At 59.2% G+C, this 57671-nt stretch carries 54 protein-coding genes and 1 riboswitch (2 of these 55 only partly in view); of the genes, 33 read left to right on the forward strand and 21 right to left on the reverse strand.

The features are described from left to right. The 4 genes from ACW5W4_RS04975 to galE all read right to left on the reverse strand — a co-directional run. Positions 1-136 carry the 5' portion of a Bax inhibitor-1/YccA family protein gene (locus tag ACW5W4_RS04975; protein ID WP_427263191.1) on the reverse strand. 521 nt of this gene lie to the left of the window's left edge, so only the first 136 of its 657 coding nucleotides appear in the window; it begins with the start codon at positions 134-136; its stop codon lies beyond the left edge, outside the window. A gap of 404 nt (positions 137-540) precedes the next feature. Beyond that, positions 541-1698, reverse strand: a complete 1158-nt coding sequence (galK, locus tag ACW5W4_RS04980; protein WP_456688615.1) for a galactokinase — start codon at positions 1696-1698, stop codon at positions 541-543. 9 nt (positions 1699-1707) lie between these two features. Beyond that, positions 1708-2748, reverse strand: coding sequence for a galactose-1-phosphate uridylyltransferase (gene galT / locus ACW5W4_RS04985; RefSeq protein WP_456688616.1), 1041 nt, complete (start codon positions 2746-2748; stop codon positions 1708-1710). Positions 2749-2774: 26 nt separating this feature from the next. Continuing rightward, entirely contained in the window at positions 2775-3797 is a 1023-nt protein-coding gene (galE, locus tag ACW5W4_RS04990; RefSeq protein WP_456688617.1) for a UDP-glucose 4-epimerase GalE, read from the reverse strand. A 309-nt stretch (positions 3798-4106) separates the two neighbouring features. On the opposite strand from galE, the gene galR reads away from it, so the two are divergent. Together galR and ACW5W4_RS05000 are read left to right on the forward strand one after the other, a co-directional pair. After that, entirely contained in the window at positions 4107-5108 is a 1002-nt protein-coding gene (galR, locus tag ACW5W4_RS04995) for an HTH-type transcriptional regulator GalR (protein ID WP_427263172.1), read from the forward strand. Between the two features lie 538 nt (positions 5109-5646). Further along, on the forward strand, positions 5647-6933 hold the full coding sequence (locus ACW5W4_RS05000) for a maltoporin (protein WP_427263171.1): 1287 nt from the start codon (positions 5647-5649) through the stop codon (positions 6931-6933). A gap of 233 nt (positions 6934-7166) precedes the next feature. Here the strand turns inward: ACW5W4_RS05000 and ACW5W4_RS05005 are convergent, their stop codons facing one another. The 4 genes from ACW5W4_RS05005 to ACW5W4_RS05020 all read right to left on the reverse strand — a co-directional run bounded on the left by ACW5W4_RS05005 (position 7167) and on the right by ACW5W4_RS05020 (position 12368). Then, complete coding sequence (locus ACW5W4_RS05005) at positions 7167-8171, reverse strand: glycoside hydrolase family 53 protein (RefSeq protein ID WP_427263170.1); 1005 nt, start codon at positions 8169-8171, stop codon at positions 7167-7169. Between the two features lie 163 nt (positions 8172-8334). Next, positions 8335-8757: a hypothetical protein gene (locus tag ACW5W4_RS05010; protein ID WP_427263169.1), complete on the reverse strand. Its 423-nt coding sequence runs from the start codon at positions 8755-8757 to the stop codon at positions 8335-8337. A gap of 52 nt (positions 8758-8809) precedes the next feature. Then, on the reverse strand, positions 8810-10843 hold the full coding sequence (locus ACW5W4_RS05015; protein WP_456688618.1) for a methyl-accepting chemotaxis protein: 2034 nt from the start codon (positions 10841-10843) through the stop codon (positions 8810-8812). Positions 10844-11285: 442 nt separating this feature from the next. Next, a complete protein-coding gene (locus ACW5W4_RS05020) occupies positions 11286-12368 on the reverse strand; it encodes an ABC transporter ATP-binding protein (protein WP_456688619.1) in 1083 nt (360 codons plus the stop codon). Between the two features lie 570 nt (positions 12369-12938). On the opposite strand from ACW5W4_RS05020, the gene ACW5W4_RS05025 reads away from it, so the two are divergent. From ACW5W4_RS05025 to ACW5W4_RS05050, 6 genes are all read left to right on the forward strand, one after another. Next, entirely contained in the window at positions 12939-14174 is a 1236-nt protein-coding gene (locus tag ACW5W4_RS05025; protein ID WP_427263165.1) for an extracellular solute-binding protein, read from the forward strand. 87 nt (positions 14175-14261) lie between these two features. Further along, positions 14262-15566 (forward strand): carbohydrate ABC transporter permease, encoded by a 1305-nt coding sequence (locus ACW5W4_RS05030; RefSeq protein ID WP_427263164.1) that lies wholly within the window; start codon positions 14262-14264, stop codon positions 15564-15566. Between the two features lie 13 nt (positions 15567-15579). Further along, entirely contained in the window at positions 15580-16431 is an 852-nt protein-coding gene (locus tag ACW5W4_RS05035) for a sugar ABC transporter permease (RefSeq protein WP_427263163.1), read from the forward strand. 18 nt (positions 16432-16449) lie between these two features. Beyond that, positions 16450-17649, forward strand: a complete 1200-nt coding sequence (locus ACW5W4_RS05040; RefSeq protein WP_456688620.1) for a glycoside hydrolase family 53 protein — start codon at positions 16450-16452, stop codon at positions 17647-17649. A gap of 63 nt (positions 17650-17712) precedes the next feature. Beyond that, the gene (locus ACW5W4_RS05045; protein WP_456688621.1) at positions 17713-19770 is read left to right on the forward strand and encodes a beta-galactosidase; all 2058 of its coding nucleotides are present in this window, start codon (positions 17713-17715) and stop codon (positions 19768-19770) included. Positions 19771-19847: 77 nt separating this feature from the next. After that, positions 19848-20177 carry a glucose PTS transporter subunit EIIB gene (locus ACW5W4_RS05050; protein ID WP_427263160.1) on the forward strand — a complete coding sequence of 110 codons (330 nt, stop codon included), beginning with the start codon at positions 19848-19850 and terminating at the stop codon, positions 20175-20177. Positions 20178-20463: 286 nt separating this feature from the next. Here the strand turns inward: ACW5W4_RS05050 and ACW5W4_RS05055 are convergent, their stop codons facing one another. The 4 genes from ACW5W4_RS05055 to ACW5W4_RS05070 all read right to left on the reverse strand — a co-directional run bounded on the left by ACW5W4_RS05055 (position 20464) and on the right by ACW5W4_RS05070 (position 25356). Further along, a complete protein-coding gene (locus ACW5W4_RS05055) occupies positions 20464-21498 on the reverse strand; it encodes a fimbrial protein (RefSeq protein WP_456688622.1) in 1035 nt (344 codons plus the stop codon). 10 nt (positions 21499-21508) lie between these two features. Next, positions 21509-23998, reverse strand: a complete 2490-nt coding sequence (locus ACW5W4_RS05060; RefSeq protein ID WP_456688649.1) for a fimbria/pilus outer membrane usher protein — start codon at positions 23996-23998, stop codon at positions 21509-21511. Positions 23999-24046: 48 nt separating this feature from the next. Further along, on the reverse strand, positions 24047-24748 hold the full coding sequence (locus ACW5W4_RS05065; protein WP_456688623.1) for a fimbrial biogenesis chaperone: 702 nt from the start codon (positions 24746-24748) through the stop codon (positions 24047-24049). 62 nt (positions 24749-24810) lie between these two features. Continuing rightward, positions 24811-25356 carry a fimbrial protein gene (locus ACW5W4_RS05070; RefSeq protein WP_427262414.1) on the reverse strand — a complete coding sequence of 182 codons (546 nt, stop codon included), beginning with the start codon at positions 25354-25356 and terminating at the stop codon, positions 24811-24813. 358 nt (positions 25357-25714) lie between these two features. On the opposite strand from ACW5W4_RS05070, the gene ACW5W4_RS05075 reads away from it, so the two are divergent. Next, the gene (locus ACW5W4_RS05075) at positions 25715-26545 is read left to right on the forward strand and encodes a winged helix-turn-helix domain-containing protein (RefSeq protein WP_456688624.1); all 831 of its coding nucleotides are present in this window, start codon (positions 25715-25717) and stop codon (positions 26543-26545) included. Continuing rightward, positions 26532-27029, forward strand: a complete 498-nt coding sequence (locus ACW5W4_RS05080; protein ID WP_456688625.1) for a hypothetical protein — start codon at positions 26532-26534, stop codon at positions 27027-27029. The genes ACW5W4_RS05075 and ACW5W4_RS05080 overlap by 14 nt, the downstream gene beginning before the upstream one ends. 486 nt (positions 27030-27515) lie before the next feature. Here the strand turns inward: ACW5W4_RS05080 and ACW5W4_RS05085 are convergent, their stop codons facing one another. Further along, entirely contained in the window at positions 27516-29114 is a 1599-nt protein-coding gene (locus ACW5W4_RS05085; RefSeq protein WP_427262411.1) for an ABC transporter substrate-binding protein, read from the reverse strand. 82 nt (positions 29115-29196) lie between these two features. Between ACW5W4_RS05085 and ACW5W4_RS05090 the strand changes: the two genes are divergently transcribed. The 5 genes from ACW5W4_RS05090 to maiA all read left to right on the forward strand — a co-directional run bounded on the left by ACW5W4_RS05090 (position 29197) and on the right by maiA (position 34509). Then, positions 29197-29850, forward strand: a complete 654-nt coding sequence (locus ACW5W4_RS05090) for a TIGR01621 family pseudouridine synthase (protein WP_456688626.1) — start codon at positions 29197-29199, stop codon at positions 29848-29850. Positions 29851-30459: 609 nt separating this feature from the next. Continuing rightward, positions 30460-31578 carry a 4-hydroxyphenylpyruvate dioxygenase gene (gene hppD / locus ACW5W4_RS05095; protein ID WP_456688627.1) on the forward strand — a complete coding sequence of 373 codons (1119 nt, stop codon included), beginning with the start codon at positions 30460-30462 and terminating at the stop codon, positions 31576-31578. Between the two features lie 107 nt (positions 31579-31685). Next, a complete protein-coding gene (locus tag ACW5W4_RS05100; protein WP_456688628.1) occupies positions 31686-32837 on the forward strand; it encodes a homogentisate 1,2-dioxygenase in 1152 nt (383 codons plus the stop codon). Positions 32838-32847: 10 nt separating this feature from the next. Beyond that, complete coding sequence (locus ACW5W4_RS05105; protein WP_456688629.1) at positions 32848-33831, forward strand: fumarylacetoacetate hydrolase family protein; 984 nt, start codon at positions 32848-32850, stop codon at positions 33829-33831. A 42-nt stretch (positions 33832-33873) separates the two neighbouring features. Then, positions 33874-34509: a maleylacetoacetate isomerase gene (maiA, locus tag ACW5W4_RS05110; RefSeq protein ID WP_456688630.1), complete on the forward strand. Its 636-nt coding sequence runs from the start codon at positions 33874-33876 to the stop codon at positions 34507-34509. A gap of 119 nt (positions 34510-34628) precedes the next feature. Here the strand turns inward: maiA and ACW5W4_RS05115 are convergent, their stop codons facing one another. From ACW5W4_RS05115 to ACW5W4_RS05130, 4 genes are all read right to left on the reverse strand, one after another. Further along, on the reverse strand, positions 34629-35087 hold the full coding sequence (locus ACW5W4_RS05115) for a PAS domain-containing protein (protein ID WP_427262405.1): 459 nt from the start codon (positions 35085-35087) through the stop codon (positions 34629-34631). Between the two features lie 8 nt (positions 35088-35095). Continuing rightward, complete coding sequence (locus ACW5W4_RS05120) at positions 35096-36133, reverse strand: response regulator (protein WP_456688631.1); 1038 nt, start codon at positions 36131-36133, stop codon at positions 35096-35098. Positions 36134-36209: 76 nt separating this feature from the next. Beyond that, positions 36210-37112 carry a LysR family transcriptional regulator gene (locus tag ACW5W4_RS05125; protein WP_456688632.1) on the reverse strand — a complete coding sequence of 301 codons (903 nt, stop codon included), beginning with the start codon at positions 37110-37112 and terminating at the stop codon, positions 36210-36212. Positions 37113-37184: 72 nt separating this feature from the next. After that, the gene (locus tag ACW5W4_RS05130; RefSeq protein ID WP_456688650.1) at positions 37185-37928 is read right to left on the reverse strand and encodes a DUF2982 domain-containing protein; all 744 of its coding nucleotides are present in this window, start codon (positions 37926-37928) and stop codon (positions 37185-37187) included. Between the two features lie 88 nt (positions 37929-38016). On the opposite strand from ACW5W4_RS05130, the gene ACW5W4_RS05135 reads away from it, so the two are divergent. From ACW5W4_RS05135 to ACW5W4_RS05150, 4 genes are all read left to right on the forward strand, one after another. Beyond that, positions 38017-39990, forward strand: a complete 1974-nt coding sequence (locus tag ACW5W4_RS05135) for a putative bifunctional diguanylate cyclase/phosphodiesterase (protein WP_456688633.1) — start codon at positions 38017-38019, stop codon at positions 39988-39990. A 68-nt stretch (positions 39991-40058) separates the two neighbouring features. Next, positions 40059-40784 carry an oxygen-insensitive NADPH nitroreductase gene (nfsA, locus tag ACW5W4_RS05140; RefSeq protein WP_456688634.1) on the forward strand — a complete coding sequence of 242 codons (726 nt, stop codon included), beginning with the start codon at positions 40059-40061 and terminating at the stop codon, positions 40782-40784. Positions 40785-40958: 174 nt separating this feature from the next. After that, complete coding sequence (locus tag ACW5W4_RS05145; protein WP_456688635.1) at positions 40959-41726, forward strand: DNA repair protein; 768 nt, start codon at positions 40959-40961, stop codon at positions 41724-41726. A 1-nt stretch (position 41727) separates the two neighbouring features. Then, entirely contained in the window at positions 41728-42288 is a 561-nt protein-coding gene (locus ACW5W4_RS05150) for a VOC family protein (RefSeq protein WP_456688636.1), read from the forward strand. Positions 42289-42313: 25 nt separating this feature from the next. Here the strand turns inward: ACW5W4_RS05150 and ACW5W4_RS05155 are convergent, their stop codons facing one another. After that, on the reverse strand, positions 42314-43516 hold the full coding sequence (locus ACW5W4_RS05155; RefSeq protein WP_456688637.1) for an MFS transporter: 1203 nt from the start codon (positions 43514-43516) through the stop codon (positions 42314-42316). 88 nt (positions 43517-43604) lie between these two features. Between ACW5W4_RS05155 and ACW5W4_RS05160 the strand changes: the two genes are divergently transcribed. Continuing rightward, positions 43605-44501, forward strand: a complete 897-nt coding sequence (locus ACW5W4_RS05160) for a LysR family transcriptional regulator (RefSeq protein WP_456688638.1) — start codon at positions 43605-43607, stop codon at positions 44499-44501. A gap of 51 nt (positions 44502-44552) precedes the next feature. Continuing rightward, on the forward strand, positions 44553-45527 hold the full coding sequence (gene cysB / locus ACW5W4_RS05165; RefSeq protein ID WP_041994286.1) for an HTH-type transcriptional regulator CysB: 975 nt from the start codon (positions 44553-44555) through the stop codon (positions 45525-45527). A gap of 99 nt (positions 45528-45626) precedes the next feature. Here cysB and ribA read toward each other — a convergent pair whose 3' ends face one another. Then, entirely contained in the window at positions 45627-46220 is a 594-nt protein-coding gene (gene ribA / locus ACW5W4_RS05170) for a GTP cyclohydrolase II (protein WP_427262396.1), read from the reverse strand. 253 nt (positions 46221-46473) lie between these two features. Between ribA and cmk the strand changes: the two genes are divergently transcribed. The 6 genes from cmk to pyrF all read left to right on the forward strand — a co-directional run bounded on the left by cmk (position 46474) and on the right by pyrF (position 51654). Continuing rightward, complete coding sequence (gene cmk, locus ACW5W4_RS05175) at positions 46474-47166, forward strand: (d)CMP kinase (protein WP_456688639.1); 693 nt, start codon at positions 46474-46476, stop codon at positions 47164-47166. Between the two features lie 93 nt (positions 47167-47259). Next, a complete protein-coding gene (gene rpsA / locus ACW5W4_RS05180) occupies positions 47260-48930 on the forward strand; it encodes a 30S ribosomal protein S1 (RefSeq protein WP_041994277.1) in 1671 nt (556 codons plus the stop codon). Between the two features lie 92 nt (positions 48931-49022). Continuing rightward, the gene (gene ihfB, locus ACW5W4_RS05185) at positions 49023-49307 is read left to right on the forward strand and encodes an integration host factor subunit beta (protein WP_041994274.1); all 285 of its coding nucleotides are present in this window, start codon (positions 49023-49025) and stop codon (positions 49305-49307) included. A gap of 157 nt (positions 49308-49464) precedes the next feature. Further along, positions 49465-49761 (forward strand): LapA family protein, encoded by a 297-nt coding sequence (locus tag ACW5W4_RS05190; protein WP_041994271.1) that lies wholly within the window; start codon positions 49465-49467, stop codon positions 49759-49761. A gap of 9 nt (positions 49762-49770) precedes the next feature. Next, positions 49771-50937 (forward strand): lipopolysaccharide assembly protein LapB, encoded by a 1167-nt coding sequence (gene lapB / locus ACW5W4_RS05195; protein ID WP_456688640.1) that lies wholly within the window; start codon positions 49771-49773, stop codon positions 50935-50937. 15 nt (positions 50938-50952) lie between these two features. Then, positions 50953-51654, forward strand: a complete 702-nt coding sequence (gene pyrF, locus ACW5W4_RS05200) for an orotidine-5'-phosphate decarboxylase (protein WP_456688641.1) — start codon at positions 50953-50955, stop codon at positions 51652-51654. Here the strand turns inward: pyrF and rrtA are convergent. After that, positions 51629-52207, reverse strand: a complete 579-nt coding sequence (rrtA, locus tag ACW5W4_RS05205; protein ID WP_456688642.1) for a rhombosortase — start codon at positions 52205-52207, stop codon at positions 51629-51631. The two genes, pyrF and rrtA, sit on opposite strands and share 26 nt — an antisense overlap. On the opposite strand from rrtA, the gene ACW5W4_RS05210 reads away from it, so the two are divergent. From ACW5W4_RS05210 to ACW5W4_RS05230, 5 genes are read left to right on the forward strand one after another with little or no spacing between them, the layout of a single operon-like run. Next, positions 52206-52829, forward strand: coding sequence for a tRNA-uridine aminocarboxypropyltransferase (locus tag ACW5W4_RS05210; RefSeq protein ID WP_456688643.1), 624 nt, complete (start codon positions 52206-52208; stop codon positions 52827-52829). The genes rrtA and ACW5W4_RS05210 overlap by 2 nt on opposite strands. A gap of 13 nt (positions 52830-52842) precedes the next feature. Beyond that, entirely contained in the window at positions 52843-53532 is a 690-nt protein-coding gene (gene queC, locus ACW5W4_RS05215; protein ID WP_408796491.1) for a 7-cyano-7-deazaguanine synthase QueC, read from the forward strand. Positions 53533-53583: 51 nt separating this feature from the next. Continuing rightward, the gene (gene queE / locus ACW5W4_RS05220; protein ID WP_427262389.1) at positions 53584-54255 is read left to right on the forward strand and encodes a 7-carboxy-7-deazaguanine synthase QueE; all 672 of its coding nucleotides are present in this window, start codon (positions 53584-53586) and stop codon (positions 54253-54255) included. Further along, positions 54256-54486 (forward strand): DUF3820 family protein, encoded by a 231-nt coding sequence (locus ACW5W4_RS05225; RefSeq protein WP_408796489.1) that lies wholly within the window; start codon positions 54256-54258, stop codon positions 54484-54486. After that, entirely contained in the window at positions 54483-55043 is a 561-nt protein-coding gene (locus ACW5W4_RS05230; protein ID WP_456688644.1) for a cob(I)yrinic acid a,c-diamide adenosyltransferase, read from the forward strand. Before ACW5W4_RS05225 ends, ACW5W4_RS05230 begins: the two co-directional genes overlap by 4 nt. Before the next feature lie 82 nt (positions 55044-55125). On the opposite strand, the gene ACW5W4_RS05235 is transcribed toward ACW5W4_RS05230, so the two are convergent. Then, positions 55126-55527 carry an H-NS family histone-like protein gene (locus ACW5W4_RS05235; protein ID WP_041994249.1) on the reverse strand — a complete coding sequence of 134 codons (402 nt, stop codon included), beginning with the start codon at positions 55525-55527 and terminating at the stop codon, positions 55126-55128. 316 nt (positions 55528-55843) lie between these two features. Next, positions 55844-56015, forward strand: a riboswitch (Lysine riboswitch). Between the two features lie 86 nt (positions 56016-56101). Between ACW5W4_RS05235 and ACW5W4_RS05240 the strand changes: the two genes are divergently transcribed. After that, positions 56102-57671 carry the 5' portion of a Na+/H+ antiporter NhaC family protein gene (locus tag ACW5W4_RS05240; protein ID WP_456688645.1) on the forward strand. It continues 5 nt past the right edge of the window, so only the first 1570 of its 1575 coding nucleotides appear in the window; its start codon is at positions 56102-56104; its stop codon lies off the right edge, out of view.

Below are 57671 nucleotides of genomic sequence, written 5' to 3' on the forward strand. Positions count from 1 at the left end.
TCATGACGGTGGCAACCCCGGCAACGATGGCGGAGAAGCCGAGCGTCAGGGAGAGCAGCATATAGGTGTTGCGCAGCACCTTGTTGGTATCGCGCACGGCACCCCGGGTGCCGGTGTAGACAGAACGGGTATCCATCATGTTTTCCTCGTTGGTACAGGGGGAGACGAACCCAGCCGTCTCTTCAACCTATTGTATGGAGAACAAATGGGGATGACGAGCAGCAATTTCAAGTCAGCACCCAGTTGCCTGGGGCTCACTATTCCAGACTCATTATGTATCTCGTCTGAACGGGTCAGCGGGGCGGGGGTATGCAGGGGGAAGCGCTCGTGGCGCCGCCTTGAGGACAGGTTCCTGGCGGCGTCGACTCGCGGTGAAGAGCGTGGGCGGGTGAAAGAGGGGAGCGCGAGAGGGCAGAGGCGTTGCGGCTCACCTCAGGCGCGCCGTCGAGGGGAGCATGATGCCTGGTCCATGGGCCATCCCGGTGATGCCAGGGCCGGTGGCGTCCATCGTGCGCCCGGCCCCTGGCATCGCCGTGGGGATCAGAGGATGCCGGCTCCTGCCGAGGGCTTGCTGACATAGATGCTGGGTTGCAAGCCGCTGATCTGGGGATAGCGGGCATTGACCTGTTCGCAGACCGCCGCGGTCAGGGCCTGGGGCACTAGCGCCACCACACAGCCACCGAAGCCGCCCCCCGTCATCCTGACGCCGCCGCGGCTGCCGATGATCCCCTTGATGAGGTCGACCAGGGCATCGATGGCGGGCACGGTAATGGCAAAATCATCCCGCATCGAGGCGTGGGAGAGCGCCATCAGCTCCGCCATCATGACCATGTCTTCATTGGCCAGGGCATCGGCCGCGGCCAGGGTCCGTTCATTCTCGGAGATGACATGGCGCGCGCGGCGTGCCACGACCGGATCCAGCTCACCGGCCCGGGAGAGGAACTGCGTCATGGTCAGATCGCGCAGCGCCTTGACGCCAAAATGACGGGCCGCCGTCTCACACTGGGCGCGGCGGGCGTTGTATTCACTGTCGACCAGACCGCGGCGCACGTTCGAGTTGATGATGACGACATCGATGCCGGCCGGCATGCTGACGGGGCGCGTCTCCAGGCTGCGGCAGTCGATCAGCAGGGCATGATCCTGCTGACCCAGGGCCGAGATGAACTGATCCATGATGCCGCAGTTGCAGCCGACGAACCGGTTCTCCGCCAGCTGGCCGTTCAGGGCGATGTCAGTCTGACTGATATCGAGCCGATTCATCTCCTTGAAGACTTGTCCCACCGCCACCTCGAGGGAGGCGGAGGAACTCAGACCGGCACCCTGGGGGACGTTGCCGCTGAGTACCAGATCCGCCCCGGTCAGCGCGCAGCCCCGCAGCAGCAGATACTTGACGACCCCTCGCACATAGTTGGCCCACAGGTATTCGGGGCGCGCCTCTATGGGCTGGCTCAGATCGAACTCATCCTGCTGATTGTGGTAGTCGGCGGCGATGACCCGCACCAGGCTGTCCTGGCGGGGCGCCGCGCTGATCACCGTCTGATAGTCAATGGCACAGGGGAGCACGAAGCCGTCGTTGTAATCCGTGTGTTCACCGATCAGATTGACGCGTCCCGGCGCCTGGATGGCGAGGGTCGGGTGGTAGCCGTATTGGGCGTAGAAGGTGGTATCCGTCACGCTGCGGGGGGATTCAATGTTCATCACTCGACCTCAAACCTGTTCACGAAAATGGACATCACTGACGGAGCGCAGCCGTTCGGCCGCCTGCTCTGCCGTCAGATCGCGCTGTATCTCAGCCAGCATTTCATAACCGACCATGAACTTGCGCACGCTCGCAGAGCGCAGCAGGGGCGGGTAGAAGTGGGCGTGCAACTGCCAGTGGCCGTTCTCCTCGCCATTGAAGGGGGCGCCATGCCAGCCCATGGAATAGGGGAAAGAGCACTGGAACAGATTGTCGTAGCGGCTGGTCAGTTGCTTGAGCGCGAGGGCCAGATCCTCACGCTGTCGCGGCGTCAATGCCGGCAGGCGCGTCACCGCAAACTTGGGCAGCAGCAAGGTCTCGAATGGCCAGGCGGCCCAATAGGGCACCACCGCCAGCCAGTGCTCCGTTTCTACCACGGTGCGACGACCATCGGCCCGCTCGCGCTCGGCATAATCGAGCAACATGGCACGGCCCTGTCTGGCAAAGTATTCCCGCTGGGCGTCATCTTCTCTCCTGGCCTCGTTGGGCAGGAAGTCGTTGGCCCAGACTTGTCCATGGGGATGGGGATTGGAGCACCCCATCATGGTGCCCTTGTTCTCGAACACCTGGACCCAGGGGTAGTCACGACCCAACGCTTCGGTCTGCTCGCACCAGGTGTCGACCACGGCGGTGAGGGCAGGGAGCGGCAGCTCGGGCAGTGTCTTGCTGTGATCCGGTGAGAAGCAGATCACCCGGCTGGTGCCACGGGCACTCTCCAGCCGGAACAGGGGATCGTCACCGACCGGCGCCGCCGGGGTATCCGTCATCAGGGCCGCGAAGTCGTTGGTAAAGACGAAGGTCGCCCGATAATCCGGATTCTGGTCCCCCGTGACCCGGGTATTGCCCGCGCAGAGGAAGCAGTCGGGATCATGGGGGGGGCGCTGGGTGCGATCCGGCTCATCCTGTTGACCCTGCCAGGGGCGCTTCGCCCTGTGGGGAGAGACGAGCACCCACTGCTGCGTCAGCGGGTTGTAACGACGATGGGGGTGTTCGGTTGGTTCAAATTGCATGGGTAAACGCTCCTCGCGCGGGCCGCTCATGGGGTCGGATAGCCGGTTGGATTCTGTGATTGCCAGCGCCAGGTATCGGCGGTCATCTCATCGAGGGTGCGACTGGCCTGCCAGCCCAGCTCGGTGCGGGCCCGGGTGGGGTCCGCCCAGCATTGGGCGATATCCCCGGCGCGGCGCGGCACGATCTCATAAGGCAGGTCACGGCCACAGGCCCGGGAGAAGGCGGCATGCATGTCGAGCACGCTGTAGCCGACCCCTGTGCCCAGGTTGTACACATGGACCCCGGCCTGCCCGAGCTTGGCCTGCAAGGCGGCCACGTGGCCATCGGCCAGATCCATCACATGAATGTAATCTCGCACGCCGGTGCCATCTGGGGTGGGGTAGTCGTTCCCGAAGATGGCGAGTTTGTCACGGCGCCCGACGGCCACCTGGGCGATATAGGGCATCAGGTTGTTGGGGATACCCTGGGGATCCTCGCCCATCAAGCCACTGGGGTGTGCCCCCACCGGGTTGAAGTAACGCAGCAGGGTCAATGACCAATCGGGCGCCGCCTTGGCAAAATCCTGGATGAGGCGCTCCACCATCAGCTTGCTCTGACCATAGGGGTTGGTGGCTTGCAGGGTGGGGCTTTCTTCACGGATGGGCATGGTCTCTGGCTCGCCGTAGACGGTGGCCGAGGAGCTGAACAGCAGCGTCTTGACCCCGGCACGGCGCATCGCCTGTAGCAGGACCAGGGTGCCACTGACGTTGTTGTCATAGTACTCAAGGGGTTTTTGCACCGATTCCCCCACGGCCTTGAGCCCGGCGAAGTGGATCACGGCATCTATCTGCTGCTCGGCAAATACCCGATCCAGCAAGTCGGCATCTCGCACGTCCCCACGATAGAGCAGGGGGCGCTGGCCGCTGAGGGTGTCGATGCGTGCGAGGACGCTCTCTTTGCTGTTGGCGAGGTTATCCAGCAAGATGGGGGTCATACCGGCTGCGGCAAGCTGCAGACAGGTATGGCTCCCTATGTAACCTGTTCCACCCGTAACAAGGATTTTTAACATTCTCTGCTCCTTGGTGCCTATGAATACTGAGGATTTGGTTGTGTAATCGCTTTCACTTAGTTTGCGCTTGCCAGGGGCTCTGTGGAAGATATCTGTGCATTTAATGTGATGCTGGTCACGTTTGACGTCTTGGGGTGAGGGGATTCAGGCTTTCTCGCGTGTAACAGAGTTACACTGCCCCAGGCCGGTGTCGATGGCATGTGGGGGCTTTTTATATGAAAGCCGTGTCAGACATTGGAAATGTCGGTAGTATCTGACACTCATGAAATAATGGTTTTTATCTGCACCGTTCACCGGAAACGCTAATCCATGGCAACAATCAAAGATGTAGCACTCCTGTCTGGCGTCTCCGTCGCCACAGTCTCACGTGTCATCAATAATTCTCCCAAGGCGAGTCAGGCATCGCGCGATGCCGTCTTCAAGGCGATGAATGAACTCAACTATCACCCCAACGCCAATGCCAGGGCCCTGGCCCATCAGAGCAATGAGACGCTGGGGTTGGTTGTTGCCGATGTGTCCGATCCCTTCTTCGGCACCATGGTGAAAGCCGTGGAGCAGGTGGCGCAATCGACGGGCAATTTCCTGCTTATCGGCAATGGCTACCACGATGCGGTGAAAGAGAAGCGGGTGATCGAGCAGTTGATTGGTCACCGCTGCTCAGGGCTGGTGGTACACGCAAAGATGCTGGCAGATGAAGAGCTGATCCAGATGATGAGCTATGTCCCTGGCATGGTGCTGATCAACCGCATCGTCCCGGGGTTCGAGTCCCGTTGTGTGGCGCTGGACGATCGTTATGGCTCCTGGTTGGCCACCCGCCACCTGATCCAGGAAGGGCACAAGAAGATAGGGTTTCTCTGCTCCAATCATCAGATCTCAGACTCGCAAGATCGCTTGCAGGGGTATCTGGATGCCCTGCAAGAGCACGGGATTGCCGTCGATGAGCGGCTGATCTCCCGTGGCAGCCCGGATGAGCTGGGGGGCGAGGCGGCGATGACCGAACTGCTGAGTCGAGGCCAGCATATGACGGCCGTGGTCTGCTATAACGACTCCATGGCGGCAGGGGCCCTGTCTGTGCTGAGCGACAACGGTATCGAGGTGCCCCAGGAGCTCTCCCTGGTTGGCTTCGACGATGTCCTGATCTCTCGCTACTTGCGTCCTCGCTTGACCACGGTGCGCTATCCCATCATCGCCATGGCCACCCAGGCCGCCGAGCTGGCGATCGCCCTGGCCAAGGGGGGACCCCTGCCGCAGACGACCCACATGTTCAGCCCGACCCTGGTACGCCGTCATTCGGTCCGCAGTCTCGGCTGAACCTCTTCCCCCGGACACCTCCTTCCATCAGGCAAGCCCGTCAGGGGTTGCCTTTTTTGTCCCTGTCGTGGCCAGTCTGCGCTTTTACCCATCGCCCCCATAGAGCCCCCATCACCCTATTGAGCGCTTGCACCGCCCGTTGTCTTTCCTGCTCTTGTGCCCTCAGGCGCCGGGATGAGACATGCCGACGCGGATGGTGTTGCCCCTTGCATCAGGTGATCTGGCTCACGGTTTGGCCGTCTTCCCCGTCGTATCGGCTTGCCGACGGGTCTTTGATCTCGACAAGCGGTTAATTGATGTAATCGATAACACTCCTGTTGTCAGGATAAATACACCGTTAAAACAATAAGTTATATTGCATGTGAAATTGCGCGATAATATTCAACTCTCTTTTGTATGTAATAATTACAGTTTTGTGAGTTGTATCATGTCAGTGCAGGCATGAATCTTCCTATAATCCACTTCGACCTGTGAAAGCGCTTTCCCTATGGATTGGCAAGCGTCCATCAAGATAACAATGCAACAGTGGAATAAAGGAATGACTATGAAAGTGAAGCTACTGACTACAGCCGTTGCCCTCGCCCTGTCTATGACGGCGTTCAACTCAAATGCCGTTGATTTTTCAGGCTATTTTCGCTCTGGCATCGGAGTGTCCCAAGATGGGAACCTGCAGACCGGCAATCAGAATGTTGTCGGACGCCTGGGTAACGAGAGCGATACCTACACCGAAGTCGGTATCGGTCAGGAGGTTTACAACAAGGATGGCAAGACCTTCTACGTCGACAGCATGTTCAGCATGCAGAGTGATGGCTCCAACGACTATGAAAGCACGACCACTGTGTGTGACTTTGATGGCAAGCAGTGCAAGGACGATGCGACATTCGCCCTGCGCCAATTCAACGTGAAGGCCAAGGGGCTGATCCCCGCTGCCCCCGATGCCGTGGTCTGGGCCGGCAAGCGCTTCTATCAGCGCCATGATCTCCACATCATCGACACCAAGTATTGGAACATCTCCGGGGCCGGTGCCGGGATTGAGAACGTCAAGGTCGGTCCGGGGGCCTTCTCCCTGGCGTGGATCCGCGCCGATGGCAACGATATCGACAGCGCCATCATCGACAATGATCTGAATATCAACTTCCTGGATCTGCGTTACGCCGGCTGGGCACCCTGGGAAGGGGCCTGGACGGAGGCGGGGGTCAGCTATGCCATGCCCAATCCGACCGATGAGCAGAAAGACACAGGCGATCAGTATGACCCCGAGAACGGCGTCATGCTGACGGCGGTCATGAGCCAGTATTTTGCCGGCAGCGGCATCAACGAGAAGCTGGTGCTGCAGTATGCGAACAAGGGGTTGGCCCAGAACATGATCTCTCAGGGGGGCGGCTGGTACGATGTCTGGCATTTCACCGATGACGCCAAGGGTTACCGGGCGATCCTGACCGGAGACATTCCCGTCGGCGACAAGTTCTCCGTGAACCATGTTTTCACCTACGGAAAGGGCGAGAAGCTGGAGGCATGGCATGACAACACTGAGCTGTTCAGTGCCGTGGCGCGAGGCGGTTATGCCTGGACCGAGATCATGAAGACACTGGTCGAAGTGGGGACCTATGAGAGCACCAAAACCTGGAGCAGCGGGTTCGAAGAGAAGTCGAGTGGCCAGAAATACACCCTGGCCCAGGCCTGGTCTGCCGGCCCCAGCATGTTCGCCCGTCCCGAGATCCGCGTGTTTGCCAGCTACCTGAAAGATGGTGAAGGCGAGTCATTCAACGGCGGCAAGGATGACAACACCTGGAACGTCGGGGTTCAGGCCGAAGCCTGGTGGTAAGCCCCCCCACAGGGTGAGCAATCGAGGGAGCCATTGGCTCCCTTTTTTCATTTTGTACTGGTGGCCTGTCTGGTGGCGGGGCGCGACCGTGCTCGCGCTGCCCGATTGCCCGATTGCGGGGATGCGGGGATGCGGGGTCGACGGACCCTCCTATGGTCCTTGGTGGTGAGGGCTGGCCTGCGCTGCGGGGGGCCGGCAAGACAGCCCCCCGGTCAGCTGGAGTGAGGCCGCGCTCAGTGTTGCAAGAAGGCATCCATGGCATAGGTGGGTTTGCCACCCTGATCCATCAGGCCGAGGGAGTAGTTCTGCCAGCCGTTATGGCTCTGGGGTTCCCAGTAGAAGACACCGAGCCCCTTGTTGTCCGGGATCCAGGTCATCTTGTTGAGCAGATCGACCAGGGTGTCGTAGCTGTTTTTCGGATCATCCCAGGGCATGCCCACCTCCACTATCATCACCTCCTTGCCATGGCGACTGACCATGTCGGCAAGGTTGTCATAACAGAGGTTGTTCATGGTAAACCAGTCGCCATTGCCTGTCTGGGTGGGGTAGATGGAGGCGCCGATCACGTCCCACTTGGCTCCATTGGCCTTGAGGCCGTCGAACATCCAGCGGTAAAGGGCATTGTTCTCGCAGTTGGCGAGGTGGACTATCACCTTGGTTGCCGCGTTCACGGCCTTGACGGCGTCATGACCGCTGTTGATCAGCCAGGCAAAGTTGCGCATGTTGACCGATGCCTTGCCCTCGTCCCACAGCATGCCATTGTTGGTCTCGTTGCCCACTTGTACCCACTTGGGCGTGATGCCGGCCTGCTTCAGGGCGGTGAGGCTGTTGTAGGTGTGCCAGTAGACGTTGGACATCAGCTGCTCGAAGGTGTAGCCCTGCCAGGCTGCCGGTTTGGTCTGCTTGCCAGGATCGGCCCAGCTGTCGCTGTAGTGGAAGTCGATCATGATGTCGAGGCCCGCGGCCTTGGCCCGCTTGGCTTTGGCGATGACATCGTTGAGGCCGTTCCAGCCTCCGGCCGGATTGACCCAGACCCGCAGCCGGATGGCGTTGATGCCGTGCTGTTTCAGGGTGAGCAACAGGTCCTGCTGCTTGCCGCTGTCGTTGTAGAAGGTGTAACCGGACTGCTCCATCTGGGTGAGCCAGCTGACGTCGGCGCCCTTGACCATGGCGGTGCCGACTGACGGGCAGAGCATGCTGGCGCCGAGCACCAGGCTGCTGATCAGGTTGAGTTTCATCCTTGTTTCTCCGTGATTGGATCCGTGATTGAAAGGGGTCTGGCTCATGGCTGAGCCCGGGGCAGGGGAGGGAGTAGGGCAATCCCCTGCCTGGATGCGTCCTGGTCGTGACACATTCAATCAGGGGCTGACCCCATGGGCCGAGAGGCGGCCCATGGGGGCGTTACTGCGCCTTGCTCACCGTCAGCTGGATCCTGGCGGGATCGCGGCGATCCAGGGTGAAGAGGTAGGTCCCATCCTCGGCGGGGGCGAACGTCATGTCGCTCCACTGGTAACCGGCCTTGACGATGACTGGCTTGCCGGCTTCCACCTTGCTGACGGGGTCGAACTGGCCGTAGGTGGTATCGCTCTTCCACTTCGCGTCGGCGACCTTGAACTTGTAGGTGCCGTGGCTGGCTTGCAGGGGGGCGGCGACGGTCAGCAGGTCGGGCTGGCTCTGGATCAACTGCTGGGCGGCGGGGGCCTCCCAGTTGTTCATCTCCCCGCGCAGGAAGAGGGGGCGGGTCTGCGCCGTGTCGGTCTCGGCGGCCCAGGCCGGTGGAAGGCAGCCGAGCAGGGTGGCGGCCAGGAGTGTGTGTTTGAGCATTGTCATTTCCTTGTGTTTGGGTGGCACCGGCCCGTGCTGGGTCGGCAATCGGTTACAGGCTGAATCGTTGCACCAGGGCCAGCTGTTGCTGGGAGAGCCGTTGCAACTGGCCGCTGGTGTGGGCGACTCGGGTCAGCGTTTCCTGGTTGCTGTCTGATATATTATTGATATTGCTCATATTTATGGTGATCCCCTGACTGGTGTCATGTTGCTGCCGGGCGGCGGCGGCGATCTGGACGCTGAGGTCGGCCACCTGTTGCAGCGAGCTGGCGAGGCGGGTGAGGGTGTGACGGGATTGCTCGCTGTCCTCGGCGCAGAGCGCCATCACCTCGGTGCAGCCCACCAGGGTGGCGACGGCCCGGTGCACGCTCTGCTGCAGCGCCGTGATCATCTCCTGAATGCTGGTGGTGGACTGGGTGGTGTGGTTGGCCAATTGGCGGACCTCGTCGGCCACCACGGCAAAGCCCCTGCCCTGTTCTCCGGCCCTTGCCGCCTCGATGGCGGCGTTGAGCGCCAGCAGGTTGGTTTGTTCCGCGATCCGGCTGATGAACCCCAGAATGCTCCCTATGTTGTTGCCCAGTGCGTGCACCTCCTCGACGATGCGGCGTGAATCCGCCAGGCGCTGGGAGAGCTGGTTCATGCGGGCCAGGGTGTTCTCACTCATGGTGCTGGCGCTGCGGGCCTGGCTCGCTACCTCCCCGACCGTTTGCTGGGCGTGCCCGGCGCTCTTTGCCACCTCGTGCACCGTGTGTTCCATCTCGATCATGGCGCTGGCAACATTGGCCGTCTCGCCGCGCTGTTGCTCCAGCTGGCGCTGGGCGCTGAGTTGGGCAGACTGGTTCTGGTTGGCCATCTCCCCCAGCGAGCCGGCGGCCGTCACTATCTGCCCCAGCATGTTGCTCATCTCCTGGGCGAGGGCATTGATCCCCCCGGCCAGCTGACCGAATTCATCCTGCTGCCTGAGGGGGATGCGTCTCGTCATGTCGCCCCGACTCAGGGCCTCGAGCACCGTCAGGGTCTGTTTGATGGGGGTGCGGATGGAGTGGATGATGCGCCAGAGCACCAGGGCGCTGACGGCCAGCGACAGCAGCAGGCCGACAAACAGCAGGGATTGCAGCTGGCTCAGGATCGCCTTGCTGCGCTGCACCCGCAGGGCCAGCTGGCTGTCGACGTGGCTGTCGATCTCCGCCAGCTCTCCCAGTACAGCGTCGATGATCCGGGTGGCCTGGGTGCTCTGGTTGCGCAACTGCTCGCTCTCTTGGGCCAGGCGAAGGTGACTCGCCAGCAGGCCGGTATCGCCGGTGCTCTGTTGCACCACCCGATCAAACAGGGGGCCCACCGACCGCTCCAGATCTATCTTGCCGCCGAAGGCGTTCTCCTGTTTGAGCAGCTCGGCAGCCAGCGCCCGGCGCTGGTTGCCGATCGCCTCGGCGAGGGACTGGTTGCTGGCCAGCTGGGCCGCAATGCGTGCCGAGTCCTGCAGCTTCATGGCCGCCTGGGTATTGCCGAACAGCTGTTCCAGTCCATTGACCAGGGCGTTCTTGAGTCCGGCGGTGTAATGGGCGCCCAGGGTCTCCACCAGCATGGCGAGATCGCCCAGCAGGCGCTTGTGATCCCGGCTCAGGCTGGTGTCTTGCGCCAGGGTTTGCTGGCGCGCCAGGTTGGCGGCATGGCGGTCAACAATCCGGGTCGCCAGCTGCCAGTAACGTCCTTGCAATTCGATGAGGGTCTGGATGCGGCCGGTGATGGCTTGGTAGTGGGACGCCTTGCTGCCGAGTAGCGCCACGTCCTGCTCGAACGCCTGCTGCCAGCGCGCCAGTTCGCCCCGTCCCTTGCTGACCTCCTCCTTCGACGGCAGGGTGAGCAGGCCACGCAGGGTCTTGTCTTGCATAAACAGGTCTTTGGTCACCGAACGGCTCTGTACCAGGGTCGGCGCCACCTCGCCGGTCAGTATGTCGACCTGCCCGGCCAGCTGATTGCCCGCCCGCAGGGCGATCGTCACGGCGAGCACCAGCAGCATGATGATGAAGCCAAAGCCAAGCAGCAGGCGCTGGATGATGGATATCGGTGGGATTACGCTCTTCATTGAAATCGCTTACATTGAGGGTCTGTGCATTGCCGCTGGCGGATACGCCCGGTATCGACATGCAAGACCGCTGATTATCAGGGTGTTATGCATCTTTGTCCCATGTCACCCAATGGGGCGGTTGAGACCTCTGCATACGAATTTACATTTTTGAGTGTAACGTTTCACTCGGTGTGACTTATTCTTACACTGCCATGGATCCCCGCCAAACAGGATTTAAACAGGGTTGGGAGCCGGCTCTCATTTCGCTGCTATTTTGTGCTATCGCGTGGGGTCGCCTGGAGAGGGGAGGAAGAGGGCAGCGCCCTGGGCGCGACGCAAGGCGGGTCGAGGGAGGGGGCGACATGGGCAGGGGAGCACGGGGCAACAAGACGAAAAAAGCCCCCGGCTGGGCGGGGGCAAATGTGGCATGAATAGCGCAGGCGTGGAGAGAGGGGATGCGTCAGCGGCTGATCCGGGTGCCATCCTCGGCGAAGACGAGGCAGTGTTCGGGAGCGAAGAAGACATCGAGCTGCTGGTACGGCTTGAAGGCATTGTCACCAGGCAGCAGCAGCTTGAAGCCGTCGATGCCGCAGCATTGACCGAACAGATAGGTGCTGTTGCCAAGGCGCTCGACCACCTCGCAGGTAAAGGAGAGCCGGATGCCATCGTGGCCGGGCACCACGTGCTCAGGGCGCAGGCCCAGAGTGATGGTGCTGCCGGTTGCCAGCTCGCGGGTGGAGAGGGGGAGCGTGATGGTTTGCTGTTCCGACAGCGCAACCTGCAACTCGCCGGGAGACCAGCTAATCACCCGGGCCGGCAGGAAATTCATCTTGGGTGAGCCGATAAAGCCGGCCACGAACTGATTGACGGGTTTGTAATAGAGGTCCATGGGGGAGCCGACCTGCTCCACCTTGCCGTAGTTCATCACCACTATCTTGTCTGCCAGGGTCATGGCTTCGATCTGGTCATGGGTGACATAGATCATGGTGGTTTTCAGCTCCTGGTGCAGCTTGGCAATATGCAGGCGCATCTCGACCCTCAGCTCGGCATCCAGGTTGGAGAGGGGTTCATCAAACAGGAACACCTTGGGGTTGCGCACGATGGCGCGGCCAATGGCGACCCGTTGCCTCTGCCCCCCCGAGAGCTGTTTCGGTTTGCGATCAAGGAGATGGGCGAGTTGCAGTGTCTTGGCCACCATGCCGACCTGGTGCTGGATCTGGGCCTTGGGCACCCCGTTCACCTTCAAGCCATAACCCATGTTTTCGGCGACTGTCATGTGGGGATAGAGGGCATAGGACTGAAACACCATGGCGACGCCACGGTGGGCCGGGGCGACATCGTTGACCACTGAGCCTCCGATGGCGATGTGGCCGTCGGAGATCTCCTCCAGGCCGGCGATCATTCTCAGCAAGGTTGACTTGCCACAACCGGAGGGGCCGACAAACACGGTGAATTCACCATCTTCTATCTCCAGATCCACATTGTGCAGCGTCACGTTAGTGCCAAAACGCTTGACCACACTGTTCAGGCTGATACTCGACATACTGCTAACTCCTTGATAATAAATCAAATCTGTCATGGTTCCCCCTGCCATCTGCGACACGGAGTACACACCAGGAATCGGATATAAACAGCCGGAGATCCGCTTCGCGACGACTGCACACATCACTCGTGACAGCAATATAACAGCACAGTGTAACCGCTTGCACAAAATGCTGTTTCTTTTGTGTATGAGATCACAACCTTTGAATATGCTGCTGGCAGATATGACGCGCTCCGCTTACCGTAATCACATTCGGTGTAACCGTTACACTTCTGACCGCTTTCCCGAGGGAGTAGCCGAAGGGCAAGCCTGGCGAGGTGTACCGGAACAGCATACCGAAGCTCAGGGGACAGAAGTAAAAGTTCATTATTAATCAGTGTGTTGGCCTAGCCATCCATGCCTGGCAACGAAACAGGTTGCCGCACCCGTGAGGGGGCGCAGTGACCTGGTAGCCAGAAGGTCATGGCGGTGTGGGGGACACGAGTGAAATGATTACACACATCGGCTTGCAGCGCGGCAGTCCATGCGACTCAACAGCCACTCCTTCTTGAACAGGGACAAGGATAAAAGATGAAAATCAATAAATTAACAGCGTTGGTCATGTTGTCATTGGGGGCGAGCAGCCTGCTGGGCCAGGCGGTGATGGCGGCCGAGGGTGAGCTGCTGATATGGGAGGACATCAAGAAGTCCAATGGCATCGAGGATGCGATCAAGGCATTCGAAGCCCAGCACAAGGTCAAAGTGAAGATCCTGGAGATGCCGTACGCGCAGCAGATCGAGAAGCTGCGGCTGGATGGCCCGGCGGGCATAGGTCCCGATGTGCTGGTATTGCCCCATGATCAGGTCGGTGGTGCCGTGGTGCAGGGGCTGTTGTCCGAACTCAAGGTGGATGCCAAGTACATGGACAGCTTCACCAAGCCGGCGGTGGATGCCCAGACCTATGAAGGCAAGCTGTACGGCATTCCCAAAGCGGTCGAGACCATAGTGCTGGTCTATAACAAGGATGTGTTGCCAAAAGCGCCGGAGACCTTCGATGACCTGATCAAGGTTTCCAAGGAACAGCGTGCCGCCAATAAATACGGTCTCCTGGCCAAGTTTGACGAAATTTATTACTCGTATGGCGTCGTGGCCGGCATGGGGGGATATATTTTCGGCCAGAATGCCGATGGTTCCCTGAATGTGAATGATATCGGCCTGGCCAATCAGGGCACGGTTGATGGCGTCACCTTCCTCAAGTCCTTCTATGCCGATGGTTTGTTCCCGGCCGGGATCGTCGGTGAGACGGGGGCCAATGCCATCGATTCCCTCTTCACCGAGAAAAAAGCCGCCGCCGTGATCACCGGTCCCTGGGCATTCAAGCCTTATCAGGATGCCGGTGTGAATTATGGCGTGGCACCCTTGCCGACACTGCCAAATGGCGAGCACATGCGCTCTTTCCTGGGCGTAAAAGGGTATAGCGTATCCACTTATTCTACCCAGAAAGAGCTGGCCCAGCAATTTATCGAATTTATCAACCAGCCTGAATACGCCAAGATCCGTTTCGAGAAGACAGGGGAAATTCCTCCCGTCAAGGCGTTGATCGATGATCCCGTTATCAAGGGTGATGAGAAGGCGCGGGCCGTCGCCATTCAGGCCGGCTATGCCGTGCCCATGCCCAGCGTGCCGGAAATGCAGGAAGTCTGGACCCCCTCCAATAGCGCCCTGCAATTGAGCGTGACCGGCAAGCAGGATGTCAAGGCTGCACTGGATGGTGCCGTTAAAACCATCAATATGCAGATTGAGGCAAACCACGCCAATCGGGATTAACGATACGCAGGGGTTACGCCTTGCCTGCATGGGTAGCATTCAGCTGCTTGATGCTACCCATGTTTATTTAAGGATAGGAGGTTGATTGTGGTTGTCGATTCCAGCGAAATCGCACAGGTTGGTTTAAAAACCCAGCACGCCAAGATTGCGGCATTATTATCCCTGATCCCGGGCTTTGGTCAGTTTTATAATAAGCAGTTTGTCAAAGGTGCGCTGTTCTTTATCGTCATGTCTTGTTTCCTTGGCGTATTCAACGACTTCTTACAGCAAGGATTTTGGGGACTGTTTACCCTGGGGAGCGAGTTGCCGCGAGATAACTCAGTGTTTCTCCTGGCCAAAGGGGTGATCAGTGTCTTGATTGCCACCTTTGGTGTGGGTATCTATTACTGGGGGATCCGCGATGCTTACCTCTGTGGTGAAAAGCGGGATCAGGGTCATGGGCTGTCTGGAATAAGGAAGCAATATCAGCTCTTGCTGAGTGAAGGCTTCCCTTATCTGATGATCACCCCGGGTTTTATTCTGCTGGTCTTCGTGGTGGTCTTTCCCATCATATTTGGCTTCTCTATTGCCTTTACCAACTACGATCTGTACCACACCCCACCCGCCAAGCTGGTTGACTGGGTGGGATTGAAGAACTTCTTCAATATATTTCGCCTGGATCTGTGGCGCTCCACCTTGCTGGATGTCTTGCAGTGGACCGTGATCTGGACCCTGATTGCGACCACGCTGCAATGTTCCGTTGGGGTGATGCTGGCGATACTGGTCAACCAGAAAGATCTTAAATTCAAGGCACTGATCCGTACCATCTTGATCCTGCCATGGGCCGTGCCTGGGTTTGTCACCATTCTGGTGTTTGCCGGCATGTTCAATGAGACCTTCGGGGTCATCAACAATGGCATTCTGGCCTCACTGGGCATTGAGCCCAAGCAATGGATGACGGACCCCTTCTGGACCAAGACAGCCCTTATCCTGATGCAGACCTGGCTGGGTTTCCCATTTGTCTTCGCCATGACCACAGGGGTGTTGCAGGCGATTCCGGACGACTTGTATGAGGCCGCAACCATAGATGGTGCCAATGCCTGGCATAAGCTGACCACGATTACCTTGCCCTTGGTGCTGTATTCGATTGCGCCGATTTTGATTACCCAATACACCTTCAACTTTAATAACTTCAACATTATTTATCTGTTCAATAATGGTGGCCCGGCGGTCATTGGATCCAACGCGGGTGGTACGGATATTCTGGTTTCCTGGATTTACAAGTTGACCATGTCTTCATCCCAATATGCCATTGCGGCCAGCATCACTATTTTGCTGTCCATCTTCGTGGTTGGTATCGCGCTGTGGCAATTTCGCGCAACCAACTCCTTCAAGCAAGATGATATGGCCTAAGGAGAGCGGGAATATGAGCGTCAAACACAGCGTTAAAAAGAGTAACTTCATTCGGCTGGGCATCAGTTATGGGCTGCTGCTGCTGGTGGCGGTGATCATCATCTACCCCCTGGTCTGGACGGTGGGGGCTTCCCTGAACCCGGGCAGCAGCCTGCTCAATACCTCGATCATGCCCGAGAATCTGTCGTTCCTGCATTATCAGGAGCTGTTCGATGGCCGGATTGACTATGCCGCCTGGTATTGGAACTCCATGAAGATCAGCTTCCTGACCATGGTGCTCACCCTGATCAGTGTCAGCTTTACCGCCTATGCCTTCTCGCGTTTCCGTTTCCGCGGGCGCCAGAATGGACTGATGCTGTTTCTGCTGCTGCAGATGGTGCCCCAGTTCTCTGCCCTGATCGCCATCTTCGTGCTGGCGCAGATGCTGGGCCTGATCAACAGCCACCTGGCGCTGGTGCTGGTCTATGTGGGGGGCATGATCCCCATGAACACCTATCTGATGAAGGGTTACCTGGATGCCATCCCCAAGGATCTGGACGAGTCGGCGCGGATGGACGGTGCGGGCAACTTCCGCATCTTCATCGAGATCATCATGCCACTCTCCAAGCCCATCCTGGCGGTGGTGGCCCTGTTCTCCTTCACCGGCCCGCTCGGTGATTTCATCCTGGCCAGTACCATCTTGCGTACCCCGGATCAATTCACCCTGCCCATCGGGCTCTACAACCTGGTCGCCCAGAAGATGGGGGCCAGCTACACCACCTATGCGGCCGGTGCCGTGCTCATCGCCGTGCCCGTCGCCATCCTCTATCTCTCACTGCAGAAGTACTTTGTTTCCGGCCTGACCGCGGGTGGAACCAAGGGCTAATCACACAGGATCCCAATGATGAAATTACGACACAGTTTATTGGTGGCGGCCATGCTGGCCACCGGATTGACCATGGTTTCCCCCTCGGTACTGGCGGCTGAAACGGTGCAGATCCAGCCGGTCAAGGTGGCGGCCGACTTTATCAAGGGGGCGGATGTCTCCATGCTGGCGGAGGTGGAGAAGCACGGAGGCAAGTTCTTCGACGAACATGGCAACCCGCAGGATGCCATGGGGATCCTGAAGGCGAATGGCTTCAACTACATCCGCCTGCGCCTGTGGGTCGACCCCAAGGATGCCGATGGCAAGCCTTACGGTGGTGGCAACAATGATCTGGCGACCACCATAGCACTGGCCCAGCGGGCCAAGGCCAATGGCATGAAGTTCCTGCTCGATTACCACTACAGCGATTTCTGGACCGATCCGGCCCGGCAGAACAAGCCCAAGGCCTGGGCCACCATGAATATCGACCAGCTGACCGAGGCCGTGTATCAGCACACCAAGCACACCATTGATGCCTTTGCCAAGGCGGGGGTGCTGCCTGACATGGTGCAGGTGGGCAACGAGATCAACGGCGGCATGCTGTGGCCGGAAGGCAAGAGCTGGGGTCAGAACGGCGGCGAATTCGATCGGCTGGCTGGCCTGCTGAATGCGGGGATCAAGGCGGTCAAGGAGCATGGGGATCAGATAAAAATCATGCTGCACCTGGCGGAGGGGACCAAGAATGACACCTTCATCTGGTGGTTCGACGAGATAACCAGGCGCAAGGTGCCGTTCGATATCATAGGCCTCTCCTACTACATCTACTGGAACGGCCCCATGAGCGCCCTCCAGTTCAATATGGACGACATCAGCAAGCGCTATGGCAAGGATCTGATCGTGGTCGAGGCCGCCTACGGCTACACCACGGACAACTGCGACAACGCCGAGAACACCTTCACCTCGAAGGAGGCCGAGGACGCCGGCTATCCCGCCACAGTGCAGGGCCAGGCCAACTATCTCCACGATCTGCTGCAGGTCGTCAGCAAGGTGCCGGAAGGGCGCGGCAAGGGGGTCTTCTACTGGGAGCCGGCCTGGCTGCCCACCCCCGGCGCCACCTGGGCCACCAAGGCGGGCATGAAATACAACGACGATGACTGGAAAGAGGGCAATGCCCGCGAGAACCAGTCGCTGTTTGATTGTCAGGGCAAGGTGTTGCCCTCCATCAAGGCGTTCAACTAATCACCCATGATCGGCGGGCCTGTGTGCCCGCCGGCGATGATGTCCATTACATGGAGAGATGTCATGTTCACGTTTTCCCCCCTGAGCAGCAAGGTACCCGTCCTGTTGCACGGTGCCGACTACAACCCTGATCAATGGCTCGACGATCCTGCCGTGCTGGCCAAAGACATCGAGATGATGAAGCAGACCCGCAGCAACGTGATGTCGGTCGGCATCTTCAGCTGGTCGGGTCTGGAGCCCGAAGAGGGGCGTTACGAATTTGGCTGGCTGGATAGGGTGCTCGATACGCTCTACGCCAACGGCATCTATACCTTCCTGGCCACCCCGAGCGGGGCGCGTCCCGCCTGGTTGTCACAGGCCTATCCCGAGGTGCTGCGCACCGACAAAAACCGGGTCAAGGCGTTGCACGGTGGTCGCCACAACCACTGCATGAGCTCCCCCGTCTATCGGGACAAGGTGCGCCAGATCAACGGTGCCCTGGCCAAGCGCTACGCCAACCACCCCGGTGTCATCGCCTGGCACGTCTCCAACGAATACGGTGGCGAGTGTCATTGCGAGTTGTGCCAGCATCGGTTTCGCGACTGGCTCAAGGCCCGCTACGGCACGCTGGATGCCTTGAACAAGGCGTGGTGGAGCACCTTCTGGAGCCACACCTTCACCGATTGGCAGCAGATAGCGTCCCCATCCCCCATCGGCGAGAGCACCATTCATGGCCTGAATCTGGACTGGAAGCGGTTCAACACCGCCCAGGTCAGCGACTTCTGCGCCGCCGAGATAGCCCCCCTGAAGGCGGAAAACCCGGCGCTGCCCGCGACCACCAACTTCATGGAGTACTTCTACGACTATGACTACTGGCAGCTGGCCAAGGTGATCGACTTCATCTCCTGGGACAGCTATCCCCTCTGGCACAATGCCGAGGATGACTGCACCCTGGCGGCCTATACCGCCATGTACCATGACCTGATGCGCACCCTGAAAGGGGGAAAACCCTTCTACTTGATGGAGTCCACCCCCAGCCTGACCAACTGGCAACCCATCAGCAAGCTCAAGAAGCCGGGCATGCACATCCTCTCGTCCCTGCAGGCGGTGGCCCACGGCTCCGATTCGGTGCAGTACTTCCAGTGGCGCAAGAGCCGGGGCTCGGTGGAGAAATTCCATGGCGCCGTGGTGGATCACGTCGGCCATCTCGATACCCGGGTTGGCCGCGAGGTACAGGCGCTGGGCGATATCTTGAGCCAGATCTCCGCCGTGGCGGGCAGCCGGGTGGAGGCCAGGGTCGCCATCATTTTTGACTGGGAGAGCCGATGGGCCATGGACAACGCCCAGGGGCCCCGCAATGCCGGTCTCTTCTACGAGAAGACGGTGGCCGAACACTATCGCGCCTTCTGGGAGCAGGGGGTGGCGGTGGATGTGATCAATGCCGACTGCGATCTGAGCCCCTACTCGCTGGTCATCGCCCCCATGCTCTACATGGTGCGCGACGGCTTCGCCGAACGGGTCGATGGCTTTGTCCAGGCGGGGGGGCGCTTCGTGACCACCTACTGGTCCGGTATCGTCAACGAGACGGATCTCTGCCATCTCGGCGGCTTCCCCGGACCATTGCGGCCCGTGCTCGGGATCTGGGCCGAAGAGATCGACAGCCTCTATGACCATGAGCGCAACGCCATCAGCGGCCTGGCGGGTAACGCGCTGGGGCTGACGGGCCCCTATGAGGTGACTCATCTGTGCGATCTCATTCACCTGGAGGGGGCCCGGGCCCTGGCGAGCTATGACGGCGACTTCTATGCCGGTCGCCCGGCGGTGACGGTCAACGACCATGGCAAGGGGCAGGCTTACTACATCGCCTCGCGCAACGATCTGGCGTTCCAGCGCGACTTCTTTGGCAAGCTGATTGAGGAGCTGGCCCTGCCACGGGCCCTGGCCACCGAGCTGCCGCCGGGGATCACCGCCCAGCGCCGCACCGATGGGAAGCAGGAGTTTATCTTCCTGCAGAACTACACCGGCGAGGCCAGCGTGGTATCGCTGCCAGCGGCCTATACGGAGATGGGCTCCGGCCAGACCTTGATCGGAGAACTTGCCCTGGCGGCCTATGGCTGCCGGGTCTTGAGTCGTCAGCTTTAGTGAACCCTGAGCCCGTGCAGACGGGCTCTCTTATCGCATCCCGGTGCATGAACCGCGGGTAAAAGAGGGAGACAAGCATGGTATCCATGCACGATTTCAAGCGTCTGTTTGGCCTGGCGCTGGGCCACAAGCCGCAACAGGAGATGGCGCAGGCCGCCGAACCCGGGCTGGACGAGGAGGGGATCCGGCAACTGGTGGCGGCATTTGGTGGCAGAGAGAACATAGCGTCGTTCGATGCCTGCCTGACCCGGCTCAGGGTCAAGGTCAAGGCGCTCTCGTCGGTGAACAGCGACGCGTTGCAACAGCTGGGCGCCATCGGCGTCATCATCATAGGGCAGGAGGTGCAGGCCATCTTCGGCAAGCGCTCCGACAATTTGCGCCGGGATCTCGCGACCTGGTTTGAATAATGGGAACCGGCGCCGTGAGCGCCGGCTCCTGTGGATCGCCCATGGCTTGCCGGTGCCCGCCCGTCACAGGGAGCATGGGGCACCGAATGTGGCGACGATGCGGCACATGGCCCTCAATATGCTGCGGCAGGAAGAGAGTAAGGAGGCCAGTCGCAGGCGCAAGCAGAAGATGGCGGCGATGAAGAGCGCCTCTCTGAAACAAGTCATATTGGCTGGCATCCATGGCGCGAACAAAAACGGAGCATGTCTGTGGTTGCCCTGATGTATGAGGATCTCGGCAAGCATGTTATTTATATTGGATCGTATAAATCAATTTGCCGTGTGCCCGGCCTGGCGCCACTTTATCCTCTATTTTGATATAGCGAGCATACAGAGGAATATTGATGAAGTGTGAACCATAACGGGTATCGGCAGACCACTGCTCTGTCCAAGCATGCTCCAATCTGTCACGTGAAATCTGAATGCCAATCCCCGAGGCCCCCCCTTCATCTAATGACATGATGCCACGTTCTGCATCTATCAGACCGTTCACGGCATCGATGTTCACACTGTATTGATTCGAGCTATCCATGGCCATCTGGTTGCCGGCACTGAAAGTAATGTGATGGGAATATTCAAAAGGAGCATCACAGATCAGATTGATACTGGCATCAACCCATTCGGTGTTGTTTCTTTTTTGCGATGAAAAATACTGCATTGAATATGATCCCATCTGTACCTCATTGCTTTCAGCGAAGCAGGTGGGGACCACATAGCTTATCTGCCCTGAGAGTGACATCCTCGCAAGCTCGACAGATTGTCCATCGATATACTCACCACTACTCGATTGAGTGGCATAAATAATAATGCTGGGGAATGACGATGCATCCAGCATCCCCCCAAGTGCCTCACCGTTTATCTTGATGAGTTTGACGGTGACATCGATGGTGTTCGCTGAGTCGGACACGTAATGATAGACATGTTTATCGCCAAGGACATTTCCGCCATGAAAGTCAATGCTGATACCGAGACTGTCAATGTTTGTGGCATAAATTGAGGCGCCATTCTCGTTCACCATTGGGCCTGTGCCACCATCCAGCTTGGCGACGAGATAATACTGCGCTGAGTCACAGTTAAACTGGACTGCTGGAGTAGAAAATGTGATGACCATGGGGTTTTCACTGACGCCACTCGGGGACATAGTGCTAAAAGGAAGTGGATGGATTATCTCCTGGTAGGGGGATATGGCCTCACATGCCCCACAAGCCATATTGATGCCAAGCAATGGCAGCGTCGACAAAATGAGAAAAAGATAAGCCTTTTTAATCATGCATTTAAACATCAGTGTCTCTCTATTTTGTCTGAGGCATGCAATGAAGAGTGACCTCTGCAAATCGATCTGGGTTGATCAACTGTTCACCTGTCAGGTGATAGGGCAGGGTACAGCGCTGTCCGGCATCCTGTATGCTAAGCACGCCAGCCAATTGCGCTACCCGAGAAAATACCTGCTGGCCCTGCCCGACATAGCCGACAATATTTTTCTCCGAATCATACACTTCGGCTCCAAATGGGAGAGGGGATTCGCTGCCCGCTATATTGATGATCAAAGGATACCCATAATGAGTTGGATAAGATAACTTGACCAGGGCGCCATCGAGGGGTGCAACCTTCAATGATGTACTCTCTATTTCAACCCCAATGGAACTTCCTTTCGGATCAATTCTGATGTCATTGAGCTGATAGGGATTTAAATGGGGAATGAGAGCATAACCATGGCGATCTATATTGACACCGCTATAGTTACTTACCTTTGCCCCTTCAGCCCCTTTTGCTTCTGCCAGTGCAAAGGTATTCCCTTGATAAGGTGATGAGGTCAATCCATCACTATGGCCAACGATGGTACCGTTCATCCCAGCCGAAGCACTGTAATAATTGGCGGCGGCGCCTAAAGATACATTGAGTGATGTTGAATCCGTTCTTATCCTAGCATTCGCACTTGCACTGCTCCCTTCTCCATGGCTATTGGTTGTCCCCGATACGCCATAGTTAATATGGCGATCTTCCCCAGTAATACCGCTGACACCGGTTCTGACGCTATGCTGACCATTGCTTTTTCTTTCGTAGCCGACATAGCCGCTTGCGCTATTCATTCCCCAAGAAAGTGGAAAGTTAACATTCAAAGAGATGGTGTCCTGATTTTGTCCATTAGCCGTTTTACTCCGTCCTGCATTGATCCTATAGGTCATCTGGTGAATGTCATTGCTGTATCCAATTTGATATTGAGCGTCCACATCCGGACTAAGCCAATAATTCTGTACCGATGAGCTGACATAGAACTGCCCCCAACCAAGGGGGAGTCCTTGGGTGGCACTCAATATGTAGCGACTCTTGCTGCGTACGGATTGGTCTATGTCCACGCCACGAACGATGGCCTCACGCGCAGACATTGCCGTCATATAATCCATGTATCTTTGGGTGGGAAACTGGTACGTGGCGAGCGTGAAATTGGTGTGAGTGGCCGCAATGTTTTTATTGTAACCAAAGCGGTAACTTTCCCCGCGCCATGTCTCTTGGAGGTGTCCATCACGGCCGAGATCTGTCTTGGCGTGTGTCACATCAGCACTCAATACACCAAATTCCGTCGCAATACCCAACCCACCCTGAGCAGAGAGATAGTGTTCGCTACCTTGAACGCCGGCATATCCGGTCAGCCAGTTATTAATGCCATGCTGCCATGTCGCTTGCCATAACGAGGGCGATGCAGCGATGCTGGGCGTATCGAGTTTACCGAGTGAGATCTCAACTTGAGCTTGTCCCGGTCGTTGCAATTTTCTGGCGGCGGTATAAGGCACTTGGAAGTGCTGTTCACTTCCATCTGCCTCATATATGGTGACATCCAAGTCGCCACCATAACCAGCAGGAGTCAGATCATCAATGATAAAGGCCCCTGGGCTGACAGTGGTTTGGTAAATCATGCTCCCAGATTGCCGAACGGTGACTCGAGCGTTGGTATTGGCGATGCCATGAATTTCTGGTGCGTAGCCACGGCGTGATATTGGCTCCATTCTCTCATCGGTATTAAATTTTACCCCTGAAATTTTCAATGTATCAAACATCTCACCCGATGTGTGGATTTGCCCCACCGACATCCGGCCTTTTATTTCGGGAATATCACGCTGGAGATACGTATTCAAGGATTGATAGCTACTATCATTGTGACTGTTTTTTGTCCAGTTCCCGTTATGGCGTAAAAACCAGTTGTCGATATTCAACCCACTAGTATTGCTCGCATAAATACTCGTTTGTTGATGACCACTGGACTTGCTCTGATAGGCGTTCACGTTATAGCCGAATAATAATGCCGGGATACCGGCATCCCATGACTCCGGTGATACATAACCACTCTTTGCTCTGTCTTCATAGATTTGTGGCACATTGATATGCAGTGTCTGGGTATTGCTGTCGAAATGCACACTGGCCCCAGGGATCAGCGCGGTGAGATCGGGGCATGTATCCGGTTCATCAATGATATCGTTCAGCCCCAATGCTCCATACTTGATGGGCAGCAGTCGTAGCTGCTCATGACTCAGGCAGGGGACACCAAGGTTATTTTCACGATCGATAAACAGAATATCCTGATTGAAGATGGACTTATCATTAAAATAGACGTGAACACGATGGCGACCAGGCACCTGGCTGGCTTGCCGAGAGAAACGCGAAAGATCCGGAAGCGAGTCTTCATTGAGCCTTAGAAAGGAGGCATCAAATTCAAACTCGTCCTGCGTAGCGGAGTGAGCCTTTAATGTAAGAATGCAAAGTATCGATACAGTAAATAACTTCATATTTTCCAAAAATGATACTCCAATCGCAAGCGCGATCTTTAAAATGCATTAATCAACCGTAAAATCTTTTTTTCTAATTGCCCCGTAATCATCAATCCATTCGGCCTTGACTGTTTTTCCATGAGCCGTCTTGATGTCATCAACAGTCAGGTTTCCAAAGGGGGGGAGCATGTCGACATTCACCTTTTGTCCATCTATCGATACGCGATAAAGTGAAATGTAATGTGGGGATGGATTACCGATGGTCATGCCTTGAGCGCTCAGCTTCCAAGTCAGTGAGTGTGGTGCCATTGCGGCTGTTTTCTTCAGCGCCTCCGGGCGCCAGAAAAACTTCAAGCGCGAACGAATCGCGAACTGGAGGTAGTTTGCATCCGTCATCTCTCCCTTTGGGCGGCTCGGTATTTCGAGCACATTTAGCCAAAAAAGAGATTCCCTATCCTGAGGCAGTGCAGATGTCGTGGTGGAAATAATACGTAGCGATTGTGCCTTTCCTGCATCGAGGCGATTAATCGGTGGGGTAAGAATAAAGGGAGTCTTGATGGTGTCCGGGGCCGAGTTTTTATCACCTATATCCAGCCAACTTTGAATCAACACTGGTTTTTTACCATCATTGGTTACCTGGACGGTAATTTCTCTTTCATTTGCTGGGTAAATGATCCTGGTGCCATTAATGACGACGCCAGCGTGGGCTGGTGTCAAGAGTAGAAACAACAAAAGTGACAAGATGTATCTGACGGTGTGGTGAGGCATACCTATATGTCCTGTATATGTCATCATTAATAAGTGGGAGGTATGCCCTCCCACTATGCATATTATTGATAGGTCAAGTTGTAAGTGACTTGAGCACTCACTTCACCCGGGGTCAACGCATCGGCGTCTTCTACATAGTATTGAACTGTGTAGTTGTAGCTCTGTTCAGCAGACTCACCGCCTGCGAATTCAAAGGTGTTGGATATATAGGTATTGACATCTACGGGGTTGTTATCGCCGTCACGCAGTATCAAAGACACGCCATCTGCGCCATCGGGCGCGGTATTGGTCAGGCGGCCTCCGGTCTCGGTGGTATTAACGGTCTCGTCAAAGCTGATGGCTACATTAGCCTCGGAGCCACTGCAATCGAGTCTAAGAGAGAATGCTTCAGTTCCACTTTCGCTACCATTTGCACCCAGGTTTCTCATTTGCACACTTGGCAGGGTAATGGTTGCAGCACCAGAGTCATCATTGCCAACGAAAACGTTGCAGGTGGTGTCTGTGATTTCACCAACAAAGTCAATTGTTCCAGTCTCAGCGGCAATGGCATTACCGGAGAGCATGAGAACACTGATCATCGAGGAAAGAAGAATGCTCTTGCGGGGCATGATATAGATCTCCATTATGGCTTGAATCACTTATTATTAAGCAGTTTATTACGCAACAGAACCGAGTAGACCGGTTGTCTGCCCTGCTGTTGTGCATTATTAAATCAGCCTTTGGTATAGCAAGCTTCATCCTTTATCCACATACAACAGGCCATATTCTGTCCGAGCACAATAACGTAAATGGTGGTCAATAGCTTTTTGTATTGGAAGTGATGTGTTTTATAGGTTTATTGTCTTTGTTTTCGTGTTTTTACAGAGTTAATATCTTGATTTGGCTGTTTATATAGCACCAAGTATGTCCGCGTTGCTACACTGTAGAAGTATATGCTCACAGCGAGACTGAACGAGATTCATACGTGTGAGAGTTACCAATGATATCGAAACGTTTGCGGGGTCGTGGATGAACTATGTAATTGACATGAGGGTACGCTATCGTCCAAATGATGGCGTCCTCTGGCTTGTTGATGATGACAGCTCAGCCATTACGCTGACGGTGATGATGAACCGTTTATTTCTTTTTCTTCTGGAGCGCAGAGGCTCCACCATCACCAGGGATGAGATCCTCGCCGAGGTGTGGGACGCATGGGGATTGCGTTCTTCCAATAACACGTTGAACAAATATATATCCGAGTTAAGAAGAATGTTCAGTGTCTTTGGCGTGTCGTCCGAGTTAATCGTTACCGTGCCTCGGGTTGGATATATGTTTAATGGAGATGTCGATGTTCAGTCTGACGGGGGATCATCCCTGTCCAAGATGACACGAGAGAAAGATGATGGCGAGCGAAAGACAAGGAAGGCCTGGAAGAAACTAATGTTATTGCTTGTGGCTGGACTCTTTATGGTGGCCAATTATCTCCTGTTTTCGGTTGCATCAAATTCGAATACTATCCCGAAGAAGCAGAGTGCAACACCGAAAGAGTATATTTTTTCATTTGATGGATGCCCTGTATACACAGTGAGAAAAAATGCAATTACATTATCCGGCAGTCGAGAGGCATTTTTTATTGAACTGTTGAGATCCAAGGGTATGACATGTCATGCCGGTGAATCGTTTTTACTCACGCCATCGGATGCCTATCTGTATACCCACCGTGGCCGTGTTTTTATTGCCCGGTGCGCTAAAGATGATAAAGCACAGCACTTTTCATCATGCATGAACTACTATTGGAGTGGTGATGAGAGTCAATGATAAATGGTTTAATTTGTTCTTGGTAAGTGTAATTTGTCAGGTTGCTTTATTTTCATGTCTCTATTTTTGGCAGGGTAGTGATAAAGAAAAAGGAGTGAGCATCAGCTGCTCATCATCATTAGAGATGTTGCATGATGTTCCGGTATTTCTGGCCCGCATCGATGTCGCATTTCGTCTCCTAGAGAACTTCACGGGCCAGATTAATTTCTCTGGCAATGTCGCTATGGATGGTGAGAAGTATGTGATCTCTCGCTTGATGACGTTCAGTTATGAATTTAACTCCGCGGGTGAGATTACCATTGCTGATGTGGCATTTATTAAGAATGCACGGGATAACATAAGGGATGAAATTTTTAGGAATCACATCATTTACATCCCCAAAAAAGGGCGTTTTTATATGAAGGTCAGTATGGTCAATGGCGCATACCTGATAGAAAATTCGCATTCACCCATGTTGTTGTGTGTCGATAAAAAGCTTGAATAATGAAGCATGGCGCACCGATGTATTGCCCTATGGGTACAGGTCCAGGTTGTGTTCTCAACGCGTTCAAATGTCAGGCGCCGCAATTTACGGTCATGAGCAGGGCCCCTAAATAGGCCAATTCAGGTAGTTTTGAAGTGAATGGATGCAGTATTTCTGGAAGGATTGCGCCCCATAAAATGGACAGATCGTTTTTCAACCACGTTAGGAACACCGCCTCGTCATCACCTGACATCGGCCTCAAACCGGCGCCTTGGCCAAGCTCTCCTGCTCCTACAGCCTGGTGGAGCCTGGCAAACTGCCAAGCCTGGTCAAGCCCAGCGCGGGGGTGGGCAAGATGTAACGGCAAGATGTAACGGGTCCTGAATGGACTGGCCCCGTCGGCAGGAGGCAGAGGGCGGTCAAGTGTCTTGCCCCATCACGCCGGTTTTGATGGGGCAGCTTGTCTGATCGCCCGCCGATGGGCCTTCAGGGACCGCCCATCTGGATTCAGCCCGGCTGATCGGCCAGGGCGGTGAGGGCGACCCCCTTGTCACAATACATGGCCCTGTCCGCCTGGATGAGCCATTGCTCCGCGCTCCAGCCGCGCTGATAGTGGCTGACGCCGATACTGATCCCCACTCCCATGGCATGGCCATCCACGTCGAACGGAGCCGACATGGCGAGCCGGATCACCTCGGCTACATCATGGGCCTGTTTGGGGCTGTAGCCCGGCAGCAGCAGGATGAATTCGTCCCCCGCCAGGCGGGCGAAGAAGCACTGGTGGGCGATGGCATCCTCTATTCGCCGGGCCAGCTGGCAGAGGATGGCATCCCCCTGGCTGTGGCCGAAGTTGTCATTGATGCGTTTGAAGTCGTCGAGATCGCAAAACAGCAGGCAGCCGGGGGAGGGCTGGGCTATCTGCTGGCGCAGCTTGTTCATCAGGCTGAGGCGATTGGGCAGACCGGTGAGGGGATCGCGCTGGGCGAGCTGCATGATCTCCTGCTCGCGCTGCTTGCGCAGGGCAACTTCCCGGCTCAGGCGCTCGTTGCACAACCAGAGGTAGAGGGCCAGCACCAGGATCAGGGCGCTGGCGGCCAGGCTCAGCATGAACCAGGGTCGCCAGAATACCCACTGCGCCGAGGGGGCATGGTAGAGAAAGTTGGCCAGGGAGACGCCGTGCTTGATGAGCCCTATCTCCACCAACTGGTTGAGGATGTGCTCGAAGCGGGCCGGGTTCATGTAACCAATCTCCACGTAGAGCGGCTGTATCATCTCCTTGCTCACCTGCAGCTCGTACTCCATGTGGGCCTGAGAGCGGTTGACCCCGTACTGTTCGCGCAGCAGGCTGATCGCCTCCTGGGGATGGGCCAGGGCATACTGCCAGCCCCGCAGGCTGGCGGCGCGAAAGCGTTCGACCCGATCCGGGTGCCTGGCCTGATTGGTCTGGGTGGTGAACAGGATGTCGCTGTAAAAGTCCACCCCGTAGTTGCGTGGGCTGATGACGGAGACGGGCACTCCCAGCTCCTCCAGATAGAAGGGCTCGTTGCTGAGATAGGCGTTGAAGATATCGACCCGCCGCTCCAGCAGATCGTGGATGTTGACCGAGGTCTGCAGCGGGATCAGCTCGTCCTCGCGGATCCCCTGATAGAAGAGGGTGGCCAGCAGCTCGGCATCCTGATGCTCCGGGAACATCATTATCCGTTTGCCCCGCATGTCGGCAAGGGTGAGAATATTGCTGTCGCGCCGGGCGAGGAAGACGGAAGGGGAGTGCTGGAAGATGGCGGCCAGCGCCAGCAGGGGCTGCCCTTCGGCGAACTGGGTCAGTACCTCGGTATTGCCGACGCCAAAATCGGCGCGCCCGCTCAGCACCTCGGCCACCGGGCTCAGCCCCTTGCCGCCGGGGCGGATCTCCACATCCAGCCCCGCCTCGGCGTAATAGCCCTTGGCCTTGGCCATGTGATAGCCCACGAACTGGGGCTGGTGCAGCCAGCGCAGTTGCAGCACGACCCGGTCGGCGCTCGGGGGCGCCTCTTCGGCGGCTCGGGCCTGCACCTGGGCAAGGAGGTCAAGGCAGAGCAAGAACAAGCAAATCAAGCATCTCATCATCCGTGCGAGTCTTCACATTGTAGCCGGAGGGGTGTTTAAATCGGGCACGTTTGAGTGCCATTGACCGAGAGAATACGCCAAAATGTTGCCAAAGTATCGCATCCTGTCACAGACCGAGCACTTCCTTGTCATCGACAAGGGACCCGGCATCGGCATGCACGACGAGGCGGGGGAACCGGGTCTGGTGAGCCTGGTGCGGGCCGAGACCGGCCTCGCGCTCTACCCCGTGCACCGCCTCGACAAGATGACCTCAGGGCTCTTGCTGCTGGCGCGCACCCCGGAGGCGAACCGGGCCCTCAGCATGGGATTCGCCGAGCGCCAGGTGAGCAAGCAGTATCTGGCGCTGTCGGATCGCAAACCCAAGAAGAAGCAGGGCTGGATCAAGGGCGACATGCAAAAGGGACGCGGCGGCAGCTGGTTGTTGGCCCGTAGCCAGGAAAACCCGGCCATCAGCTGGTTTGATTCCACCCCGGTGCGGGAGGGGCTGCGGCTCTATCGCATCAAGCCCCAGACCGGCAAGACCCACCAGATCCGGGTCGCCATGAAGAGCATTGGCGCCCCCATCCTGGGGGATGAGCGCTACGGCGGCACGGCGGCGGATCGCGGCTATCTGCATGCCTGGCGACTGGCGTTTACCCTGTGGGGCGACGCCTTCGCCTTCGAGTCGGCCCCGGAGCTGGGGGAAGCCTTCACCCCGCCCGAGCTGGCCCAGGCCATCGCCCGGCTCGCCCCCTGACAGCATGCCTGGCGACTGGCGTTTACCCTGTGGGGCGACGCCTTCACCTTCGCGTCGGCCCCGGAGCTGGGGGAAGCCTTCTCCCCGCCCGAGCTGGCCCAGGCCATCGCCCGGCTCGCCCCCTGACTGCATGCCTGGCGACTGGCGTTTACCCTGTGGGGCGACGCCTTCACCTTCGAGTCGGCCCCGGAGCTGGGGGAAGCCTTCACCCCGCCCGAGCTGGCCCAGGCCATCGCCCGGCTCGCCCCCTGACTGCATGCCTGGCGACTGGCGTTTACCCTGTGGGGCGACGCCTTCGCCTTCGAGTCGGCCCCGGAGCTGGGGGAAGCCTTCACCCCGCCCCAGCTGGCCCAGGCCATCGCCCGACTCGCCCCCTGACGGCGACACCCGGCCTTGGCCGGGTTGTAACGAAAAACGGACACCCCCGGGGGCAAGGAGGCCCGTCCCCCCGAGTTGTCATGGCGATGTCACATTTCATTTACATTTTCCGGGGCGCTTTGGCCCAGACCTCTCTCGACCCAGACTCTTCTCTTCCCGCCGCGCCGTGCATCTAATGAAACAAGTTGTTAACACCTTCATTCAACCTGATTTCATGCAAAGGAGTGCACTATGGCGACGACCCAGACCCACAACCCCCTCGGCACCGACGGCTTCGAGTTCGTCGAGTATACGGCGCCGACCGCCGCCGGCATCGCTGCCCTCAAGGCGCTGTTTGTCTCCCTGGGCTTTGCCGAGGTGGCCCGCCACAAGCACAAGCAGTGCTGGCTCTACCGCCAGGGAGACATCAACTTCGTGGTCAATGCCGAACCCCACTCCCAGGCGGAGCAGTTCGCCAGCCTGCACGGGCCCAGCGTGTGCGGCATGGCATTTCGGGTGGAGGATGCGGGCCGTGCCCAGCAATACGCCATCGCCAAGGGGGCCAAGCCCTTCGTCGGCAAGATAGGGCCCATGGAGCTCAACATCCCCGCCATCTACGGCATCGGCGAAAGCACCCTCTCCTTCGTCGACCGCTACGGCGAGCGGGGCTCCATCTATGACGTGGACTTCCTCTTCTACCCCGACTGGCAGGCGCGCATGGCCGAGGTGGATGCGGGGCTCTATGAGATCGATCACCTGACCCACAACGTCCAGCGCGGCAACATGGACCTCTGGTCCAACTTCTACGAGCGGATCGGCAACTTCCGTGAAATCCGCTACTTCGACATCGAAGGCAAGCTGACCGGGCTGCATTCCCGCGCCATGACGGCCCCCTGCGGCAAGATCCGCATCCCCATCAACGAGTCCTCCGACGACAAGTCCCAGATAGAGGAGTACCTGCGTCAGTACAAGGGGGAGGGGATCCAGCACATAGCCCTGGCGTCGAGCGACATCTACCAGACCATCCGCACCCTGCGTGGTCGCGGCACCGGCTTTATGCCCACACCGGACACCTACTACGAGCAGGTAAACAGCCGGGTGGCGGGGCATCAGGAGGATCTGGCGGCGCTGAAAGAACTGCGTATCCTGATCGACGGCTCGCCCACCAAGGACGGCATACTGCTGCAGATCTTCACCGACACCGTCATCGGTCCCGTCTTCTTCGAGATCATCCAGCGCAAGGGCAACGAGGGCTTCGGCGAGGGCAACTTCCAGGCACTGTTTGAATCCATCGAGCTGGATCAGATCCGCCGCGGCGTGCTGAGCGGGGCCGAGCAGGGGGAGAAGAAGGGGGAGCCGAGCGATGCGTAACGGGATGGGCGCTCGTCGGCCTGCATCGATTTCAGGGCGTGACACAGCGATGCGTAACGGGATGGAATTGTGTTGGCCGGTCTCTATTTCATGGGAGGTACACCGCCATGCGTAACTGGATACGTTTCCCCCACCGGGAGGGGACCCACTCCCGCCAGGCCCACGCCGACTTGCCCGAGCAGGCCATCTACGAGCGCGAACTGGGGCGCTCCGGCTTCTTCGGCCCCGCCACCCACATGCACCACAAGCATGCCCCCACCGACTGGAGCCACTGGGAGGGGCCGCTGCGGCCGCGGGCGTTCGACTTGAACCAGCTGCAGGAGGAGGTGAGCTCCCTCTCCCCCTGGGTGATGCCGGATCTGCTCAGCAATCCCCACTGCCGTTACCGGATCTGGCGCCTGACCGAGACAATGCCGTTTCTGGTGCGCAACGCCGACGGCGACGAGCTCTTGTTCATTCACGATGGAAGCGGTGACTTCTTCTGCGACTACGGTCATCTGACCCTGCGGGAGGGGGACTATGTGGTGATCCCCCGGGGCACCATGTGGCGCATCGAGCCCACGGCGCCACTCTTCATCCTGATGATAGAGGCGACGGAGGACAGCTATCAGCTGCCGGACAAGGGGCTGGTGGGCAACCATGCCATCTTCGATCCGGCGGCCCTGGACGTGCCCGCCATCAATGAGCGCTTCCTGGCCCAGCAGGACGAAAACCCCTGGTCGCTGCAGGTCAAGCGCCACGATCGGGTCTCTGTCATCACCTGGCCCTTCAACCCCCTGGATGCCCAGGGCTGGCACGGGGATCTGTGCGTGGTGCGCCTCAACTGGCGTGATATCCGCCCCCTGATGAGCCACCGCTACCACCTGCCGCCCTCGGCCCACTCCACCTTCGTGGCGAGCCGCTTCGTCATCTGCACCTTCGTGCCGCGCCCCATAGAGAGCGATCCCGGCGCGCTGCGGGTGCCCTTCTACCACAGCAACGACGATTTTGACGAGGTGCTCTTCTACCACGCCGGGGACTTCTTCAGCCGGGACAATATCGAGCGGGGCATGGTCACCTTCCATCCCGCCGGCTTCACCCATGGCCCCCATCCCAAGGCGTTTGCGGCGGGCCAGGCCCACGCCAAGACCTTCACCGACGAGGTGGCGGTGATGCTCGACACCCGGGATGCCCTGGCGGTTGGCTCACTGTGCGAGGGGATAGAGAATCCCCACTATGTCTCCAGCTGGCAGCGCCCTGCCGCCACCCCCGGCAAATAAGGAATTCGACATGAAATTGGCAACCTTGAACAATGGCAGGCGCGACGGCGCCCTGGTGGTGGTAAGCCGGGATCTGACCCGGGCTGTGGCCGTGGCCGACATAGCCCCCACCCTGCAAGGGGCGCTGGACGACTGGGCCGAGCTCGCCCCCCGACTGACCGCCGTCTATCAGGCCCTCAACGACGGGGCCTGCCCCGACGCCTTCCCCTTCGATGAGGCCGCCTGCCTCTCGCCGCTGCCTCGCGCCTACCAGTGGCTTGATGGCAGCGCCTACGTCAACCACGTGGAGCTGGTGCGCAAGGCGCGCGGCGCCGAGATGCCGGACAGCTTCTGGCACGATCCCCTGATGTACCAGGGGGGCTCCGACAGCTTCCTCGCCCCCCATGGTCCCATCTGCATGGGGTCGGAGGAGTGGGGCATCGATTTCGAGTCCGAGGTGGCCGTCATCACAGACGACGTGCCCATGGGGGTGAGCCCGCAGGGGGCGGCGAGCCATGTGAAATTGCTGATGCTGGTCAACGATGTGAGCCTGCGCAACCTCATTCCCGGGGAGCTGGCCAAGGGTTTTGGCTTCTTCCAGTCCAAGCCGTCGAGCGCCTTCTCGCCGTTGGCCATCACCCCGGACGAGCTGGGGGAGGCGTGGCAGGATGGCAAGGTGCATCTGCCCCTGGTGACCCACCTCAACGGCGCCCTGTTCGGAGAGCCGGATGCGGGGGTGGACATGACCTTCAACTTCTTCGAGCTGATGGCCCACGCCGCGAGGACGAGGCCACTGGCCGCCGGCACCATCATAGGGTCGGGCACCGTCTCCAACTACGACAGAAGCCGGGGCTCCTCCTGCCTCGCCGAACGGCGGATGCTGGAAATTATCGAGTCAGGTCAAGCCACTACACCCTTTCTGCGCTTTGGTGATACAGTGTCCATCGCGATGCAGGATCGCAACGGATTGGCACTGTTTGGGACCATTTCTCAACGGGTCACCCAGGCGGAGTAGGGCAGCGGCGGGGAGACAGGCTCGCCAGAACAGGGACAGATTATGTTGCAGTTGTTTGGATATTGGCGGTCGTCGGCCAGCTATCGGGTCCGGATCCTGATGCAGCTCAAGGGGCTCGACTATGAGTTCCACCCGGTCAACTTGAGGCTGGGCGAGCAGCATGAGAAGGGGTATCACAGGATCAATCCCCAGGGGCTGGTGCCGTTTCTCATCGATGGGGATGTGCAGCTGGGGCAGTCGGTGGCCATCATGGAGTACCTCGACGAGGCCTATCCCGCCTATCCGCTGATGCCCTCGGCCGCCCAGGCGCGGGCCCGGGTGCGTCAGATAGTCAACATGATTGCCTGCGACACTCATCCCCTCGACAACCTGCGGGTGCTCAACTATCTGGAGCAGACGCTGGGGGTGGATCAGCCCCGCAGGGAGGCCTGGTATCGTCACTGGATTGACGAGACGTTCCGGGCCCTGGAGCCCCTGCTGATGACCACGGCCGGTGTCTATTGCGTCGGCAACGAGGTGACCCTGGCGGACTGCATGCTGGTGCCCCAGGTCTACAACGCTCGCCGTTATCAGATGAGCCTGGAGGAGTATCCCACCATCAATCGCATCGTCGCCAATTGCGAGCAGTTGCAGGCCTTCGTCAGGGCGGCCCCTGAGCGCCAGCCGGATGCGTCATAGCCCTGTTGGCCAGAGACACAGAGAGACACAGCCCCCGCATCGCGGGGGCTGTTTCATTGGGAGCAGGATAACGCCCGCCGGCTGGTGTCGCGGGGGTCGTTTCGTCTGGGGCAGGGGCGCTAGTCTGGCGTGCCTGTGTCCGCCTCTTGGTTGGCGCGGACCTGGCCGAGCAGGATGGCCTCGTCGGTGGCGTCGTAGATCATGACCCCGAGGTGGCTGACCTGACCGCCGAAATCGGCCAGGGGGACCAGGGTCAGGTTCTGGTACATGAAGGGGGCCGCCCCCGTGATGGGCCTGTAGTTGTCAAAGCGCAGCAGATAGGGGCGCTGCTCCCAGGTGCTGAAGGCGCGGTTATTGAGGGTGAAGACCTGATTGGCCTTGCGCTCGAACCAGGCCCTATCCAGCTCGTCAAACAGCTCAAACAGCACCCTATCGCGCACCGTGGCGGCCTGGCGACCGCTGTGGCTCTCCATGAAGCCGTTCCAGACCTGGATCTTGAACTGGCGATCCAGCACGAACAGACCCACGTCCAGGTTCTGGACTATGTTCATCAGCCAGTGAAATTCCCGTATTTCCATGTGCACTCCTAGAGCAGATGTTGAACCTTGTGATCCATGGTGGCGATGGAGTCTTCGGTAAACAGCAGCAGCAGATCGCACTGCACCTTGTGGCCCTGGAGCCGGTAGTTGATCTCGATGGCCAGGGTGCGCCGCCAGCGGCTCTGATTGGTCTGGATCAGCTGGTGGATGGGCCTGTGCTGACCCAGCAGCACCGGATGCCCTTGGCTGAAGTGGGTGTCGAGCTGGGCGCTGAAGCCGCGCAGGAAGGCGCCGATCAGCACGTTGGCCGTGTCCATCAGCAGCTCCAGCTCGGCGGCCCTGTCGAGTTCCCCCTCGTGCTTCATCAGCCGGGCCAGCTCGGCGAAACTGGCGTCATGGAACAGCAGCAGGGCTTCGCCGGCGATGCCGGCCCCGATGAACCCCTGGCACACGGCGGAGAGGGTATCGGACTCGGCGGCGGCGGAGAGAGCCATGTGCAGCTCTGAGACCTCGAGCACATTGACGTTGGGGATGGGCAGCACCACGAAGGCGCCGAGCAGGCGGGCCAGCAGATCGGCGGCCTGGCCCATGGCGACGTTGGCCAGCTCCTGATAGAGATCCCGGGACTGGGGCGTCAGCAGCGGGCCGGACGGGGACTCGCTCTGGGATGTCGCAGGCAGCGGGCTTGCCTGGGGTGGGGGCGGCGTGACGCTCTCTTCCCTGGGCTGCCAGAAACCATGCTGGCGCAAGAAGGCGTGCAGTGTGTCGGGGGAGGCGGGTTTCTGGATGAAATCCAGAGCCCCCAGCGCCATCACCCTGGCATGGGCCTCGGGTTGTATGTCCCCCGAGACCACCAGCACCTTGCTGCGGATCCCTTCCCGCTGCAGGGTCTCGAGCACGTCATAACCATCCATCCTGGGCATGGTGAGATCGAGCAGCACCAGATCGCCGTGACCCATCAGGATCTGCTCCAGTCCCTCCTGGCCATCGCCGGCCTCATGCAGCCGTATGTCCCACTCCCGGGGCAATGCCCTGGCCAGTTGCTTGCGGGCAAAACTCGAATCATCGCAGATCAACACATTCATGGGGCCGCCCTCTTAACGGATCATGGAGACAAGTGTGGCCCGGCCTGTCCGGTATGCCGCCATGGCCGGCTGGGGGCTATGGGGCTGGGCGATCCTGCCGGTAAGGTGCCGAGTATTTCTCGACGAACTCGGCGAACAGCTTAACACGCAGCGGCGCAAAATTGGGTTGGGTCAGCTGCATATAGAAGGGACGGCTCGGGGTCTGCCAGTCAGGTAGAACCGGTTGAAGCCGGCCTTCCTTGAGAGCTTGCTGCACCAGGTGGCGGGGGACATTGATGATGCCCAGGTGCTGCTCGGCGGCGCGCAGCGCGGCCTGGGTCTGGCTGACGGTCAGCTTGGCCTGGGGGCAGATCCTGGCGCTCTCCCCCTCCCGGTTGCCGAGCTGCCAGTGCTGGTGGGGCCAGCAGTAGATGAGATCGTGCTCGTCGAGGGCGGCCGGGTGGGTGGGGCATCCCCGTTTCGCCAGATAGAGGGGGGAGGCGAACAGCCCGTATCGCACCTGGCCGAGCAGGGTGGTGTGGGGTTGGGTCTGGGGCAGTTCGCCGTTGAAGAACACCAGATCCCTGTCTCCCTCGAACAATTGCTGGTGGTCATTGGTCTGGCTGATGTCAAATTGCACCTCGCCGTGGTGCAGGGAGAAGGCGGCCACCATGTCGATGAGCAGGGTGCTGGAGAGGGAGACGGGGGCCGCCAGCCGGATCACGCCCGCCAGATCGGCCTCCCTGCCCTGGATCTCGCCGGTGGCCTGCTCTATGTCGGCCAGGGGCGTGCAGAGGCGCTCGTAGTAGCGCAGCCCCTCGTCGGTGAGGCGGATCTTGCGGGTGGATCTGTGCAGCAGGGGATGGCCCAGGGTCTCTTCCAGATGGGAGATGCGGCGGCTGATGGTGGCGGTGGGCATGCCCAGCGCGCTGGCGGCATGGGAGAAGCCCCCCTCCTGTACCACCTTGACGAATAGATAGAACTCTTCGATGTACTTCATAGGAGGCATGGCACTCGAGGCAAACCGTGACCTTAAGAAGCGGGCCTCCCCTTGGCAAGGGCAATCACGCCTTTAATTGATCTGGATTAGGTTCGACTCCCGCTGGTATTGATGCAGCAGGCGGATGAAGTCGGCGGGATCCCGGTCCAGGCTGCCGACGGGCACCAGCAGATCGTAGCCGAGGAGGCTTCTCAGCCTCGCCATGCGATTGGCCAGCATGGCGATCACCCCCTCGTACTGGGCCCCCTCCCGGGAGCGATAGTGGCTCTCCTCGAACAGATCGTCGAACTGGCTGGCGCAGGTGCCGGTGGGGCAGTCCGTCTGCTCGCTTTGCAGCACCTGCATCAGCACGGTGCGCTGCTCCGTCAGTATGCCCACCGCCAGCCGGGGTGTGATCAGGCTCAAGAAACTGTCGTAATCTTTTATCCGCAAGCCGATGAAGGGGATCTCCACCAGATCCCACCCCATATGGATGCGCGGGTGGTCAATCCGCTGAATATTTACCCATTTGAGCACCCAACCGCCATGCTTGTGGTGATATTGCAAGCAGTCATGGCACAAAGAGAGACTGAAATGAGGCTCTCTTAGCTTCAAGGTACCGATGAAGAGGGTGATCAGCCCCGCCAGCAGGCCACAGTAGATGGGGATTAGTGGTTGTTCACCGAATAAAAAAAGTATAGAAATCATAGCAATGGTTATTATTGAGCCAAGCAATACTAGTGTGAGTCCGTTTCTTCTGACCATGGGCTGTACGTGAAGTGTTTTCATATGAGGATGACCTTGCCGCTCTTCCTGTACTTTCAGTCTAAGCCCCATATCAAGATGTGTTGCAGTCAGGCAGATATGGTGTGGATGGCGCTCGTTCCGCACACACAAGGAACATGCTGATGAATTGCCATAACAGATGAACACACTCGACGAATGCACCCTCGACAACTTCGAAGTGCTGCACACGCCTATCTGGATCTATGACATCCTCCATCATCGCATCTTCTGGGCCAATGAGGCCGCGCTCGTCCTCTGGGAGGCGGATTCCCTCACCGAGCTCAAGGGGCGCGACTTCGGGGCCGACATGGCCGACGCCATCAGCCTGCTGCTGCAGCGCTATCTCGGCGACTTCCAGCAGGGGCGCAGCTACAGCGAATGGTGGAGCCTCTCCCCCAAGGGGGTGAAGAAGCAGGTCTATCTGCGCCTGTCCGGGGTGCAGTTGGCCGGCCGCCTGATGATGATGACGGAGGCGGTGATCGATGCCGACAGCCTGCATCAGCAATCCTCCCTCGCCACCGGGGATACATTGGCCTGCCTGTTTGACGACAGCGGCCTGCTGATCAGTGGCAACCACCACTTCGAATCCTGCTTCGGCACGGGGATCGCCATCCTGGCTCAGGTCTTCTCCGGCAACGACGACGCCTTCTTTCAGCGGCTCTCCCGGCTCGACGAGGTGGTGACCGAGGGGGAGTGTCGTACCCAGAAAGGGATGCGCTGGTTTCAGTACCAGTTTCGCCATATCCAGCAGGGGGCGCGGATCCTGCTCACCATGCGGGACATCACGGATCGCAAGCTCGAGGAGCTGGAGCACCGTCACCTCGCCTGGCACGACTCCCTCACCGGCCTGCTCAACCGCTATGGCTTGATGAAGTCGCTTGAGGCCTATTGTGGCATGGGGGGGCGCTTCGCCCTGGTGTTCATGGACCTGGACAATTTCAAGCTGGTCAATGACAACTATGGTCACAAGGCCGGGGATCGCCTGCTCGAGCGGGTGGCCGGTCGCCTCAAGCAGGTCTGTCCCCGGGACGTGGAGCTGGCCCGCCTCGGCGGCGACGAATTTACCGCCCTGGTGCCCCTGAACCACGGCAGCGTGCGGGCCGAGGAGGTCGCCGACCTCATGCTCTCCCAGATGAGCAAGCCGCTGCAGCTGAGCGGCCTGCCCGAGGTGACCATAGGGGGCAGCATAGGCATCGCCGTCTACCCGGACGATGCCGATGACGGGGACAACCTCATCACCCGCGCCGACATGGCCATGTACCAGGCCAAGCAGATGGGGCGCCTGCGCTGGCAGCGCTTCACCCCCAGCATGCAGCAGAATCTGCACCGCAAGCTGACCCTCAAGCAGTTTCTGGCCAAGGCCATCGGTCGCCAGGAGCTCAGCCTCTGCTACCAGCCCCAGGTCGATGCTGCGAGCCGGCAGCTGCTGGGGTTCGAGGCACTGATCCGCTGGCGCAACCCTGTGCTGGGCCAGGTCTCGCCGGGGGAGTTCATCCCCCTGGCCGAGGAGATGGGTCTCATCCGCGAGATAGGGGGCTGGGTGCTGGACACGGCTCTGGCCCAGATGGCACTGTGGCAGCGGCAATTCGCGGTCAAGGTGCCGGTCTCGGTCAACCTGTCCGGCTTTCAGCTCACCCCCTCCCTGCCAGAGCAGGTCGCCGCCTCCCTCAGGGAACACGGCGTGGATCCCCACCTGCTCACCCTGGAGCTGACGGAGACGGTGCTGATGCTCGACATGAACGGCTGCATCGGCATCCTGGATCGCCTGAGCGAACAGGGGATCAAGATTGCCATCGACGATTTCGGCACCGGCTACTCCTCCCTGGCCTATCTCAACCGGCTGCCCATCGACACCATCAAGCTGGATCGCTCCTTCGTGGTGGGACTCAACCTGCCGGTGATCCGCGCCACCGTCGCCATGGCGACGGGGCTTGGCCTCGGCATCATGGCGGAGGGGGTCGAGGAGGAGCATGAGCTGGTGGCGCTGCGGGCCCAGGGATGCCACGTGTTTCAAGGCTTCCTGTTTGGCAAGCCGATGACGGTGGCCGAGATTGAGGAGAATCCTTTCACCCTCTACAGCCAGGTGGGGGAGTTCGCGCTCCCTCGCCACTGAGCGCCGTAGTCGAGTCTTGGGGGCGGCCGCTTTTTTGGGGTAGAGTGGCTTGTTCATCAGGAGGCAACATGAACCAGACCATAGATCTCATTCTTTCCCACCGCTCCATTCGCCAGTTCACAAAAGATCCCATCGAGCCCCAGCAGCTCGACCTCATCTTGCAGGCCGCCCAGGCGGCGGCCAGCTCCAGCTTCCTGCAGGCCAACAGCATCATGCGGATAACGGACCCCCTGATCCGCCAGCAACTCGCCGAGCTGGCGGGGCCCCAGCCCTATGTGGCCCAGGCCGCCGAGTTTCTGGTGTTCTGCGCCGACTTCCATCGCCACCTGCAGATAGTGCCGGCGGCGCACACCGGGTTCGTCGAGCAGCTGCTGATAGGGGCCATCGACGGCGCCCTGATGGCCCAGAATGCCCTGCTGGCGGCCCAGTCCCTCGGCCTTGGCGGCGTCTATATCGGCGGCATTCGCAACCACCCCGCCGAGGTGGTGGCCCTGCTCGGCCTGCCCAGGCACGTGATCCCGCTGTTTGGTCTGTGCCTGGGCCACCCGAGCCAGCAACCCGAGCAGAAGCCGCGCCTGCCCCAGGCCATGGTGGTCCACGAGAATCGCTACCCCGAGCGGCTCGACGAGGTGCTGCTGGCCGATTACGATCGCCAGATCCAGGACTATTACCAGGCCCGCAGCAGTAACAACAAGGTGCAGACCTGGAGCAGCCAGATAGCGGGGATCCTCGGCAAGGAGGCGCGTCCCTTCATGGATGCCTTCTTGCAATCCCAGGGATTCAATCTGAAGTGAGGGGAGGCCGGCACAAGCGGTCGGCCCGATTCAAGGAATGGCGATGGCGGGCGATATGATAGGGGCTGTCCCTTGGGTGACGACGTGATGAGAGTGTGAGCCCTGCAGGCTATCCCCCGGTGGTAAGCTGCTGTAGGATCAGGATATTGGATAGGGAAGGAACGGATAAAGCCTATGATTTTAACACTGATATTGCTGTCTATCGGCGCGCTCCTGTTTCTGGTGATCGCCTACAACGTGGTGCAGCAATATAAGCAGAAGGCGGAAGCCGACAAGCGCCAGGCCATCGCCAAGCACAAGTCCATCGCCGATGAGACGGAGGAGATGCTGCTCAACGTCAACCTGGTCCCCTTCTCCAAGAACCTGGTGCTCTTGCTGCAACACCGGATCCTGGATGCTTATCGCGCCATCGCCCAGGTGATGCCGGGCAATGGCCAGATCCGGCAGCGGATCCAGGATGTGCAGACTCAGATCAAGAATGTGCAGGACAACTACAGCCCCCACGACGAGGGGCACTTCAAGACGCCGGAGTCCGATCGCCAGGCGATCCAGATGCTGCAGCTGGTCAAGAAGATGCGGGCCGTGCTGCGGGTCGAGCACAACAAGGGCAAGATAGATCCGCAAGGGTTTGCCCAGGAGGATCGCCGTCTCGAACTGATGCAGCTCAAGATCAACATCGCCAACCTGCTCAAGCGGGCCATGGATGCCCAGATCCAGGGGCAGTACGGCACCTGTCGCCAGCTGTTTACCAAGGGACTGGCGGCGGTGGGCAACATCAGTGACAAGGATGCCTACCTGCTGGCCCGGGAAGAGGAGATGCGTCAGGGGCTCAAATCCCTGGACGAACACCTGGCCCAGCAGAGCGAATCCGAGCTGCAACACATCAAGGACAAGGAGACCGACGAGCTCGACGTCCTGTTCCAACCCAAGAAGAAGTGGTGATATGACCCATCCTCTGGACGACACACTGGGGCCCATGGCCCCTTTTGCCATTGGCCTGCTCGATGAGCTCGCTGCCCTGGGCATCCCTCTGGCGCGGCCCGAGATCGATCACCTCTGCTACCGCGCCGCCAGCCAGGAGGAATACCTGGCCCTGCGCGGCATCCTGGCCGAGGCGGGCAGCCTGCTGGTGGAGGGCATGATAGGGGGTCGCCCCATCGCCACCTATCGCTTCGCCCAGCCCCTCTGCTTTGCCTGGCGGGGCGAGCCGCTCACCGTGCCCTGCATCGAGCTGGCGGCCCCCAAGCCGGGACGCAGCCACAAGGCGGGTCTGGAGCATATCGAGCTGGTGGTGGCCGATCTGGCGGCCCTGGTGGCGGCGCACCCCGCCCTCCCGTTCAAGACGGGCAACATGGCGAGCCTTCGCAACCCGGATGTGGCCCTGATGCTGGCATCGGGTCAGGTGAAGTTTCATCTGCTCCCCCTGTCTGCCGTCATCGAGGAGGAGCTGGCCACCGACGCCGTGGTGCCCGTGCCGGCCGATTATTTCTCGCGCCAATCTTGAATCCGGGCCCCTGACAGGGGCCCGTTCATATGGTCAGCGGCTGCTGGCGATGGGCCTTCTGGCGCGCCAGCCAGAGGGAGAGGGCGGCCGTGACCAGCAGTACCAGCTCGATCCCCAGCACCATGCCCGCCAGCTGCCCCTCTCCCCAGAAGGGGTGCAGATAGAATCCCCCCAGGCTCGCCCCCAGGTAATAGGCCACCAGATAGAGGGACGAGGCCAGTGCCCTGTCGTGGGTCACGTGCTGGCCGACCCAGGCACTGGCGCAGGCATGGGCGAGGAAGAAGCCGAAGCTGGACACCAGCAGCCCCGCCAGGATGGCGGCCAGGTTCCCCCCCAGCAGCAGCAGGGCCCCCAGGGCCATCAAGGCGATCCCCACGAGCAGCAGCCGCTCAGCCCCCAGACGCTGGGCGCAGCGCCCACTGATGGAGGAGGCGAGGGTACCCGACAGATAGGTCAAAAACAGCATGCCGAGCCATTGGGGCGGCAGGGAGAAGGGCTCGGCCGAGAGCAGGAAGGTGAGGTAGCTGAACTGGTTGAGAAACACCATGAAGTTGAGGCCGCCGATGAGGTAGGCCCCCACCAGCAGGGGATTGCGCAGATGGCTTCCCAGTGCCTGCCTGAGCTGGCCCGGGCTCGCCTGACTGGGGGTGAAGTTGCGCTGGGTCGGCAGCAGCCAGACCACCAGGGGCAGGAGCAGCAGGCTGATGAGGCCTATGCCGAGGAAGGTGGCATGCCAGCTGTCGAACCAGCCGGCCAGCAGGCCGCCCAGCACCCGGCCGGCGATCCCTCCCAGGGAGTTGGCGGCGATATAGATGCCCACCGCCGAGATGAGGGCGCGGCGCGTGAACTCCTCCCCCATGTAGGCGATGGCGGTGGCGGGCAGGCCCGCCAGCAGCATGCCCTGCAGGATGCGCAGGGCCAGCAGGGAGCCGAACTGCTCGACCCCGCTCGCGACAAGAGAGAGCAGTATGGCGCCGGTCAGGGTCCACAACATGACCCGGCGGCGACCGAAGCGATCGGCCAGCCTGGCGCAGATCAGCAAGGCGAAGGCGAGCCCCGCGGTGCAGCCCGCCAGGGTCCAGCCGGAGTGGAGGGAGCTGATGGCGAATTCACTCGCCAGCATGGGCAGCAGGGGATGGGTCTGGTAGAGATTCAAAAAGACCAGAAATGAACCCAGACTCAGGGCCAGGGTGGCACGTAGCCAGGGGCGACTTCCTACTTCGATCATGGGATGCTCCAGGGTTTTCCCTAGGGTAGTGGGCCCATGTTCATAAATATAATATATTTAAGTTATCCGACTCATAACGAGAATTGATATGGACCTCAAGCAACTCGGCTATCTGCTGGCGGTGCGGGACACAGGCTCCTTCACCCGGGCCGCCCAGCAGCTCCATGTGGCCCAGCCCGCGGTCAGCATGGCCATCGCCAAGCTGGAGCAGGGACTGGCGCTGCGCCTGTTCGATCGCCAGGACAAGTCGGTGCGCCTGACCCCGGAGGGGGAGGTGCTCTGCCGCCATGCCGAGCGATTGCTGCTGCAGATGCACCAGGCGCAAGCCGAGATGGCCGAGCTCAAGGGGCTGGAGCGGGGGGAGGTGCGGATCGGGATCCCCTACATGATGGGGTCTTACTATTTTCCCCCCATATTGATGGCGTTCAAGCACAGGTATCCGGGGTTGAAGATCAGGGTCGAGGAGGCGGGCACCCGGGAGCTGCTCAGCCGCATGGTGGCGGGAGAGCTGGACCTGGCCATCCTGATCACCAGCGACCTGCCCCCCGCCCTGGAAGGGGGCCAGCTGCTGCGCGAAGAGATGCTGATGGTGGTGGGGGAGGAGCATCCTCTCTACGGGGCGAAGCGGGTCACCCTGGCCGAGTATTTTCGCCAGGAGCTGGCGGTGTTTCGCCGCGGTTTCTATCACAGGGAGCACATGGAGACCTTGGCCCAGGGGCTCGGCATCGAGCCCTCCATCGCTTTTGAGAGCAACCTGATCCCGCTGCTCAAGGCGGTGGTGCGCCAGGGATTTGCGGTCAGCACCTTCCTGCGCATGGTGGTCGAGGAAGACAAGGCCTTGGCGGGGATCCCGTTCGATCCGCCCATTTATCTCGATCTTTGCGTCGCCTGGCGCCGTGGTGATCCCCTCTCTCTGGCCAATCGGGCGCTGCGGGATTTCCTGCTGGCGCAGCCCATGGCAGAAACGGCAAGAAGCGAGGGCTAATAACTAAAAGTTTGTTAGTATTAGTTGAAGTCGTCTTTAGAGCCTAACACCATGAAACTCCAACAATTGCGTTATATCGTGGAAGTTGCCAACCACAGATTGAACGTGTCGGCGACGGCGGAGAGCCTGTATACCTCTCAACCCGGGATCAGCAAACAGGTTCGCATGCTCGAAGATGAGCTGGGAATTCAGATATTTGAGCGCAGTGGCAAGCATCTGACCCAGATCACCCCTGCTGGGCGCGACGTGATCAAGATAGCCAACGAGATCCTCGGCAAGGTGGAGGGCATCAAGTCGGTGGCGAGCCAGCATACCCATCCGGAGCAGGGAACCCTGCACATCGCCACCACCCACACCCAGGCCCGTTATGCCCTGCCCGAGGTGATCAAGGGGTTCATCAAGCGCTTCCCCAAGGTCTCCCTGCACATGCACCAGGGCACGCCGACCCAGATCAGCGAGGCCGTGGTCAAGGGGATGGCGGATTTTGCCATCGCCACCGAGGCGCTGCACCTCTATGAAGATCTCATCATGCTGCCTTGCTATCACTGGAATCGCAGCGTGATAGTGCCGCGGGGTCACCCGCTGACCCAGGTCAGCAAGCTCTCCATCGCCGACATTGCCCACTTCCCCCTGGTCACCTATGTGTTCGGCTTTACCGGTCGCTCCGAGCTCGATACCGCCTTCAATCGCGCCGGTTTCGAGCCCAACATCGTCTTCACTGCCACGGATGCGGATGTGATCAAGACCTATGTGCGCCTTGGCGTCGGCATCGGCGTAATGGCCACGATGGCACTGGACAAGCAGACCGACACGGATCTGGTGGCGCTGGACGCCAGCCACCTGTTCGCCCACAGCACCACCAAGATAGGGTTTCGCAAGGGCTCGTTCCTGCGAACCTACATGTATGACTTCATGACCCGTTTTGCCCCGCACCTGACGCGGGATGTGGTGGAAAAGGCCATCGCCATGCGTTCGAGCGACGACGTGGACGCCATGTTTGCCGACATAGAGCTGCCTATCCGCTGATGGAGATGAACTCCGCCGCCATGGCATGACGGGGGAGGGTACTGATCCACAACGAAAAACGCCTCCCGATGGGAGGCGTTTTTCATAGGGGCAACCGGCTTATTTCTTCAGCATATGGTCGAGCTTGCTCGCCTTGGTGGAGAGATAGAACTCGTTGTGGGGGTTGCGCCCTTCCTGCAGGGGCACCCGCTCGGTCACCGGGATGCCGAAACTCTCCATCGCCTTGACCTTGCGCGGGTTGTTGGTCATCAGGCGCAGGCTCTTGATGTCGAGCGCCTTGAGCATGTCGGCGCAGATGGTGTAGTCGCGCATGTCGGCGGCAAAGCCCAGAGCCACGTTGGCCTCGACGGTGTCGGCGCCCTGATCCTGCAGGTGATAGGCCCGGATCTTGTTGAGCAGGCCTATTCCGCGCCCCTCTTGACGGACATACAGCAAGACACCGCGTCCGGCAGCGGCGATGTGTTGCAGGGCGGCCTGCAACTGGAAACCACAGTCGCAACGCAAGCTGAACAGGGCATCGCCGGTAAGACACTCGGAATGAATGCGGCCGAGGACGGGCTCATCCCCGCTGACATCGCCCATGACCAGGGCGGCGTGGTCTTTCCCCGTGCCAACTTCCTGAAAACCGACCAGGGTAAAGGTGCCCCAGGGGGTCGGCAACTGGGACTTGGCCACGAGAGTAATGCTACTCATGGGGGTACTCCTTAACGACAAGGACTCGAAAAAAGGGGGCCAGTTTAGCGCGCCTCGGCCTCGGCGACCATCAGAACCCGTCACGTGCGGCGCCATGGTGGCGGGAACGTTGTACACAAAAAGCCCACTCACGACGGCTTTTATACGGAACTGTGCGGTCACGACTGCCAGGCTTGGCACATTTGGGTATACTCTGCGGCCATTACCTCATCCCATCGGGATGATGCGCAACATCAAGTGCAGGAGATATCTTATGCCCCATATGGCCCCCGTGATGACAATTGATGGCCCGAGTGGTGCCGGTAAAGGCACCCTGTGCCAGCTGCTGGCCGCAGAGCTGGGCTGGCACCTGCTCGATTCCGGCGCCATCTACCGGGTGCTGGCCCTGGCTGCGTTGCACCATGATGTGGAGCTCGATTCGGAAGCGGCCCTGGTGCCCCTGGCCGCCAACCTGGATGTGCAATTCCAGGTCGACGGCGAGCAGGTCAGGGTGGTGCTGGAAGGGGAGGACGTCTCCCGCACCATCCGCTCTCAGGAAGTGAGCGATGCCGCCAGCAAGGTCGCCGTCTTCCCCCGCGTGCGCGAGGCCCTGCTGCGCCGTCAGCGCGCGTTTCGCCAGACCCCGGGTCTCATCGCCGATGGTCGGGACATGGGGACTGTGGTTTTCCCCGAGGCGGAGATCAAAATTTTCCTTGACGCCAGCGCCGAGGAGCGGGCCCAGCGCCGCTATAAGCAGTTGCAAGATAAGGGCTTTGATGTTAACTTTGAGCGTCTTTTGACCGAGATCCAGGAGCGAGATGACCGCGATCGCAATCGCGCCGTTGCCCCCTTGAAACCGGCCGAAGATGCCCTGGTGGTGGATTCCACCGCGCTGACCATAGATGAAGTGCTGGCAACGGTACTATCCTATGCGAAGCAACAACTCAATGGTGTCGGTTCACGCTGACATCGGTCGTCTGCGCCAAGGATGGAGCAGATTATTTCAAACAGCCCCGCTGGTGCCGGATTGCTAGTGGATGTTTCATTTGTGACACAAACAATGATCGAATCTTTTGCTCAACTCTTTGAAGAGTCCCTGAACTCCGTTGAAACCCGTCAAGGTTCCATCGTCAAGGGTACCGTCGTTGCCATCGAGAACGGTTTCGTTCTGGTTGACGCCGGCCTGAAATCCGAGTCTGCCATTCCTGCCGAAGAATTCAAGAACGCCCTGGGCGAGCTGGAAATCAACGTAGGTGACACTGTCGACGTAGCTCTGGACTCTATCGAAGATGGTTTCGGCGAAACCAAGCTGTCCCGCGAAAAAGCCAAGCGCCACGAAGCCTGGCTGCAGCTTGAAAAGGCTTACGAAGAGCAAGCTACCGTTATCGGTATCATCAACGGCAAGGTCAAGGGTGGTTTCACCGTTGAACTGAACGGCATCCGTGCCTTCCTGCCGGGTTCTCTGGTTGACGTGCGTCCGATCCGTGACACCGCTCACCTGGAAAACAAAGAACTCGAATTCAAGGTCATCAAGCTGGACCAGAAGCGCAACAACGTTGTCGTTTCCCGTCGCGCCGTGATCGAGACCGAGAACACCTCCGAGCGTGAAAGCCTGCTGGCTAACCTGCAAGAAGGTCAAGAAGTTAAGGGTATCGTCAAGAACCTGACCGACTACGGTGCATTCGTAGATCTGGGCGGTGTTGACGGCCTGCTGCACATCACCGACATGGCGTGGAAGCGTGTCAAGCATCCTTCCGAAATCGTCAACGTTGGCGACGAGATCTCCGTCAAGGTACTGAAGTTCGACCGCGAGCGTACCCGTGTATCCCTGGGTCTGAAGCAGCTGGGCGAAGATCCCTGGGTTGCTATCGCCAAGCGTTACCCGGAGACCACCCGTCTGTCTGGCCGCGTGACCAACCTGACCGACTACGGCTGCTTCGTTGAAATCGAAGAAGGCGTCGAAGGCCTGGTACACGTTTCCGAGATGGATTGGACCAACAAGAACATCCACCCGTCCAAAGTTGTCAACGTTGGCGACCTGGTAGATGTCATGGTTCTGGATATCGACGAAGAGCGTCGTCGTATCTCCCTGGGTCTGAAGCAGTGCAAATCCAACCCGTGGCAGCTGTTTGCCGAAACTCACGCCAAAGGCGACCGTGTTTCCGGCAAGATCAAGTCCATCACCGACTTCGGTATCTTCATCGGTCTGGATGGCGGCATCGACGGCCTGGTTCACCTGTCTGACATCTCCTGGAACAACCAGGGCGAAGAAGCCGTGCGTGAATTCAAGAAAGGCGACGAGATCGAAGCCGTTGTTCTGCAAGTGGATCCGGAGCGTGAGCGCATCTCCCTGGGCGTCAAGCAGATCGAAGAAGACCCGTTCAACAAGTACCTGTCTGACAACAAGAAAGGTGCTATCGTGAAGGGTAAGGTTACCGAGGTTGATGCCAAAGGTGCCGTGATCGAACTGGCTGACGGTGTTGAAGGCTACCTGCGTGCCTCCGATGCTGCCCGTGACCGCGTAGAAGACGCCACTCTGGTGCTGTCTGTTGGTGACGAAGTTGAAGCCAAGTTCATGGGCGTTGATCGTAAGAACCGCACCGTAAGCCTGTCTGTCCGTGCCAAGGACGAAGCTGACGAGCGTGTTGCTATCGATTCTCTGAACCAGCAAGAAGAAGTTGTGTTCAGCAATGCCATGGCTGAAGCGTTCAAAGCCGCCAAGGGTGAGTAATCCTTGATGCAAGAAAAGGGCGGCTTCACGCCGCCCTTTTTTATCCTGGCAAAATGAATATTGCATGTGATCGGGGAAGGAGATTTAACCTTATGACCAAATCAGATCTCATCGAACAACTGGCTGCGAGCCGCATGCATATGCCGGCCAAGGATGTTGAGGCCGCCATCAAGGAGATCCTTGAGCAGATGGCATCGACTCTGCAAAACGGCGATCGGATTGAAATTCGCGGTTTTGGCAGCTTTTCTCTGCACTATCGCGCACCCCGCGTGGGCCGTAATCCCAAGACTGGCGATAAAGTGGAGCTGACGGGCAAATATGTGCCGCACTTCAAGCCTGGCAAGGAATTGCGAGAGCGTGTCAACCTCGCTGAATAATGCAGAAAACGGCATACCTGAGTATGCCTTTTTTGTTTTTGCGCACCCCATTGCGTCAATTAGCCTGTTTCTGAAAGTCTTTTCCCTTTCTCTCTAGAGTCTGTGGCTGATTTTAAGGATAATCACTGGGTCTTTTCGATACTGACAGGAAGATCCCATGAAGCGCGTCTTGGCTCTTATCCCTCTGGTACTGGTCTTTATCTTCACCCTGGCCCTCGGCTCACAAAACGGCCAGCTGGTGCAATTCAACTATTTGATTGCCCAAGGGGAGTTCTCGCTCTCCCTGCTGCTGGGTCTCTTCTTCGGTACGGGTTTCCTCCTCGGCTGGCTGGTATTCGGCCTGCTCTATCTGCGGATCAAGCTGCAAAATCGTACTCTGAATCGCACCGTGCGTCGGCAATCCCGCCAGTTGGAATTGGCCACTGCATCGGACAAGGAGTCCGGTAAGGAATAACGTTCCTCCATGCTTGAACTGCTTTTCCTGCTGTTGCCCATCGCCGCCGGTTATGGCTGGTACATGGGGCGCAGGAGTGTTCGCCAGGACACCCAAAAACAGAGCAACCAGTTTTCTCGTCAGTACGTGGCGGGGCTCAACTATTTGCTCTCCGACGAGTCTGACAAGGCCGTCGATCTCTTCATTCAGTTGCTCGAAGTTGACAGCGATACGATTGAAACTCACCTCTCCCTCGGCAACCTGTTTCGCCAACGTGGTGAAGTCGACCGTGCCATCAAGATCCACCAGAACCTGGTCAGCCGTGAGCTGACGCGCGAACAGCGCCAACTGGCCCTGCAGGAGCTGGCGCGGGATTTTCTGGCGGCCGGTCTGCTCGACAGGGCCGAGGCCATCTGGGTCGAGCTCTGCGAGGATGCGGATTTCGAGGAGACGGCGCTGACCCAGTTGCTGATCATTCATCAACAGCTGCGTGATTGGCAGCAGGCCATCTTGGTGGCCCAGCGCCTGCAGAAATTCCCCGGCAAGAAGCTGGCCGAACCCATTTCACACTTTCACTGCGAGCTGGCCGAGCTGGCACTGATGGATGGCAACGAGGGAGAGGCGCAGGCTCGCCTCAAGAAGGCGCTGGGGGTCAATCCCCGTTGTGCCCGTGCCTCCCTGCGTCTGGCGACCCTGGCGATGGGGCAGGGGGAGTATCTGGCCGCGAGCCGCGAGCTGCTGCGGGTATTCGAGCAGGATATCGATTTTGCCTCCGAGGCCATGCCGCTGCTGGAGCAATGCTATCAAGCCCTGGGCCGCAGTCAGGAGCTGATCCCGCTGCTGGAGAAGGCGGTGGAGGAGAATGCGGGGGTGAGTGTGACCCTGGCCCTGGCCAGGCTGGTGGAGGAGCGGGACGGTCTGAGCCAGGCCAGGACCCTGGTGCTGCGCCAGTTGCGTCGCCACCCCTCGATGAAAGGCTTCTACCAGCTGGTAGGCTTCCAGCTCGCCAGTGCCGAGCCGGGCCCGGCCAAGGAGAGCCTGGAGCTGCTGCAGCAGCTGGTTGGGGAACAGATCAAGATAAAATCCACCCACAAGTGTCGTCAGTGCGGCTTTGCCACGCACTCTCTGTTCTGGCAATGCCCCTCCTGCCGACAGTGGGGATCCATCAAGCCGATCCGTGGTCTGGACGGTGAATAACCTATAGGAAGAGAGATGTTAGATCCCAAAGTCTTGGTTGCGCTCGATTATCAGCGTGAAGCCGATGCCCTGGCCTTCGTGGACCGGGTCTCCCCCTCCCAGTGCCGCCTCAAGGTCGGGAAGGAGATGTTCACCCTGTTTGGTCCCCAGTTCGTGCGCCAGCTGGTGGCCAAGGGCTTCGATGTCTTCCTGGATCTGAAATTCCACGACATCCCCAACACGGTCGCCAAGGCGGTCGCGGCGAGTGCCGAGCTGGGGGTCTGGATGGTGAACGTGCATGCCAGTGGCGGCGAGCGGATGATGCGGGCCGCCAGGGAGGCGCTGCTGCCGTATGGCGACAAGGCGCCGCTGCTCATCGGGGTGACCGTGCTGACCAGCATGGAGCAAAGCGATCTGTCCGGGATCGGCCTGGATATCCGCCCGGCCGAGCAGGTGCTGCGTCTGGCCCGCCTGGCCAAGGATGCCGGGCTCGACGGCGTGGTCTGCTCCGCCAATGAGGCGAGTGAGCTCAAGGTGGCACTGGGTGAGGACTTCTTGCTGGTGACCCCGGGGATCCGCCCGACCGGCGCCGCCCAGGGCGATCAGCGCCGGGTCATGACCCCGAGCGAGGCGGTGTCGGTGGGAGCCGACTACCTGGTGATTGGTCGCCCGATCACCCAGGCGGCCGATCCGGCCCTGACCCTTGGCGATATCAACGACGAGCTCGCCAGAAGCTGATGACTACGGTGAGCAGGCCAAGCACCAGGCCTGCTCCCGCGCCAATCAGGTGCGATCCCGTGTGTACCCTGGCCCCGATCAGCATGGCGGCCGGGCTGTCTCCCCCCGTGTAGTGATCCAGCCACAACTTGATGGTTATCCCCAGCAACATGAGCCAGCCGGAATAACGGCGGTGGCGGATATCCGCCATGGCGCCCCAGACGAAGAGGCCGTGCAGCACGCCGGACAGACCCATGTACCACTGGGTGTGCGGGTAGTAGCACCAGATGCCGAGGCCGACGGCGATGGCGAGCAGTGCCAGCAGCAGAGGGAAGCCCCAACCCTGCAGGTAATCGCAGAACAGGGCGTAGAGCACCAGCAGGCCCGCGAGATTGAGCAGCAGATGCCACAGATTGGTGTGAGCCAGATTGCCTGTTATGATGCGCCACCCTTCTCCCTGGTCAATCAGGGCCCGGTTGAAGGAGATGAGGTCATTTGGCACTGTGAAGAAGAGGATCAGGCAGGCGAGTGAGAGTGTGATAAGCCAGAATAGCCCGGATGTGACTGACGACATGAAACAACCCAACGATCAAGACAGTCGCTACTGTACACGCTGTACCCGCGCCCTCAAAGCCTGTCTGTGTGAATATATTCACCCCGTCATCAATCGGGTGCCCCTGCTCATCTTGCAACATCCAAACGAGGTGGGTCATCCCAAGGGAACGGCGGCCTTGCTGGCAGCCAGCCTGGCCCATGCCGAGATCCGGGTCGGGGAGGACTTTCGCGAAGACGCGGTCCTGACCCGCTGGCTGACGGATAGGCGCTGCTATCTGCTCTGGCCAGATGAGCAGGCACCATCGCCCGCCAGCTTGCGCGCCAGTCTGCCCGAGCACCTTGAGGCGCCGCCCTGCTTCGTGCTGCTCGACGGCACCTGGCGCAAGGCTTACAAGATGCTGCGCCTCAATCCGGCGCTGGCCGCCCTGCCAAGACTCTCCCTCGTTGCGGCCGAGGGGCAGTACCTCATCCGCAAGAAGCCTTTCTCCACGGCGTTATCGACCCTGGAGGCGGGCTATCATCTGTTATCGCAATGGGAGGGCGACGCCGTCAGATACGCCCCCTTGCTGAGCCTCTTCCATCGTCTCAACGAGCAGTGGCTCTCCTATTCGACGCGCACGCCAGAGTCGCGGCGCTCCTAAGAGGATCTATCCAGTGAGAAAAGCAGTTGTCGTGTTCAGTGGCGGTCAGGACAGCACCACCTGTCTGGTGCAGGCCCAGGCCCAATATGATGAGGTGCACGCCATCACCTTCGATTATGGTCAGCGTCATCTGGCCGAAATTGCCACGGCCCGTGCCCTCGCCACGCAATTGGGGGTGGCGGCCCACAAGGTGATGGATGTCACCCTGCTGGGAGAGCTGGCGGTGTCGGCGCTGACCCGGGACCATATTCCGGTCAGCGCCGAGCTGCAGGACAATGGTCTGCCCAACACCTTCGTGCCGGGGCGCAACATCCTGTTTCTGACCCTGGCGGCCATCTATGCCTATCAGGTCGGGGCAGAGGCGGTGATCACCGGGGTGTGCGAGACCGATTTTTCCGGCTATCCCGATTGCCGCGACGAGTTCGTCAAGGCGCTCAATCACGCGGTCGCCCTGGGGCTGGATCGGGGAGTGCGCTTTGAGACGCCCTTGATGTGGCTCGACAAGGCCGAGACCTGGGCGCTGGCCGACGAGCTCGGTCAGCTGGCGCTGGTGCGTGAGCAGACCCTCACCTGCTACAACGGCCTGATCGGTGACGGCTGCGGCACCTGCCCCGCCTGTATCCTGCGTCGCCGCGGGTTGGATCAGTATCTGGCCGATCGGGTGGGCGTTCGTCAACGCCTCGAGCACAAACGGGGGCGTTGAGCCCCTCTCACCCCGAACGGGGTCACAGCCATTGGTAACCGTCGTTTTATGATGCACTACCCGATAAACGAGATTTTTCAAACCATCCAGGGGGAGGGGGTCTTCACCGGCCTGCCCGCCATCTTCGTGCGGCTGCAAGGCTGCCCGGTTGGCTGTCCCTGGTGCGATACCCGCCACACCTGGGTGGTGGATCCGGCGCGAGAGGTGCCCATCAGCCAGGTGCTCAACTGCTCCAATGAGTCTGACGGTTGGAGCGCGATGAGCAGTGCCCAGATAGTGGCCAGTTTTGCGGAACTCGGTTACAAGGCCAGGCATGTGGTGATCACGGGGGGAGAGCCCTGCCTCTATGATCTCGGCGAGCTGAGCGAGACCCTGCATCAGGCCGGGTATCAGCTCCAGATCGAGACCAGCGGCACCAGCGAGGTGCTGACCCATCCGGCCACCTGGGTGACCGTCTCGCCCAAGATAGGCATGCAGGGTGGCCTGAGTGTCTTGCCAAGCGCCCTGGCGCGGGCCAACGAGATCAAGCATCCCGTGGCCATGATGCGCCATGTGGAGGAGCTGGACGCCTTGCTGGCCGGTGCCAGGCTGCGGGAAGATGTGGTCATTGCCCTGCAACCCATCAGCCAGAAACCCAGGGCGACCGAGCTCGCCATGGCGGTCTGCATCGAGCGTAATTGGCGCCTCTCCATTCAGACTCATAAATATCTGGATATCGATTAAATGACCCCCTTGGCCGACGAACAGGTATTGCTGACCCTTGCCAACCCCATGCCCTATGGGAAATACCGTGGCAGACGGATCATCGATTTACCCGAACCCTATCTGGTATGGATGGCCCGTAGCGGGTTCCCGGCCGGTTCACTGGGCCAATCCCTGGCATTGGCTTATGAAATCAAATTAAATGGGCTCGAAACCATGATAGTGCCCATCATCGACAGGATATCAGGATGAGAATATATACCCGGCAAGGGGACAAGGGGATGACCCGTCTGGCTGACGCGACCCGCATCGCCAAAAATCATCAACGCGTGGCCAGTTATGGCGATATAGATGAATTAAATTCTCATATAGGTCTTCTCGCTGCAAAAATAGCCGATCTCCATCCTGAGCTATTAGCCGATCTGACCCTTATTCAGCAGGAGTTATTTGATCTTGGGGGAGAACTGGCATTTTCGAGCGAGGCGCAGTCGAGCGCTATTTGGCAAGTCAATGAGGGTTGGACCGCGCGCCTGGAATCCCAGATAGACCACTACAGCGCGCAGTTGCCTCCCTTGCGCCAGTTTATTTTACCCGGCGGCTCGGAGGCGGCGGCGCAGGCCCATGTGGTGCGCACCCTCACCCGCCGCTGCGAGCGGCAACTGCTGACCTTGAGCGAGCAGGAGCAGATAAACCCTGCCGTCATCCCCTATATCAACCGGCTCAGCGACTGGTTCTTTACCCTGGCCAGGTTCGTACTGCGCCAGGAGGGCAGGGCCGAAGTGTGCTGGGTCAAGGCCGCGGACCGGTAATAGGGCAGGGATATGCTGCTGCCGCGACCAATAAAAAACCCTCGCATCGCGAGGGTTTTTTTAATGACTTGGCCTGGCCATATCAGATGGCGAAATCCGTCAGGGATTTACCTTCTTCGATGGCTTTGGCGATGGCGGAAGGCATGCGGCCTTGACCGGTCCAGGTCTTTTCAACCCCGTTATCATCATAACGGTATTTGGGCGGACGCGGCGCACGCTTGCTGCCTTTTGCCGGCTCGGCGCTGGGCGCGGCGCTGACCAATTCCGCCGGATCTATGCCTGCGGCTTTCAGCATTTCGGTATATTCATTGATTTTACGCTGACGCTCTTCGCGAGCCTGACGATCTGCAGCCTCATCTTCCTGACGTTCGGCAACGATGGCGGAGAATTTCTCCAACCCTTCTTCCAGTTGTTCCAGAGTCAGCTCACGGCAAGCGGCACGCAGGCTACGGATATTCAGCAATACTTTCAAAAATTCAGTCATAGTGGTTACCATGCGAGCAAGAAAAGGGATAAATATGAATAGCTATTTTCAGGTAATTTATACGTCAGGGTGACATTAAGTCAAGCTGCGATAATTAATAATCAAGTTATAAGGATCTGGAACATTATTTTTTCTCTCTGTCGATGGGTTAATTGACGCTATGGGCTTGCAGCGTGTGCCAGCCGACTAAAATCTCGCCACTCGCCTCCTGGGTGAAGTCTTGCACTGGTTTTGCAGGGGAGGTATCGATTCGAATGAGTATTTAATCAAAAAACTTGATATAAAATAGCGGCAAGATAAAATACGCACCGAATACCTTTTAAGTAGAGGCGCGCTGCCTATAACTATTCATGTCGAGGGTGATGCCTGCGACGCATGGAGAAAGGAGTCAGCGCCGAAGTGATCATGCCATCATGCAGGGTCGCTGGGATTGCATCGAACAGGTGCAGTACTGCCATAGTCAATCACTATGGAGCGCTACTGAAGGGGCGGAGGAGTCACCCCTCACGGGCTCGTTTTCTTCTTTATCCTCTCGGTAGATCTCCACCTTATTCGTTACAGGTGCCAAGAGATCATGGACATTACCCATTACGCCGATTCGGCGTGGTCCCTCATTCCCCCCCTGGCGGCCGTCGTGCTGGCCGTGACCACCCGCAAGGTGCTGCTCTCCCTCGGGGTGGGTATCGTACTGGGCTGCCTGTTGGTCAACCAATTCGCCCCCCTGGCCAGCGCCCAGTATCTGGGTCAGGTCGCCAAGGGGATCGTCTGGTCTGACGGCGCCCTCAATGGCTGGAATGTCAACATACTGCTGTTCCTGCTGCTGCTGGGAGGCATCATCAGCCTGCTGACGGTCTCGGGGGCGACCCTGGCGTTCGCCGAATGGGCCGCCGCACGCATCAAAGACAGGCGGGGTGCCAAGCTGCTGACCGGGCTGCTGGTATTCCTGTTCTTCATCGATGACTATTTCCACAGCCTGTCGGTGGGGACCATTTGCCGCCCCTTGACCGATCGCTTCAATATTTCCCGCGCCAAGCTGGCCTATCTGCTCGACTCCACGGCGGCCCCCGTCTGCGTGCTGATGCCCATTTCGTCCTGGGGGGCTTATATTATCGCCCTCATCGGCGGCATCCTGACGGCCCATGGCATCCAGGATCAGAGCCCCATCTCCGCCTTCGTGCAGATGATACCGATGAACTTCTATGCCCTGTTCACCCTGGCCATGGTGCTGGTGGTGATCGCCTTCCAGCTCGACATCGGCCCCATGCGTCGTCATGAGCAACGGGCGCTCGAGGGGCAGTTGTGGGATCCGGCCAAGGGCGTGCCCCCTGGCAGCAGCGGGGACTTGCCAGTGTCCAGCCATGGCCGCGTACTCGATCTGGTGCTGCCCATCCTGACCCTGACCGCGTCGACCGTCTACTTCATGATGGCTTCCGGCGCCACCGCCTTGGCCGAGAAGGGGCTGCCGTTCGGGGTGCTGGGGGCGTTCGAGAATACCGATGTGGGGGCTTCTCTGGTCAATGGCGGCCTGTGCGGCCTCGGGGTGGCCGTGGTGCTGACCCTGCGCATGGGCCTTGCCCTGCGCACCTGGCTCGAGGTCATCAAGCACGGCGTCATGGCCATGCTGCCCGCCATCTACATACTGGTGTTTGCCTGGGCCATTGGCGCCGTGATCCGCGATGTGGAGACGGGCAAGTACCTCGCCTCCCTGGCCCAGAGCGGTCTGCCGATCTCCTTGCTGCCAGTGGTGATGTTCTGTCTCTCCGGCGCCATGGCGTTCGCCACCGGCACCAGCTGGGGCACTTTTGGCATCATGTTGCCCCTGGCAGGTGACATGGCCGCCGCCAGCGAGATCGGCATGATGCTGCCCATGCTCTCGGCGGTATTGGCTGGCGCCGTGTTTGGCGATCACTGCTCCCCTATCTCGGACACCACCATCCTCTCCTCCACCGGCGCCGGTTGCCATCACATCGATCACGTGATGACCCAGCTGCCTTATGCGCTGACCATCGCCGTCGGGGCTGCCGCCGGTTATCTGGCGCTGGGGATGACAGCGTCGGTCGGTGTCGGCCTGGTGGTCAGCTGCGCCTGGTTCATCGGGGTGACCCTGTTCTACCTCAGAGTCAATCAGAGGGCGGCCGTCACCG

The organism is Aeromonas crassostreae (assembly GCF_054052445.1).

Bases quoted from the DNA above. Each gene is read 5' to 3' on its own strand.
- galK (WP_456688615.1), bottom strand. From the start codon at position 1,698: ATGAACATTGAATCCCCCCGCAGCGTGACGGATACCACCTTCTACGCC.
- galT (WP_456688616.1), bottom strand. From the start codon at position 2,748: ATGCAATTTGAACCAACCGAACACCCCCATCGTCGTTACAACCCGCTG.
- galE (WP_456688617.1), bottom strand. From the start codon at position 3,797: ATGTTAAAAATCCTTGTTACGGGTGGAACAGGTTACATAGGGAGCCAT.
- galR (WP_427263172.1), top strand. From the start codon at position 4,107: ATGGCAACAATCAAAGATGTAGCACTCCTGTCTGGCGTCTCCGTCGCC.
- ACW5W4_RS05000 (WP_427263171.1), top strand. From the start codon at position 5,647: ATGACTATGAAAGTGAAGCTACTGACTACAGCCGTTGCCCTCGCCCTG.
- ACW5W4_RS05005 (WP_427263170.1), bottom strand. From the start codon at position 8,171: ATGAAACTCAACCTGATCAGCAGCCTGGTGCTCGGCGCCAGCATGCTC.
- ACW5W4_RS05010 (WP_427263169.1), bottom strand. From the start codon at position 8,757: ATGCTCAAACACACACTCCTGGCCGCCACCCTGCTCGGCTGCCTTCCA.
- ACW5W4_RS05015 (WP_456688618.1), bottom strand. From the start codon at position 10,843: ATGAAGAGCGTAATCCCACCGATATCCATCATCCAGCGCCTGCTGCTT.
- ACW5W4_RS05020 (WP_456688619.1), bottom strand. From the start codon at position 12,368: ATGTCGAGTATCAGCCTGAACAGTGTGGTCAAGCGTTTTGGCACTAAC.
- ACW5W4_RS05025 (WP_427263165.1), top strand. From the start codon at position 12,939: ATGAAAATCAATAAATTAACAGCGTTGGTCATGTTGTCATTGGGGGCG.
- ACW5W4_RS05035 (WP_427263163.1), top strand. From the start codon at position 15,580: ATGAGCGTCAAACACAGCGTTAAAAAGAGTAACTTCATTCGGCTGGGC.
- ACW5W4_RS05040 (WP_456688620.1), top strand. From the start codon at position 16,450: ATGAAATTACGACACAGTTTATTGGTGGCGGCCATGCTGGCCACCGGA.
- ACW5W4_RS05045 (WP_456688621.1), top strand. From the start codon at position 17,713: ATGTTCACGTTTTCCCCCCTGAGCAGCAAGGTACCCGTCCTGTTGCAC.
- ACW5W4_RS05050 (WP_427263160.1), top strand. From the start codon at position 19,848: ATGGTATCCATGCACGATTTCAAGCGTCTGTTTGGCCTGGCGCTGGGC.
- ACW5W4_RS05055 (WP_456688622.1), bottom strand. From the start codon at position 21,498: ATGTTTAAATGCATGATTAAAAAGGCTTATCTTTTTCTCATTTTGTCG.
- ACW5W4_RS05060 (WP_456688649.1), bottom strand. From the start codon at position 23,998: ATGAAGTTATTTACTGTATCGATACTTTGCATTCTTACATTAAAGGCT.
- ACW5W4_RS05065 (WP_456688623.1), bottom strand. From the start codon at position 24,748: ATGCCTCACCACACCGTCAGATACATCTTGTCACTTTTGTTGTTTCTA.
- ACW5W4_RS05070 (WP_427262414.1), bottom strand. From the start codon at position 25,356: ATGCCCCGCAAGAGCATTCTTCTTTCCTCGATGATCAGTGTTCTCATG.
- ACW5W4_RS05080 (WP_456688625.1), top strand. From the start codon at position 26,532: ATGAGAGTCAATGATAAATGGTTTAATTTGTTCTTGGTAAGTGTAATT.
- ACW5W4_RS05085 (WP_427262411.1), bottom strand. From the start codon at position 29,114: ATGATGAGATGCTTGATTTGCTTGTTCTTGCTCTGCCTTGACCTCCTT.
- ACW5W4_RS05090 (WP_456688626.1), top strand. From the start codon at position 29,197: ATGTTGCCAAAGTATCGCATCCTGTCACAGACCGAGCACTTCCTTGTC.
- hppD (WP_456688627.1), top strand. From the start codon at position 30,460: ATGGCGACGACCCAGACCCACAACCCCCTCGGCACCGACGGCTTCGAG.
- ACW5W4_RS05100 (WP_456688628.1), top strand. From the start codon at position 31,686: ATGCGTAACTGGATACGTTTCCCCCACCGGGAGGGGACCCACTCCCGC.
- ACW5W4_RS05105 (WP_456688629.1), top strand. From the start codon at position 32,848: ATGAAATTGGCAACCTTGAACAATGGCAGGCGCGACGGCGCCCTGGTG.
- maiA (WP_456688630.1), top strand. From the start codon at position 33,874: ATGTTGCAGTTGTTTGGATATTGGCGGTCGTCGGCCAGCTATCGGGTC.
- ACW5W4_RS05115 (WP_427262405.1), bottom strand. From the start codon at position 35,087: ATGGAAATACGGGAATTTCACTGGCTGATGAACATAGTCCAGAACCTG.
- ACW5W4_RS05120 (WP_456688631.1), bottom strand. From the start codon at position 36,133: ATGAATGTGTTGATCTGCGATGATTCGAGTTTTGCCCGCAAGCAACTG.
- ACW5W4_RS05125 (WP_456688632.1), bottom strand. From the start codon at position 37,112: ATGAAGTACATCGAAGAGTTCTATCTATTCGTCAAGGTGGTACAGGAG.
- ACW5W4_RS05130 (WP_456688650.1), bottom strand. From the start codon at position 37,928: ATGGGGCTTAGACTGAAAGTACAGGAAGAGCGGCAAGGTCATCCTCAT.
- ACW5W4_RS05135 (WP_456688633.1), top strand. From the start codon at position 38,017: ATGAACACACTCGACGAATGCACCCTCGACAACTTCGAAGTGCTGCAC.
- nfsA (WP_456688634.1), top strand. From the start codon at position 40,059: ATGAACCAGACCATAGATCTCATTCTTTCCCACCGCTCCATTCGCCAG.
- ACW5W4_RS05145 (WP_456688635.1), top strand. From the start codon at position 40,959: ATGATTTTAACACTGATATTGCTGTCTATCGGCGCGCTCCTGTTTCTG.
- ACW5W4_RS05150 (WP_456688636.1), top strand. From the start codon at position 41,728: ATGACCCATCCTCTGGACGACACACTGGGGCCCATGGCCCCTTTTGCC.
- ACW5W4_RS05155 (WP_456688637.1), bottom strand. From the start codon at position 43,516: ATGATCGAAGTAGGAAGTCGCCCCTGGCTACGTGCCACCCTGGCCCTG.
- ACW5W4_RS05160 (WP_456688638.1), top strand. From the start codon at position 43,605: ATGGACCTCAAGCAACTCGGCTATCTGCTGGCGGTGCGGGACACAGGC.
- cysB (WP_041994286.1), top strand. From the start codon at position 44,553: ATGAAACTCCAACAATTGCGTTATATCGTGGAAGTTGCCAACCACAGA.
- ribA (WP_427262396.1), bottom strand. From the start codon at position 46,220: ATGAGTAGCATTACTCTCGTGGCCAAGTCCCAGTTGCCGACCCCCTGG.
- cmk (WP_456688639.1), top strand. From the start codon at position 46,474: ATGCCCCATATGGCCCCCGTGATGACAATTGATGGCCCGAGTGGTGCC.
- rpsA (WP_041994277.1), top strand. From the start codon at position 47,260: ATGATCGAATCTTTTGCTCAACTCTTTGAAGAGTCCCTGAACTCCGTT.
- ihfB (WP_041994274.1), top strand. From the start codon at position 49,023: ATGACCAAATCAGATCTCATCGAACAACTGGCTGCGAGCCGCATGCAT.
- ACW5W4_RS05190 (WP_041994271.1), top strand. From the start codon at position 49,465: ATGAAGCGCGTCTTGGCTCTTATCCCTCTGGTACTGGTCTTTATCTTC.
- lapB (WP_456688640.1), top strand. From the start codon at position 49,771: ATGCTTGAACTGCTTTTCCTGCTGTTGCCCATCGCCGCCGGTTATGGC.
- pyrF (WP_456688641.1), top strand. From the start codon at position 50,953: ATGTTAGATCCCAAAGTCTTGGTTGCGCTCGATTATCAGCGTGAAGCC.
- ACW5W4_RS05210 (WP_456688643.1), top strand. From the start codon at position 52,206: ATGAAACAACCCAACGATCAAGACAGTCGCTACTGTACACGCTGTACC.
- rrtA (WP_456688642.1), bottom strand. From the start codon at position 52,207: ATGTCGTCAGTCACATCCGGGCTATTCTGGCTTATCACACTCTCACTC.
- queE (WP_427262389.1), top strand. From the start codon at position 53,584: ATGCACTACCCGATAAACGAGATTTTTCAAACCATCCAGGGGGAGGGG.
- ACW5W4_RS05225 (WP_408796489.1), top strand. From the start codon at position 54,256: ATGACCCCCTTGGCCGACGAACAGGTATTGCTGACCCTTGCCAACCCC.
- ACW5W4_RS05230 (WP_456688644.1), top strand. From the start codon at position 54,483: ATGAGAATATATACCCGGCAAGGGGACAAGGGGATGACCCGTCTGGCT.
- ACW5W4_RS05235 (WP_041994249.1), bottom strand. From the start codon at position 55,527: ATGACTGAATTTTTGAAAGTATTGCTGAATATCCGTAGCCTGCGTGCC.